The sequence below is a fragment of the Lewinella sp. JB7 genome, from assembly GCF_024297185.1.
In the GTDB taxonomy this organism is placed as follows: Bacteria; Bacteroidota; Bacteroidia; order Chitinophagales; family Saprospiraceae; genus Neolewinella.
Genome location: NZ_JANCTD010000003.1, coordinates 345,102 through 402,772 on the forward strand (window position 1 = coordinate 345,102; position 57,671 = coordinate 402,772).

The window sequence follows — 57,671 nt, forward strand, 5'->3', positions numbered from 1 at the left end:
TACCGTCCGCCACGAGGGCAAAGCGGTAGATGCCGGGTTCGTGGACCCCGGGATCGTCGTAAGTCCCCAGGAGAAAGGTCTCTTCGCTCGGTGAATTGGAGGGGGATTCCGATACGCCGCCGGGGCGGGAGCAGGCGCCTACGGCAGCCAGGGTCAGGAAAAGGATAAGGTAACGCATGGGGGAAAGGTACGCTACCCCACCGGTAACCGCTAGGGCGTTACGGACACTCCTACGAACCAGTTTCTACCGGGAGCCGGTTGGTAATAGCGCCCCCCGAACTGCGGATTCAGGTCATTGCCGAAGCTCATGCGCTCGTCGAGCAAGTTGCTACCCCCCAGGAAAAAATCCAACTCCGAACGGGCGATCGTCCCGCGCCACCCCGCCCGGGCGCGGAGCAGGTGGTAAGCTTCCCCGGATACCGTCCCCGCGTCGTTGAGGGGGATGGCGTCGGTGTAGTTTTCGGTGACGGTCAGGTAGAGACCGGCGGGAAGCCGAAACCGGGCCTCCAGATTAACGATGTGGGGAGCCGTGCCCGGCAACCGGTTGCCGGAATAATCCGTTCCGCCGCGGGCGTAGGTGCCGTAAGTGAAGCGGTGATAGGTGTAACTACCGTAGAGATCCAACCACGGACCGGCGGCATAATCCAGTTGGAATTCCAGCCCCCGCTGCTCCGTATTCCCGGCATTGCGGAAGAGCGTGGTGCCGCGGGCGTCGGAGTAGGTACTGATGGTTTCGGTCAGGCGTAGGTAGAACAGGGCAAGCTCGTAGGCGACCCGGCCCCGCCGGCCCTTGGCGCCGACCTCGTAATTCGTGCCCCGTTCCGGGCGTAGCGCCGTATTGATGGAGCCCTCGTTGGTGCGGAACTCATCCAGCGTCGGCGGACTGAAACCGCTGCTGATGCTTCCGTACAGACTCCACGACCCGAAATCACGGAGTGCCGCGAGGCGCGGACTCGCGACGCCGCGCAGGTTGCTCTCCGTGATGCCGACCGGGCCGTCGGCACTGAAGGTCCGGTCTACCCGATAGCCGAGGTCATTCAGGCTCAGGCCGGCGGAAAAGCGCCAGTCATCAATAGTATACTGGGCCTGGAAAAACAGGATCCGTTGCGTGCTGAGGATCTCGTCGCTGAAGTTCAGCTCCGTGGGCGTGCCGGATTCGTTGCCGAAATTATTGGCCATCCGGTACTGGAGCTGGCTTTCCGCCCCGAGGGATAGGTTCAGTACGGAGGTACGCAGCGGCAGGGCGTAATCGAAGGCCGTGCGGCCGCCGACGCCAAGGTTAGTTTCCCGTTTATAGTCGAAGTTGAAGGGGTGGTCGAAGTAAAACCCGGTGCCGTACAGGGTAGTCTGGTTGCTCCACCGGCCCCGCGCCCACTCCTGGGTAAGCCCCACCAACAGGTTGTCGTAGTTGATGCTGGCGTTCGTCTCGGCACTGCCGGGCCGTGCCTGCCGGGGGTCGGCGGCGTACTGCTCCGCATTTAAACCGCCGGGCAGGTCGTAGCCCAGCCGGGTGTACAGGGCGTGCAGGCTAAAATTCCGGTGGGGAGAAACCGACCAGCGCGCGGACGCCTGAGCGGTTTGTCGCCGGAGAGAGGAGTGGTCGCGGTAGCCCTCGGTTTGTTGGTGGGTCACCCGCAACTGGTAATGGTGCGGCCCTGCGTCGTCCGCTCTTCCCGAAGGCCATTGCACCCGCGCGCCCGCCCGGAAGAAACCAAACGAACCGCCGGAAACATCCAGCGTGGCCGGACGCGCCAGGGTATCCGTGGAAAGCAGAAGCGTGCCCGCCGTACCCGCTCCGAAGAGACTTCCGGCCGGACCGCGGATCAGTTCTACCCGGTCGATATTGTTGACGTCCAGAAAGTTGAGCGGCGTATCTCCGCCCGGTTCCGTCAGGGGGATGCCGTTCCAGTACACCTTGATGTTCCGGACGCCGAAGGGACTGCGCAGCGTACTGCCCCGCACGCTGATGCGGTAGCTGCCGGGTGCCCGCTCCTCGAAGCGCACGCCGGGTAAGCGGTTCATCGCGGGTAACAGATCGGCGGCGGGATACTGCCGTAACTCCCCGGTACGGAGGGTACTGATGCTGGCCGCGACCCGCCGGGCCGGCAGCTGGTCGCGAAATCCGACCACGGTAGCGTCGGGCAGGGTGTACAGGGTGTCGGACTGGGCCGCTAACTGCTGCGAAAGGAACAGCAGGAGAAAAAAGTATCGGTACATGGTCGTGATTTACCCGCGTTCCACCGGGCAGGTCATACAGTGGCTACCGCCCCGCCCCCGGCTGAGTTCCGCGCTGGGCAGCGTGATGATCGTCTTGTTCAGGGAGTTAACATCGACTTCGCCGGCTTTGATCTGCTTCAGCAGGTGTTTTGCCTTTACGATGGTATAACCGTTACGCGCGAGGGTTGCGGCGGTGACCGGGTTGCGGTCGTAGGTAAGGGCGATTCCCGGGGCCAGGGCGACCAGGTTACAGCCGTCGGTCCACTGCTCCCGCTCTTGAAAGGGGCTGCGTCCGTCGCCGGCGGAGATGAAGTTAGCAACGGGGTCGATTTCCTGGAGGATGCATTCCTTCAGGCTGGTATAGGTAGCCGTGCCGCCCGAACTGCGCCACACCTCCACGCCGGCCTGCCGCCCGCCTTCGGCGATGATGGGTTGGTAACTGACGTAGTCGTGGGTATCGATCTGGGTAAAGATGGTGTCCAGGTGCATAAAACTCCGCTCGGCGGGTACGCTGACCCGGACGACGTTGCGCACCACGCCCCGTTCGAACAGGTGATTGGCCAGTTTGCGAATGCTGTAGGTATTGGACCGCTCGCTGTCGCCGATGAGCAAATAGTCCCGGTTGAGTAACATGACGTCTCCACCCTCGAGAAATACTTTCTCCCCCAATTTACTGGGCGGGAAGGTGTCGACATCGTTAAGATTGATGACGCGATCGCTCTTCCACAGTTCGGCGAACATGGGGTGGGCGATGATGACCAGCCGCGTGAGGAAGTTCTCGCGGCTCCGGGCCTGTTTGGCGGCCTTGGTGACCAGGATATGGTCGTTGAGGGTGACGGCGATGTCGCGGGTGAAGATGAAATTGGGGATGGGATCGAAGAGGACCCGGTCGGACTTAGCGGCGTAGCCGGTGATGAGCACTTCGGCCAGTTCGGCGGGCGGCAGCTCGGCCAGCTTCGTCGCGTAGCCGGCGGGGAGCTCCTCGAAGTTGATGATGAGGTCGAGGGTTTCGGCCGTGGCCTCCGGGGAGGCGGCAATGGCTTCTTCTACGAGCTTGCCGATCTCGAGCACGCCGCCGTCGCCGAGAAAGGCGTGCAGCACGTCGGTGAAGACGTCATGCTCCTCCTGCAGGCGGGGCAGGTAAACGATGTCGTCGAAGAGCAGTTCCTCGGCCCGTCGCGGTGTTATGGTGGAGGTGCCGGCATCGGGGCGGTGGACGATGACCCGGCGCAGGGGCGAAATTTCGGAGTTTACTTGGATGGGCATGCGGGCGAAGGTAGGGCGGCGGGCGCGCGGGAGCCAGCCACGGGGTAAAATCTAAAAAAAAGCCAAAAATTGTAGCGTGATCGGACGAAGGTCCGGAAATTAGCCGTTAGAGCTAGACGTACGATTCGAGACTGCCATGAAACAACTACTGACCGGACTTTTCCTATTCCTTTCCCTCCTTGCCACCGCTAATTCCGCACCCTTTACCTGGACCGCCGAAGAAATCAGCGACCAGGAGGCCTACATCGATCGGTACAAGAAGATCGCCATGCAGGAAATGGAACGCTCCGGCGTCCCCGCCAGCATAAAACTGGCCCAGGGCATCCTGGAAAGTGATTCCGGTCGTAGTTACCTGGCCCGGACGGCTAAGAACCACTTCGGCATCAAGTGCGGCAGCAACTGGAACGGCGACAAAGTCTACCGCGAAGACGACGACTACGACGATCGTGGCCGCCTCACGAAGAGCTGCTTCCGGCAGTACCGCAACGCCGACGCCAGCTTCGTGGCGCACTCCGAGTTTCTCCGCGACCCGCGCAAGAGTTTTCGCTACGGCTTCCTCTTCCGGCTCGAGCCCATGGACTACAAGGCCTGGGCCCGGGGACTCCGCAAGTCGGGTTACGCGACCAACCCCCGCTACCCCGAACTGCTGATCACCCTGATCGAGCGGCACAAACTCGACCAGTACGACCGCCCCGGAGCCACCACCCCGATTAATATTGAAGTGCCGGTGGAGGAAGCCATCACGGGCATCCTCAATACCAACGACGTGAGCTATTTCGTCAGCGAGGCCCCGCTGAGCGTGCAGGAAGTCGCCCGCAAGGTAGACCTCAGCGTGCGGCGCCTACTGGACTACAACGAAGAGTTGGTCAGCGAAAACCAGCTGGTGGATTCCCGCGAGCGGATCTTCATCCAGAAGAAGCGGCGTTCCTACCGGGGCCCCGAACGCTACCACACGGTTGCCGCCGGGGAGGACCTGTACGATATCGCCCAGCAGTACGGACTCCGCATTAAGAACCTTGCCCGCCGCAACCGCGTAGGTGAACAGGCCGACCCCGCCGCCGGGGAGCAGATCAAACTCCGGGGAAGCAAGGTGCGCACCGCCCCGCGCCTGGAAAACCCGAATGTAAGTGCGCGTCCCGTACGTCCGGTCATCCCGCCGACCTCGGTCGTGGAACCCGACGAGGACGGCTTTCTGGACATGGGCCAACCGGATACGGACATCCCCCCCTACAACCCTACCGCTCCGACACCCCAACCCGACCCCCGTCCCGTGGTATCTCCCGACCAACCCGTCGTGACCCCGCCGGCCACCACGCCCGCCGGCAACCCCAATCGCCCCGCGGCCGGCTACCACGCCGTGCAGGCTGGCGATACGCTCTACGGCATCAGCCGGCGCTACGGCGTCAGCGTCGAAGAACTCAAACGGCTGAACGCCCTGACCGGCAATACCATTTCCGTCGGCCAACAATTGCGGATACGGTAACTTACCTCCATGTTCCGTCCCTTCCTGTTATTCGTCTGTCTGTTTCCCCTGTTCCTGAACGCCCAGATCGTCGATGAGGAGGGCATCTTCGGCGAAGACTGGGGCGGATACTTCTTCGGGGTGCGCGGAGGGCTGAGCCTGGGTAGCCAGGACTGGTCGAACATCGAAACCGAACTCAATCCGGGGTTCCACGCCGACGCCTTCCTGGAATCGATCCCCGCCGGACGCACCTTCAGTTTCTGGGGACAGCTCGGATATCACCAGCGGGGCAGCCGCATCAGCCGGCGCCGGGTGCTGACCTTCCAGGGTAACCAGATCCGTCTTCCCGCGAACAGCTTCGTCTTCAATAACCTGTCGCTCGGCATCGGGGGCAAGCAAGTGGTCAGCTATACCCGCCTGGCCGATCTGTACTACCTCCTCGGGGTGCGGGCGGAATACAATATTAGCACCAACCTGAGCGAGTACGATCAGCTGAGTAACAGTCAGGGGGTCGCTTTCGGACTTGACTTCCCCATCGACTCCTACGATTTTATCAACCGCTTCACCTACGGAGTGACGGTGGGCGGCGGCGCCAACTTCCCGCTCACCGAAGGTATGGGGGGGTTCATCGAGTTCAGTGCCCAACCGGACCTCAGTTTTCAGTACAAACAGGGCACCATCACCAACGTGATCAACCCCGGCGGTGGCGGCAATACCAGCATCGGCGAGCGGGCCATCCGCAACTTCAGTCTGGAACTGTCGGTGGGCGTGCGCTTTCTTCGCAAGTGGCGGTACATCGACTAATGGGGATCACGGACCTTCTGCGGGGTTTCGGTAGTCTGTTCTTTCCGAACGCGTGCCTGAATTGCCGGCGCCCGGTGGCTCGGCGGGAGGCGCTCCTGTGCCTGCCCTGCGAGGCGGACCTCCCCGTGATCGATCACTGGCGGCTTCCGGAGAATGAGATTCACGACCGGCTGGCCGGCCGGCTGCCCATCTGCCACGGTATTGCCGCCTATACTTTCCGGGAGGGAAACGTGTGCCAGCAGCTCATCCACGCCATGAAATATCACAATCGCCCGGATGTCGGTCGGTTATTGGGCGAAAGACTCGGTGAAATCCTCGCCCGGGTAGCGGGCCTAGATGACCTGACGGGAGTAGTACCGGTACCGATCCACGACCGCCGCCGTCAGGAACGTGGGTATAATCAGGCGGAGATGATCGCCGAAGGTGTAGCCCGGGTGCTGGACCGGCCAACCTACCCGGCAGCCCTGCGGCGCACCGACTTCCGGGGGTCACAGACCCGCAGGGGCAAACTCGAGCGACTGGAGAATGTCCGCGATTCCTTTACCACGGGGCGGGGCGATTTTACGGGGGCGCACTTACTTTTGGTGGACGACGTGATGACCACCGGCGCCACCCTGGATTTTTGTGGCAACGCTCTGCTGGATGCCCATACCGACCTACGATTGAGCGTAGCGACGCTTGCGCTGGTGGAGCGCTAGTTAGTCACCGGCGGAGGTCAGCGCCGCGCGGGCCCGTTCGCCGGGATCGTCTATTTCGGACAATTCGGCGAAGTCCCCACGTACGGCCTTCAGGGCGGTACGCTCCCAGTCAATTTCCTGGCGGGTCCGGTAACCCAGCTTCCGGAGTACGTAGAGGGGCGGGCACCAACCCTGGATGCCGTGTTGCAGCAAGAAAGCCGCGACGGTTCCAGAAAGCAGGTACCAGCGGCGGTCGACCAGGTGCCCCAGGGCCAGTCCCGTAAGAACGAGCGTAGAGGCGTTGGTTTCCAGCATTCGTTCGACGTCCCACTCGTCCTGCAGTTTGCCCAGCCGGCGGTCGATTCCGGCGGGGTTCCGGGCCAGTGCCTCGACGCGACGGACGATGTCCTGCCGGATCTCCCGGTTTGCGGCGGCGGAAGTGTGATCGCTTACACGGCCGGTGGGGGCGTGTTCCCGGACTTGATCCATGGTTTCCATACGCTTGAGTTTTCCCTACATGGAACCCAGAATCGCGAATCGATGTTCCGGTGTGTCCGGGGGTTGGCGGGGGCTTTTATGACCGTAAGCGGGCTGAATAGATCGCCGTGTCTCGCACGATTTACGGGGATTGGCCGTCGTTCCTAGGGTGAAAGCCGGGGCATTTTACATACCTTTGCGCATGGAAGACAACCAAAGCTACCCCGACCGCTTTTCCGTCCAGGGTTTGACCTTCGACGACGTACTGCTGCTGCCTGCCTATTCCGAAGTACTCCCCCGGGAGGTAGATCTATCCAGTCAGCTCACGCGCGGTCTTCGCCTCAACGCTCCCATCGTTTCCGCCGCCATGGATACCGTTACCGACGGTCGCCTGGCCATCGCTATTGCGCGACAGGGAGGGATCGGTATCGTCCATAAAAATATGACCATTGCCCAGCAGGCCGAACAGGTCCGGATGGTCAAGCGCTCGGAGTCCGGCATGATCGTCGACCCCGTCACGCTAAAACACGATGCTACCGTAGCCGATGCCAAGCACCTGATGGCCAAACACCACATCGGCGGAATCCCCATCGTCAATGACGGCTACGCTCTGGTAGGTATTCTTACCAACCGTGACCTCCGCTTCGAAACGGCCTCCCAGCGCCCCATCAGCGAGGTGATGACTACCGAAAGACTGGTGACGGCCCCCGTGGGGACGAATCTCGAACAAGCCAAGCAAATTTTGCAGGGTCACAAGATTGAGAAGCTTCCCGTGGTGGACGATCACGGCATCTTGGTCGGCCTCATCACCTACAAGGATATTCTGAAGGTACAGGACTACCCGAATGCCTGTAAGGACTCCTTCGGTCGTCTCGTGGTTGGCGGGGCCATCGGCGTGACCAGCGATATGCTCGACCGGGTACAGGCACTGGTCGACGTCAACGTAGACGTCATTACGATCGACACCGCCCACGGGCACAGTCGGGGGGTCCTCGAGGCGGTGCGCCGGACCAAGGATGCCTTTCCGGATCTCCAGATCATCGGGGGTAACGTAGCGACCGGGCCCGCCGCCCGGGCCCTGGCCGACGCGGGAGCCGACGGCGTGAAGGTGGGCGTGGGTCCCGGATCCATCTGCACTACCCGCATCGTTGCCGGCGTGGGGGTCCCTCAGTTGACCGCTATCGCGAACGCCGCGGCCGCGCTGCAGGGCACCGGAGTACCGGTGATCGGCGACGGAGGGATTCGTTACTCCGGAGATATCGTCAAGGCCCTGGCCGCCGGCGCGTCGACCATCATGGCCGGTAGCCTCTTCGCCGGCGTCGACGAAAGTCCCGGGGAAACCATTCTGTACGACGGTCGCAAATTCAAGGTATACCGCGGCATGGGTTCGCTCGGCGCCATGAATAAGGGCAGTAAGGACCGGTACTTTCAGGACGTCGAAGACGACGTCAAAAAACTCGTCCCCGAAGGAATCGAAGGCCGTATCCCCTACAAGGGTAGTCTCGCCGAAGTCGTCAATCAGTACCTGGGCGGTCTGCGGGCCGGCATGGGATACTGCGGAGCGGCCACGATCGACGATCTGCAGTCCGCCCAGTTCGTCCGCATCACGGGCGCGGGAATGACGGAGAGCCACCCCCACAACATCACGATCACCAAGGAGGCTCCGAATTACAGCCGTCGCTAACTCCCGGGCTCAGCGGCGGTATTAGGAAGGGCGCGGCGGGCGAGCACGGCTTGCGTCAGCGCGGCGGCATGCGCCTCCAGATCGATCTCCAGGACTTCCCGATTCACCCGCAGAACCATTTCGCGTTGGTCGACGGGCAGTCCCCGGAATCCGTGCAATGCTCCCAGGATAGCGCCGGTGACGGCCGCCACGGTGTCATTGTCCCGGCCGTAGTTCACGACGAACTCCATGGCCGGAGCGAAAGCATAGTCCGAAAACAACAGGGCCGTCAGGTTGATGAGGTTAATCTCTCCGGCGTGGAAAGGCACGTCCTGTCTGGATTGCGCTAGCAGTTCGTAGGCTTTCTGTGTCTGCGCGTACGTAAGGCTGTCGTAGGGATAGCTCTCCGGGATCCGCAATTTCATCTCCCGCACGTCTTCCCGGTTCAGCCGGCGCGCAATCCGGACAATTCCCCGCGCCTGACGAAACTGCTGGTAAGCTACCCGGCCCAGCAGACGCGAGCGGAAGAACCCCTCCGGATCCACTTCGCGCATTACCTGCACGAAAGTTTCCGGTGAAGCTCCGGGCGTAAAGGCGGCGGCCGTGAGGGCGGCAGTCAGGCCGGTGATATCGCGGGCGTACCCCAGATCGAAAAGTCCGAGTTCGTAGGCTCCCCGGTAGGCGGCCAGGGGCCTACCCGGGTAGGCGGCGCCGATCACGGGAGCGTACAGCATCCCGGCACACGACATTTCGCCGCCGTAGAAGCGGGCCAGGGCGTTGCGGTACCCATCGAGGTCCCCCGCGGCGTACGCCCGAGTCACCCGCGCCCATTCCTGTAACCAGGTGAGGCGGCGCATGGCATCTTCCAGCGGTTCCGGAGCCAGGCCCGTGGTGGCCTTCAGCTCGTCGATGCTGACGGCGTAGCGCTCGTTGATGAATTCACTGAACCGGGCGGCACTAAAAACCAGCGGCCCGTTGGCACTTCGGAAGTCGTGCTCGCGGAGCGTATAGTCCGTCATCAGAGCTTTCCAGCGGGTGTCGTCGGTGCCGGCTCCGGGGGGTAGATTGTAGTTCCAGGGACCTTCGGGACTGGGCTCCCGGAGTACCAGGTCCAGGCTATCTACGTGGCCGTACTCGTCGCTGATGTCCGGTTGGTTCCACATTTCCGTCGGTGCCCCCATGGCGTCCCCGATCGCGGATCCTACGAGGCTACCGAGAATCTTGTCGTAAAGGAGGCTGTCGCTGAGCGTGTGGTCCTGGTAATCCTCCTCGTCGTATGCTGTCACGGGGTCGGGTATATGGGGTGGTTGTGGGGGGAGCGGATTTTCCGTTCCGCATCCGAACGAAAACCACCCGGTTGCCATCAGGACCAGCGGGAAAAACCGCACGGGGGTAGTGAGTGCCATTACAGGCCAAAGATAGTCGGATATACCGCACGAATACTGCACGCGGAACGAGTCGGGAGTGTGGACGGCAAAAAAAAGGCCCGCCGGAAAACCGACGGACCGCTTACATACACTCACCTTATCTTATACGCTTAATTCGTTTATTGGAATAACCGTAGGAAATATAAATGTGTTCAAGATTACGAACAATTATTTGTTGTGAGAAATATTTTCACAAAATTATTTCCATTCTTATGGGGACTTAACCCGGCTAGGTCGTGAGATGTGCGCTGAGTGGCCAGACATTTTAGCTATTTTTGCTCCCCCAAATGAAAACATATGAACTCTAACCGCCTCGTCCTACTGCTTATCCTGCCGGTTCTGCTGGCATTCTCCTGCAACAAGGAAGACGATTGTCTGGCCAGTGACCGCTCAATTCAGACGTATCTCGATGAAGAGAACATCGCGGCTACGGAAGGAGAGGCCGGGTTATACTACCTCATCGAAACCGAGGGCAGCGAAGAAAAGCCGGACGCGAACAGTAACGTCACCGTGAATTACTCGGGCATGACGACCAACGGCGACACCTTCGACCAGACGACGGGTACCCCACGCACCTTCTTACTCTCCGGTCTGATTCAGGGCTGGCAGCAAGGAATTCCGAAGATCGGGCGGGGCGGCAAGATTCGCCTGTTCATCCCCTCCGCCCTGGCCTACGGAGCCAACCAGGCCGGCGATATCTGCCCGAGCAGCGACCTGATCTTCGACATCGAGCTTGTCGACTTCGACTAACTATTCACGCATCAGACAGCTTCGTCACCACGAGATCAAAAATGAGGAACGGCGCCACGGCATTACCCTGCTGTGTGCCGACTGGGACGACCCACGCAACGTCGGTTCGGCATTCCGAATAGCCGACGCAGCGGGCATTCGACAACTGATACTAGGGGGAACCACGCCTACCCCACCCCACGCGTCCATTGCCAAGACCGCGCGCTCCACGATAAGACGGGTGGCGTACCGCAGCGTGCCCAACTCCGTCGCCTTTCTTCGGGAAGCTCGCGCGAACGGCGCCCTGGTCCTGGCGCTCGAGATCACGGATACGAGTATCTCCCTGTTCGACTATTCGGTGACTGACCCGGATCGCGAGTTGGTGCTGATCGCCGGAAACGAAGCGGGCGGCGTGGCGCGGGAGCTATTGGAACACTGTGATGCAGCCATCCACCTTCCGATGTACGGTCAGAACACCTCCATGAATGTCGCGGTGGCCCTGGGGGCGGCGGTCTACCTACTGCTTATGAAGTTGCAGTAGGGCCTGCACGTCCCGGTCCTGTTCCAGGTCCGGGTGCCAGTTGAAGAGCAGTTCGTAATCGTCGTAAAACTCCGCCAGGCCTTCGTTTAGCAGGGTCAGGGCCTGCTGCCGGCGATTGCAGATCATGAGGATCGCGACCGTACCGAAGAGCAGCGCGCTGTCGCGGTATTCGACCGCGACGGTCGCCAGCAACTGCAGGGCATCGGCTTCCCGGCCGTGTTCCACGAGATACAGCGCATAGGAGACGTAGGCATCGCTGAACTGATCGTCCATCTCAATAGCCTTCAGAAAGGCCTGTTCGGCTTCCAGGGGAGAATTGGTCGCCGAGCTGCAGAGAGCCAGCCCGAGCCAGCAGTCGGCGGTGTGGTTGGGTAGCTCGACCGCCCGTCCGTAGTTGTAGGCGGCTACGCCCCACTTCTCCTCCGCTACGCAGCACTCCGCGATGTACTGGTAAATGTCGTACATCTCCGGATCGATTTCCAGTGCCCGGAAGTATGCTTTCTTGGCGTTGGCAAAGTCGTCCAGCATCTGGTGGCTGCGTCCGATGCGCATACAGGTTTCGTAGCTTTCCTCGGCCTCGTCCGAATCGAAGTACGCACCGTATGCCTGGAGGGCGGGTTCGTACATTTCGAGGTCAAAGAGCTTATCGGCGTATTCCAGATCGTAGGTACCCCGCCCGTCGTTGAGCGAACGGGCATTGCCGAAGGCCTCCAGCGCCGCGAGATCGTCACCTCCATCATCGTGCCACAGTCCCAGATAGAACCAGGTGAGGTCGTTGAAGGGGTCGCGGTCGGCCTGCCGCTTCAGCAGCTTTCCGATGTTCTTGCGCATGGCGGCAAGCTCCGGCGCGTTGAGCAATTCATCGTAGGCCGGTTCCTGGTAGGGGTCCAGCCGGATCGCCTCGGCCAGTGCCTCGAAGCTCTCCCGGAAACGGTTCTCCTGCATACAGAGCAGCCCGTCGAAGAAAGCCAGCAGGCTGAGCTTTTCGTCCTGATCGACAATGTTGTACAGTTGATCGAGGGCGGCGCGGGCGGCGTCCTGGTGTTCAAAGTGAACGTAGATCTCCAGCCGGAGCATCATAACTTCCTCGTCGTTGGGAGCGTAGATGTTCAGCTGCTCGAGGGTAGCCATGGCTTCTTCCTCTTCCAGGTTGATCTTGTGGATCAGAGCCTTCCACTTGTAAAAGTCGGGGGTGTAATTGTACTGGCTGATGGCCAGATCGGCTACTTCAAGGGTTTGGTCGTAGTCGTGAGCTCCAAAATAATGGACTAGTAGCTCCTCGAATTCTTCTTCCGCGAGAAACAAGGTACCTCCTCCCTGAGCCGCCCGTTCGTATCTGGCCACGAGGGCCATCAGCGCCGTCTCGCGCTGGTCGTTGCTCTTTCTATTCATACCGTATTCTCGCCCCCGGCTTAGTCACCTGGGCCATTGGCTGGGGATCGTGCTAAAAATACGAATTCCAACCCAGAAAGTTGTGTTCGACTTGTCCGGCGCCAGCCTCCCGGGCAACTTATTTAGGCGCGACAAACCCGACGCAGGAGAAGTCGTTACCTTACCGGGCCATACCAAGCGGCCTCCCCGCTCGTTGGTATGCACTACTGATTCCTTTCTACCGAGCTACCGCTACCATGTTAAAATTCCTACCTACCCTTATCGTCCTCTTCCTGGTCCTGCCGCTCCGCGGTCAGGAAACCTTTAACGTGCGCGTCGGCACCTTTCAGGACGTGAAGGCCGATGACTTCGTCGATCTACGGGAAATGGGCTTCGTGTACGGTCAGGCGCGCGACGGCCAGCTCACCGACGTCTACATCGGCAATTATAGCACCCGCGACCGCGCGGAGGCGGTTACCGATCAACTGAAATCCCGCGGATTCCGCAACGCCACGCCCTTCGCGCTGCCCAGCAGCACGGCGCAAGCGGCCACCTACGTCCAGATCGCCCTGCGGGGGAAGGGACGGTCGCTGGACTGGCGCTCCCTGGAGCGCGCCGGCAGTCTGTACGTGGACGCGGTGGACGGGGTAACGAAGGTGCTCGCGGGACCCTTCCCCGATGGAGATGCCGCAAATGAGGCCCTGGGCAATATCCGGAATTTAGGCTATACCGACGCATTTATCCGCACCGCCGAACCCGCCCGCTTGATCCCGATCGGCGTTTTCGAAACGGGGATCAAAAAACCGCTCATCCCCATTGAATTGCGCCAGGTAACCGAACCGGACTCCCCCGCCGTCGTTGCTCCCGCGCCCCCGCCCGCCACCCAAACACCCCCGACACCCGCCGAGCCCGAACTGCTGGGAGAAGAAGCCGTCGCCTCGGCCACGCCGGCAACGGCCGCACCCCCCCGGACCGTCGTCCCCACTCCCCCGACGCGACTGACGGCCGAAGTGGCCGGCTTACCCGCGATCGACGTGAAGACCAAGCGGCATTCCGCCGCCGAACTCCAGCGCGTACTGAAGGAGAAGGGCTACTACGAAGGTAGCATCGACGGATACTACGGCGAAGGTACCCGCAGTGCCTACCGGAAAGCCTGGGAAGACCTGACGGAATTGCGGAAGTACCGACTACTGGCCGCGGCCGAAACCGCCCCCGCCTCCACCGAAGATACTCCGCTGTCCTGGCCGGAAATTTCCGTGGTCCGGACCGTCGCCGACGAGCTGGCCGCCGGCATGGCCAACGACGAGCGCCGGCAGGAGTTGGTGAGCGAACGGAGTCGCCTCCTCAACGCTACGAAAGCCCTGAGCACCGCCGAGGCGACGAGCGCCCGGAACTGGGAAAGTTCGGTTTGGAATAATCTGGACGAATGGGCGACCCAGGATCCGCTGCACGCCCGAATCCTTACGGCACTGCGGGTGACGTACTACCAGTCACAGGCCCGGCTCGAAGCCATGTACCTCCAACGCGGCTTGTCGGCCGTAGCGGCGCGCGACCTGGCGACGGCGAGCCTGCAGAATCTCCTGAGTGCCGATCTGGATCGCTTTCTCTAGCGCGCTACACGCCCGGGCTATTCTTCCTCCATGGCGTACTGCACGCCATCGTAGTCCTGGCGGCGCTCGATGATGAGTCCGTACAGCAGGTCCTTGAGCGCGGTAATGCCCTCTCCGGTGACGGCACTGACGTAGAGACTCGGCAAATCGTCGGGCACCTCACCCTTCCGCAACCGCTTGAGCTCTTCGTCGACCATATCGGCACGGGTGAGGGCCAGAACGCGGGGCTTATCCAGCAGTTCCGGGTTATAGCTCCGCAGCTCGTTAAGCAGGATGCGGTACTGCCCGCGGATGTCGTCCGCGTCGGCGGGAATGCAGAACAGCAACGTGGCGTTTCGCTCGATGTGGCGAAGGAACCGGTGCCCGAGTCCGCGACCGAGGTGGGCATCCTCGATGATGCCGGGAATGTCGGCCATGGCGAAGGACTTGCCGTCGCGGTACTGCACCATGCCGATATTCGGCACGATGGTCGTGAATTCATAGTTGGCGATCTCCGGCTTTGCCGCGGTGACCACCGACAGCAGGGTGGATTTGCCGACGTTCGGCAGTCCGACCAGCCCGACGTCGGCGAGCACCTTCAGCTCCAGGATGTACCAACCTTCCCCACCCTCTTCCCCGGGCTGGGCGTAGTCCGGGCTCTGGTTCGTTGACGATTTGAAGTGGCTGTTCCCCAGGCCGCCGCGGCCGCCCTCCATAATGACACGTTCCTCGTCGTGCCGGGTGATCTCGAAGAGTTGCTCGCCCGTTTCCGCATCGCGGGCGATCGTACCGAGGGGAACGTCGAGAACGACGTCGTCACCGGTAGCTCCCGTGCGGTTATTTTCACTTCCCCGCTCGCCGTGGCCGGCCCGAATGTGCTTCTTGTACTTGAACTGCAGCAGCGTCCACAGGTTCCGGTTGCCGCGCAGGATGATGTGTCCGCCCCGACCGCCGTCGCCGCCGTCGGGCCCTCCTTTGGGAATCCCCTTGGCCCGGTAGAAGTGCTTGGAGCCGGCACCACCGTTGCCGGACTGAAGGTTGATCTTTACGTAGTCAACGAAGTTTGCTCTTGCCATACAATGAAGCCAACGGATTTTGCCGGTGGGTGTGCGCTAATTTTCCACGGCGGGCCCCACGATGGCGTCGATGTCTTCGGCCACTTCGGCGATGGAACGCCGGCCGTCTACGCGGTGAGCCACGCCGAGTTCGTGGTAGAAGTCAAAAACCGGGGTTGTATAGTTCACGAAATTGTCGAAGCGGGTACGGATAATATCCTCCTTGAGGTCGTCGGCCCGGCCGCTGGTTGCCGCCCGCCCGATGATGCGCTGGACGATGGTGTCGGCGTCGACGTCGAGCAGGATCAGGGCGTTAATGCGAGCGCCCTTTTCGCGCATCAGATCGTTAAGGTCGGCGGCCTGGGGGTCAGTGCGCGGAAAGCCGTCGAAGATGATGCCGGTGACGTCGGGGTGCTGTTCCACGCGCTTGCGGAGCATAGCGATGGTCACTTCATCGGGCACGAGATGTCCCTTGTCCATGTAGGATCTCGCTTCCTGCCCGAGGGGGGTGTTGCGGCTTAGTTCCTCGCGGAACATGTCGCCGGTGCTGATGTGTAAAAAATTGTGCTTTTTCACCAACAAGCTGGCCTGCGTACCCTTACCGGAGCCGGGGGGGCCAAATAGGATCAAGTTGAACATAGAGACGTCATGAGTGGGCGGCAAATATAGACAAATTGCCGGCGCCCGGTCAGTCCGTCCCGATTTGTCGCAGTAGGTCCCGTAAGTTCTCATAGATCGGGTCGTGGCTGCCGAGGACCTCCGCCACCGTGCGCCACTCGGCCCTCAGAATGTCCTCACCGGTCTCCGGTACGAGCTCCTCCTGCCCGGTAGTCATGGCGAACCAGTACGTCGGTTTCAGGATGCGGCGTTTACTCCCCCGGTAGGTATGGTAGGTAGTGGGCAGCGCGCGCCCCAGTTCGACTTCCCGCAAGCCCGTCTCCTCACACACTTCGCGCAGGGCGGCCGCCGGTCGGTCCTCCCCGTCGTCGATCTTACCCTTGGGCAGGTCCCAGAAACCGCGGCGGTAGATGAACAACTGACGGCCATTGTTGCGATGGGTGACTACGCCGCCGGCGGCCTCCACCCACTTGTAGTGCGAGCGGAAGTCTGCCCAGAGCGCATCCAGGTCCGGGGCGGTCAGTTCGATGGAGGTGACCTTCGGGCTTCCCTTTTCCAGCGTGTCGGCGTAGTTGAGAAGCGACTTGCGTTTGCCGGAATAACGGGCCGTAAGGTGGGTTTCGGGGGCTTGGTCGGGATATTGACCCGCTTCACCTTCCGCGCGCAGGGTCAGCGGTCGGTCGTTAATATAGATTACGTACATTGGCGCGAAATTTACAACCCATGGATACATCCCGGCAAATTGCCCGTCGCCTTCTGGAGGTTGGTGCCGTAAAACTACAGCCCCAGGACCCGTTTACCTGGGCCAGCGGCCTGCGCTCGCCGATCTACTGCGACAACCGGGTGTTACTTTCCTACCCCGCCATCCGCAGTGAGGTGGTGTCCGCGCTTGCGGGGGCCGCGGGAGCCATACACGGCATCGAGGGTATCGCCGGAGTGGCCACGGCCGGCATCCCCCACGGGGCACTGGTTGCCGACCGTCTGGGCTTACCCTTCATCTACGTGCGCAGCTCGGCTAAGGAACACGGTCGCCGCAACCAAATCGAGGGTCGGCTGGAAACCGGGCGCCGTTACCTGATCGTGGAAGACCTCATCTCCACCGGCGGCAGCAGCCTGAAGGCCGCCGAAGTCGTGCGGGCCGGCGGCGGCGGCGTAGCGGGGGCCCAGGCCATTTTCACCTACCAATTCCCCTCCGCCGACCGGGCCTTCCAGCACGCGGAGGTCCCCCTGACTACCGTGACCAACTACGGCACCCTGGTGGAAGAAGCCGCAAGCATGGGCACGATAACCGACGATGAGGCCGCGACGCTGGCCGACTGGCGGCAGGACCCCCGCGCCTGGAGCGATGCATTTTCCGACTGACGCCCCCGTCAAGCGAATTCTTTCCTTCCTTTACCCCCTTACTACGTGCCCGGGCCGATATTCGCCCGCACGGACAAACACTACATGCGTATGCCAATCCTGAACGAGGACGCCGAAAAATTCCTTCACCGCTACCTGAATAACGCTTCCCCAACCGGCTTCGAAAGTTCGGGGCAGCAGCTCTGGCTGGAGTACATCCGACCCTACGTGGACGAGGTGGGTCTGGACACCTACGGAACGGCTTACGGCGTCATCAATCCCGGCCGCGATTACCGGGTGGTCATCGAGGGTCACGCCGACGAGATCAGCTGGTTCGTACACTACATCTCGGAGGCGGGGTACCTCTACGTGGTCCGCAACGGCGGCAGCGATCACACCATCGCGCCCTCCAAGCGGGTCAATATCCACGGAGACAAGGGAATCGTGCGCGGGGTGTTCGGCTGGCCGGCCATCCATACCCGGCGTGGAGACGACGCCAAGTTGCAGCCGAAGCTGGAAAACATATTTATCGACGTCGGCGCCAAGGACAAGGAGGAAGTTCTCGAGATGGGCGTACACGTCGGCAGTGTAATCACCTACCCCGACGAGCTGGAAGTGATGAACGACCGCTACTACTGCGGACGAGCCCTCGACAATCGCATGGGCGGGTACTGCATCGCCCAGGTGGCTCGTCTTCTCCGCGAACGCCAGGTGGACCTCCCCTACTCCCTCTACATCGTCAATTCCGTACAGGAAGAGGTCGGGCTGCGCGGTGCCCAGATGATCGCCGAACGCATCAAGCCCCAGGTGGCCATCGTTACCGACGTGACCCACGACACCCATACGCCGATGCTCGATAAGAAGAAGGTGGGCGACGTGAAGGCCGGTAAGGGTCCCAGTATTACCTACGCCCCGGCCGTACACAACAAGTTGCTGCAACTCATCGTGGAAGCCGCCGCGGAGGGGGAAATTGACATTCAACGCGAGGCCAGTAGCCGCGTGACGGGTACTGACACCGACGCATTCGCATACTCCAACGGCGGCGTACCCTCGGCCCTCATCAGTCTGCCCCTCAAGTATATGCACACTACGGTAGAGATGGCGGCGAAGGATGACGTGGAGGGCGTGATCGAGCTGATCCTGCGCACCCTGACCAAGATCGAAGACGGTATGAGCTTCCACTACTTCGAGGTGTAACCGCCCCGCATGCGTAATCCACTGCTCAACTGGCTCTTCTACGGGCACTTCTGGATTGCGCTGGCAGCCACGGCCCTCAGTTGGCAGTCGACTTACCTGAATACCGGACAGACCGGCCTCCAACGCCGGCACCTGTTCGTGTTTTTCGCTACGCTGGGCGTCTACACGCTGCACCGCTTGCTGAGCTACCGCCGGGCCGGAAGTCATCCCACCGGGCGCCGCTACCGGTTGGTGGCCCGGGAACCCGTGGCCTCCCTGGCGGTCGGCGTGGGCGGCATCATGACGGCGCTCGTACTGGCTACCGCCCTGCCCCTGCGCACCTTTCTGCCGGTGCTGGCGGCCCTCCCGTTCACCGCCTTCTACCTGATTCCTCTTTATCCCGGCGGGCCGCGACTTCGCGACCTGGCATACCTCAAGGTGGTGTGGGTAGCCCTGGCCTGGACCCTGGTAACGGATATTTTCCCGCTCGGCTTCGGTCACCACGATTTCACCGAAACCGGCATCCGCTTCGCGCTTACCCTGGCTACGGCCCTGTTCTTCGACACCCGCGACGTGGCCCTGGACCGGCGGCAGGGCGTGCGGACCCTGGCGGGAAGTCGGCCCGGTCTGAACCGGTGGACGGGACTTACCCTGCTCACCGGCTGCGCCCTGGCCTCTTTTCTCCACTATCCAACCGTCCAGGGAAGCGCCCTGGCCCTCGGCTACCTTAGCGGCGTCGCGATTGGTTGGCGCACCCATGCCGGTCGGGGGGAAGATTACTACGCTACCTGGGTAAACGGCGTATTGCTACTCCCACCACTCGCTCTCTACTTGTTTGCTTAGCGCCCGCCGCACCATAAGCGCGGCCCCGTACGCACTCGCCTGGGGGGTACCGGCAACCTCCACGCGGCGTCCCGACCGTTCAGCGAGGAGCTTCACCCAGGCGTCGGCACGGGTGAAGCCGCCGCTGGCGTAAATGACCTCCGCGGGACAGCTTGCTTCCTCCACCTGACGGAGGATCTCGACGATGTTGTCCGTCACGCCCAGCAGCACGGCCCGGGCGATGTCGGTTGCCGTGTGGTGACCACGCAGTCCCCGCAGCGACGCCGTAGCCAGGGCATCCCAGATCGGGGCCCGCTCACCGAAGAGGAAGGGCTCAAAACTCAGGTCGCAGTCCTCCGCCTTCGCCGCGGCTTCCACCATTTCCCCGATGTCGGCGAAGTGCCCCCGCAGCAGCTCGTAAGTCCACTCGAGCACCTTTCCCCCGTTGTTGGAGGCCCCGCCGAGTACCCTCAGGTCATCGTAGAGCAGGTAGTTGAACAGCTGGTGGTCCGTAGCGGCCGGCCGTCCGCGGTGGGTCACGCGCACCGCTCCGCTAGTTCCAATAGTTAGTGATACCCGCCCCGGCTCCGTGATGCCGCTGCCCAGATTGGCCAAGCAACCGTCGGAGCCGCCGATGATCAGGGGGATGTCCGTCACCCCGAGGCGCTTACCTACGTCGGGGCGCCACTGGAGTCGGGTATCCCCGGGTACAACGCGGGGGAGTTTAAGCTCGAGGGGCTCGTCTCCGCCCGCCAGGCGCAGGGCTTCCTCATCCCAGGTCCGGGTGTCCAGATCGAGCATTCCGGTGGCACTGGCGAGTTGTTCGTCGAGCACCGGGCCGTTCGTCGTCCACTGATCGACGAGGAACGATTTGAGGTCGGCCAGGTACACCCCGCCCTTCAGAAGCTCCGGCTGGTGGAGGGTCATCCACCGCAGTTTAACCAGCGGCGACATCGGATGCACCGGCGTGCCCGTTCTTTTGAGGAGGCGGGAACGCAGGAGCGGAGAAAAATCACCCATTACCTGCTGGGGCCGGACATCCGCCCAGGTAACGATGGGCCCGGTCGGTTCCCCCCGTGCATCGAGCAGCAGTACGCCGTGCATGGGGCAACTGATGCCCAGCCCGGCCACCGGCCGGGTGAGGGAAGCCACCAGATCGGTGAGCAGGGATTCGGCTACGTCCAGGATCGTCCGGGCGTCCTGGACGGCCGCGCCCGGCGAGGGGTGGCGGAGGGGGTAGTCGCCACTGCGTTCGTCGATCAGGGTTCCTTCCTTGGTGAAGGCGCAAATTTTAGCGGAGGTCGTGCCGAGATCGAGACCGAGGTAGAGTGCGTCAGGGGGCATGCGCGTAAAGATAGTTCGGTGGGTCAGACTCCCATTCGGCTCGCGTATATTTACGGCTTACCCTAAACCGCCCCCCGTGAGATACCTGGCTACTCTAGCTCTTCTGCTCCTTTATTGCACCTGCGTCCCCGCCCAAAAAGCCATCGAAGTGGCCGATATGCAGGCCTGGAAACAGATCCGGGGAGAACGCATCAGCGCCGACGGCAGCCACGTCCTCTATACCCTGACCCCCGACGTGGGCGACGCCGAAGCGATCGTATACCGGACGACCGACCAGCGCGAATGGCGCTTCCCCCGGCTGGAAGACGCGACCTTTTCCTACGATGGGAAGTACCTGATCGGCCTGGTCAAACCCACCCGCGATACCGTCCTGGAATACAAGCGCCGGGAAAAGACCAAGGAGTTAAAGCAGCTCGACACCCTCCTGGTCTGGGATCTGCAGTCCGACACGCCCCGCCGCTTCCCCAACGTCTACGACTTTAAGATCAGCGAGCGCTCGGCCGACGTGTACGCCTACACCACTAAATCGCTGCTCGCCGACAGCCTGCGCAAGGACCTCGACAAGGATGCCAGTCGCCTGCTGGTGCGCAAGTTCAGCAACCAGGACAGCTTTTACCTGGAGGGTGTGATGGAGTACCGGGTGGCGCGGGATCAGCCCATCGTCGTGGCCCGTCGGACGGCCAAGGACAGCACCTGGACCGACGGCGTGCTGCGCATCGACCCCAGCGAAGTGGAGTGGCAGACGCTCAGCAGCGGGCCGGCTAAGTTCAGCGGGCTGAACATCAGTTATGACGGTAAGCAGGTCGCCTTCCTCAGTTCCGAGAAGGATGCCGAAGGCAAGCAGCCGCCCTTCCACCTGCATTACTGGTCGAGCGGAAGTGACTCGGCCTACATGGTGACGGGTCGTGACATGAGCTGGCTGCCCAAGGGTTACCGCATCAGCGACGACCGGCGGCCGGAATTCAGCGAGGACGGCAAGTACCTTTTCTTCGGTACCACCCCCCGCCGCCCGGAACTCGACAGCAGCGCCATTGCCAGCGAAATGGCGGACGTAGAGGTATGGACCACCGAAGATCCGCTGCTCTACACCCAGCAGAACAACAATCTGGAACAGGACCGGAAATTCACTTACCTGGCCATGTACCGCACCGGAGCGGACGAGTTTTTGCAGCTCGCCACGCCGGAATTTCCGGAAAGCAGTCAGCCCCGGGATAACCGCGGCCGCTACGTGATGCTCTACAACGACAGCCCCTACACCAAGCAGACTATGTGGGAAGGCGGACCGGCGGCCCGGGACATCGTCGTCGTCGACCTGACCAACGGAAAGCGCACGTCGGCGGTGTCGGGGGAATCGGGTTACTTCAGCTGGTCGCCCACCGGGAAATACATCAGTTGGTACAATCCCGTGGACTCGGTCTACCGCACCTTCGACGTGGAAGACAACGAACTGAACACCATTACCTCGCGCGAACTGGGCATCTTCTACGACGAGCGCAACGATCAGCCTAATGATCCCTCCCCCTACGGCGTGGCCGGCTGGTTGGAAGACGATAAAGGCATCATCATTTACGACCGTTACGATTTGTGGCGCATTCACCCCGACCGGGAGGGCGACGCCGAGCGCCTCACCCGCGGGCGCGAAGCCGGCATCGAGTACCGCTACTACGATCTGGACAAGGAACGGGATGCCGTAGACGAAACCATGGTGCTGGTGACCCAACGCGACGCGGACTACCACGGAGGATTCGCCCTGCTGAAACCCGACGGCCAGATCAGTCAACTGGCGACCGGCCCGTACGTCTACGACAATTTCAGCAAGGCCCGACTGGCGGAACGCTACCTGTATACCCGGGAGAGCTACACGGATTTTCCCGACTTGCGCCTGACCGACGCCCTGACGAAAACGGGCACGGTAATCTCCGCGGCGAACCCACAGCAGTCGGACTACAACTGGGGTACGGCGGAAGAATACCGCTGGATCGACCACGAGGGGCGGGAGCTCCGGGGTCTACTGATCAAACCCGCCGGCTTCGACTCCACCAAGCAGTACCCCCTGTTGGTCAATTTCTACGAACGCAGCAGCGAGGGTCTTTACCGCCACCGGACGCCCGTACCCGGCCGATCCTCCATCAACTACCCGCACTACTCGAGCCGCGGCTACGTAATCTTTAATCCGGACGTCATCTACCGGGAGGGTTACCCCGGCGAAAGCGCCTACAACTGCGTGATGAGCGGCGTAAGTAGCCTGCTGATGGAAGGGTACATCGACAAGCAACGCATCGGCCTGCAGGGGCACAGTTGGGGGGGCTACCAAGCGGCCTATCTGGCCACTAAAACGGACCTCTTCGCCGCCATCGAGTCGGGCGCGCCCGTTGTGAACATGTTTTCGGCCTACGGGGGCATCCGTTGGGGCAGCGGCCTGAGCCGGCAATTCCAGTATGAGCGTACCCAGAGCCGGATCGGAGGAAGCCCGTGGCAGTATCCGCTGCGCTACCTGGAGAACTCCCCCATCTTCACGACCGATAAGGTCAATACGCCGGTCCTGATCCTGCACAACGACGAGGACGGCGCCGTGCCCTGGTACCAGGGGATCGAGTGGTTCACGGCCCTTCGCCGACTGGGGAAGCCCGCCTGGTTCCTCAATTACCGGGGCGAGCCCCACTGGCCCGTCAAGGCACCGAACCGGGCCGACTTCCAGACCCGTATGAGTCAATTCTTCGACTACTACCTACTGGGTGCGCCCCTGCCGGCATGGATGGAAAAAGGCGTAAGTCCGCTGGAGCGGGGAATCGATCAGAACCTGGAACTCACGGGGGAGAAATAAGCATGCGCAGGGCCCGCAGATCGAATGCTCGTGACAAGCCGTCGGCCAGCGTCAGCTCCAGCCTACCCTCCCGCGATACCCCGGTAATGTAGCCCGCGAAATCCTCCTCCGTGTCGGTATTCCGGAACCGGGACCACTGCCCCAGGCGGTACAGTCCCCGCAGGTAGGTAGCCGACAGCAACGCCTGCCGCCCCGGAAGCGTGAGTGAATATCCCTCCCGCAGCAGCGAGAAAAGAGTGTCCCGCACCCGCTCCAGGTCCAGCACTCCCCCGGTGAGTTGCCGCAGGGAGGTGGCCGTCGTGTTCAGTACCGGCGGAAAGGCCATCTCGTTGACGTTCAGGCCGATGCCGGCCACGGACCACTGCACCGTGCTACCGCGCAGGCCGTTCTGGATGAGGATGCCGGCGATCTTCCGGTCACCCACGTAGATGTCGTTGGGCCATTTGGTGCGAACAGTGGTGCCTAAATCGGCGGGAAGGAACCGGCGCACGGTATCGGCAACCGCGATGGAGATGAATTCGGTAAGCACGAAGAGCCGGTCGACTGACAGATGGTCAGGCCGCAGCAGGACGCTGAGGGTCAGATTGTCGCCCGGCGTCGCGTGCCAGAAATTACTTCCCTGGCCCCGGCCCGCGAATTGCTCGTCGGTGGTGAAGACCGCGCCGTCGGCCAGCCCTTCTCCCGCCGCCAGGGCCTGTAGCATGGCCGAATTGGTGGAGGCAACCCGCGCAAAGTGGCGGGCAACTTTAGGAATAAGCAAATTGTTTGTTTTACACTATTCTTCCCGGAATGGTATTTGCTACCTTCATAATCCTAAAATGTCGATTTGAATACATCCACCAAAGCCGCGCGTACGGCCGTCAGTCCGAAGATGGAACAGCGGCTCGACGTCATCCTGGACAGCATCCGGGACATCAAAGGTAAGAACATCGTCCGCCTCGATCTGCGGAAGCTGGACGATCGCCCAGCGGAGTTCTTCTTCATCTGCGAGGGGGAATCCACCACTCAGGTTCGGGCCATCGCGGAAAACGTGCAGAAGCGCATGAAGCAGGAACTGGGTGAGTACACCAAGAATACGACCGGTTCCCGACCGGCCAATTGGGTCTGCCTGGATTTCTTCGATACGGTCGTCCACGTATTTTACCCCGAGACCCGGGCCTTTTACCAGATCGAGGATCTGTGGAGCGACGGAGTCGCGACAGAATTCGAGAGCCTGTAGAGGCCTTCCGCCAAAATATGTGTAGTCAGCCAACGAAAAGCCGGTCCGCACGTTAGCCTAAAGATATGAGCACAAACAATCAGAATTCCAACCCCGAGGGTTCCGGTGGTCCTAAGTTCCAGAGCTACTGGATTTATGCGATCATGTCCGTAGTCCTCCTGGCCCTCGTGCTGACCAACTGGGGTACCGGTGCTTCCAGCGAGATCGATCTTAATCGCCTCAATTCCATGATCAAGGACGAGGCCATCGAGAGCATCAAGCTGGTCAACAACGACCGGGCCGAGATCTTCATCAAGGAAGAGAAAAAATCCGAGACCCAGTACAAGGACGCCGCTCCCGAAGGAATGGGCGGTGCTCGCTACGACTACTACCTGGAGGTCACGGACCCCACTTCGTTCAATAACTTCGTCAACGCCGCCTACGAAGAACTCGACGTGCCCTTCGCCGACCGCGTCCGCGTCGACGCGGAAAAACGGACGGATTACCTGGGCAATGCCCTGCAGTGGCTCCTTCCCCTGGCCGTGATCGCCTTCATCTGGATCATTCTCATGCGCCGACTCGGCAGCGGCGGCGGCGGTCCCGGTGGCCAGATCTTCAACATCGGCAAGTCAAAGGCCACGCTGTTCGATCAGAACAGTAAGGTAAACATCACTTTCGCCGACGTTGCCGGCCTCGACGAGGCCAAGGAAGAGGTCATGGAAGTGGTTGACTTTCTGAAGAATCCCAAAAAATACACCGCACTGGGCGGAAAGATCCCCAAGGGTGTACTCCTCGTAGGCCCTCCCGGCACCGGCAAAACGCTGCTGGCCAAGGCGGTCGCCGGTGAAGCCGGCGTGCCTTTCTTCACCATGTCAGGCTCCGACTTTGTCGAGATGTTCGTCGGGGTAGGCGCCTCCCGGGTACGGGACCTCTTCAAGCAGGCCCGGGAAAAAGCCCCCTGTATCATCTTCATCGACGAGATCGATGCCATCGGTCGGGCCCGTGGCCGCGCCAATATGCAGGGCGGCAACGATGAGCGTGAGAATACTCTCAACCAGCTGCTGGTCGAAATGGACGGCTTCAGCACCGATAAGGGCGTCATTCTCATGGCCGCCACCAACCGCCCCGACGTACTCGATTCAGCGCTGCTACGTCCCGGTCGCTTCGACCGGCAGATCGGCATCGACCGCCCGGATCTCAAGGGCCGCGAAGCCATCTTCAAGGTTCACCTCAAGACGATCAAAACCAACGAAACGGTTACGGCCGATGTACTGGCCGAAATGACGCCGGGCTTTGCCGGTGCGGAGATCGCCAACATCTGTAACGAAGCCGCCCTCATCGCCGCGCGGCGCAACCAGGACAGCATCGGACTGGACGATTTCAACTATGCTCTCGACAAAGTGATCGGTGGCCTGGAGAAGAAGAACAAGCTCATCTCGCCCGACGAGAAGAAGATCATCGCTTACCACGAAGCCGGTCACGCGATCTGTGGTTGGTACCTGGAACACGCCATGCCCCTGGTGAAAGTGACCATCGTACCCCGCGGGGTCGCCGCCCTCGGGTACGCCCAGTACCTCCCGAAGGAACAGTACATCACCCGCACGGAACAGATGCTCGATATGATGTGCATGACCTTCGGAGGCCGCGCCGCCGAAGAGGTGGTCTTCAACCAGATCAGTACCGGAGCGCAGAATGACCTTGACAAGGTTACTAAGATGGGCTACGACATGATCACCGTCTACGGAATGAACCCCGAGGTAGGTCAGGTCAGCTTTTACGGAATGAGCCGCGATGTCTATCAGCGTCCCTACTCCGACGACACGGCTACCCTGATCGACGATCAGGTGAGGGCCTTGCTCCAGGGCCAGTACGAGCGCGCCAAGAAACTTTTGCAGGCCAAGCGTTCCGAGGTGAACAAGCTGGCGGAAGCACTTCTCGAAAAGGAAGTACTGAGCCGCAAGGACCTGGAAGAGCTTATCGGTCCCCGTCCAGCCGACGCGGAAGAGGGCTACCAGGAATGGGCCGGCGTGGTGGACAATTCCCACGACATGGACAATAACGGCGTAATTACACCTTAGTACTTTACCGCCCCCCCGAACACGAAGGCCCCGTAATACGTTTACGGGGCCTTTTTCCTTAGTTAGAGAATTGTGTGGGTTTCTGAGTATCTTCACGGAGCTCACATCTCAAGTACTGCTGATCATTGATGACCTTGGCTGATAACGCTCCACCCGTTGACGCACTACTGCAAATCCACCAGGATGCCTTCGATCTCGTAACCGAGGGCGTCTTGTGGGTTGACGTAACGGGCCGGGTCCAGTACGGCAACGAGAGCGCGGCCAGCATTCTCGGGTACACCCGCAACGCGCTCCTGAAGGCCAGCTATTTTGAGATCAACCCCCACTTCAGCATGATGGGGTGGAAGAAGTTCTGGAACCGGTTGCAGGAGAACCAGAGCGAGCGACTCGATACGGAATTCGTCAACCGCGACGGCAAGCTGTTCAGCATCAAGGGGCGGGCCGGCTTCGATATCTACAGCGTCGACCCCGAACTGTGTATCGTCATCTTCCGGTCGACGGAAGGCGGCAAGCGGGACGCCGACCTGCTGGAGGCGGTGCAGACGGACGGCAAGATCGGAGCCTGGGAAGTCAATCTGGCGACCAATCAGGTGTTTCTGTCGCCGCTGATACGCGAGTGGTTGGCTCTCTCCGAGGATCGGGTCTTTTATGGCGCTTCCGAGTTCCTCTCTATAATTCAGTCCTACCTGGTAGAGGAGGCTTACGAAGGCATTCGCGCAACGTATAAGGACCTACGCCGTTCGGCCTGCAAGGTGGATTCCGTGCTCTCGCTCCGCACGCCCACCCTCGACCGGAAAACGGCCCCCACGAACTTCATCGTGCGGGCGCGCTCGGTAGAAAACGAGCTGGAAGTTTATAAGGTGTACGGCACCCTCTGTCTGGAGGATGCCGCCAAACAGGTGATCGAGGATCGCACCGTGCACGAGGAATTGCTTCAGTTGGCCGTCGACCGTCATCCGGACGCCGTGTACATCATTTCCTCCGAAGACCGGAGGGTAATTTATGCCAACGGAAGGGCGGTGGAGATGACCGGTTATTCCCGGGATCAACTTCACGGGCTGGCCGTCTCCCAGCTCTCCGGACTAGGCCACGAGGAAGCGTCGCACATCTACCGGCGGGTACGCGAGGAGCGGTACGTAGAAACACAAACCAACACTTTTCGTAAAGACGGCAGTCCCGTTCCCTCCCACTCCCGGCTGTACCACTACCAACGGGAAACGAAGGAATACGTACTCGTGGTTACGCGTGATCTGAGCCAACAATCCGAGGACACCGAAAACGTTCAGCTTTATTCCACTACGCTCGACGTACTGCAGGAATGGGTGGTCTGGCTCAACAGCGCCGGAGAGATCGTGCTGCTCAACGAGGCTGCGCGCAAAAAGCTCCGCCGTAAAACTAGTCGTACCATTGAGGGCCTACACATCTCGGAAGTGATGCCCGACCTGTCCATTCCGAACCTCGCGGACGTCCGTCAGGAACGCATCGACAACCGCAATCGCCCGGCTACCGAATACCTGTTCTCCACGACCAGCGGTGACGACCGAACGCTGAATATCCGTTTCGCCCAGGTGGAAGCCGGGGCCCAGAGCTTTCTTTGTCTTATTTGCCGGGATGTCACCACCCAGCAACTTAACCGGCGGAAACTGGAAAAGACCAAGCGCCGGGTGGACGAACTGACGAAGCAGCTCCAGAGCGAAAACGAGACCCTGCGGGAACAGATCGAGCAGGTCAATACCAGTGGGCCCATCATTACGGTATCCCGTAAATACCAGGAAACCCTGGCCCAGATCGCCCAGGTCTCGGATACCGACGCGACCGTACTGGTCACCGGCGAGACCGGAACCGGTAAGGAACTTCTCGCGCAGTCCATTCACAAATTCAGCGGTCGTAGCCGCAAGCCCCTGATCAGTGTAAACTGCGCCGCCCTGCCGGAAAACCTGATCGAGAGTGAGCTCTTCGGCCACGAAAGGGGGGCCTTCACGGGGGCACACATGCAGAAGAAAGGGAAGTTCGAACTGGCGGATGCGGGTACCATCTTCCTCGACGAGATCGGCGAATTACCCCTGGATATGCAGGCTAAGCTATTGCGGGTGCTGCAGGAGGGGGAAATCCAACGCATCGGATCTACCGAATCCATCAACGTTGACGTTCGCGTCGTCGCGGCTACCAACCGGGATCTGGAGCAGATGATCAGTGAGGGCAAATTTCGCGAGGACCTGTTTTACCGCCTCAACGTGTTCCCGATCCATAACCTCCCCCTGCGCGAGCGTCGGGAAGACATTCCGGTACTCATCAAGCACTTCACCAAAGTGTACTCCGACCGGATGGGGCGCAACATCACCCACATCAATCCCCGGGATATGGAACAGCTGATGGCCTACGACTTTCCGGGCAACGTCCGCGAGTTGATCAACCTGGTCGAACGGGCCGTGATTACTTCCCAGTCTTCCACCCTCAACCTCAGCGCCAGCCTGCGTGCCCTGCGCCGTCCGGATCGCAACGGCGAAAGCCAGGTCCTGTCCGGCGATAAGATCATTCCTTTCGAGGCGATGCAGAAGCAGTACATCATTGCCGCCCTCAAGCGGACCAATGGCAAGGTTACCGGTCCCGGAGGAGCCGCCGAACTGCTCGACCTCAACGGTCGGACCCTCATGTCGAAGATGAACAAACTGGGCATCAACCGGAACAAGTTCACGTCCTAGGTACGGTGGCCTATAACGTATGATTCGCAATTGGTAGGATTTGGGTTTATTCCCTCCCCCAGCCCCCCTGTCTTCCCACCGCCGTCAGAAATTGGGTATCATTACCAATTCCATTTCCGGCGGTCCGTACGGGGATTCAGCCCTTCCCCCCTTCGGCAGCACCGCCCCCTCAATCCACGATATGGCGACCGTAATCCGTTTCGGCATTCTAGTAATCTGGCTTACGTGCCGCCTGCACGCCCAGCAGGCACCGGGCTACTTCGATCACCTCACCAGCGAAAACGGACTAACGGAAAATCACGTTAACGCCATTCACCAGGATGAGCAGGGGTATCTATGGTTCGGCACCTTCGATGGGCTGAACCGCTACGACGGCTACGATGTCGTCAGCTATAAGCCCGACCCCAATCGATCGAGTACGCTCAGCGGTCTGCTGATCTTTGCCCTCACCAGCGACCAACAGGGCAGCATCTGGATCGGAACTACGGGTACGGGACTGAACCGCTTTGATCCCCGGTCGGCGACCTTCGAATACTACGGTCCGGAAGACGGCCGCCCGCATTCTTTGGTGAGCAATACGGTACAGTCACTACTTACCGACAGTCGCAACCGCCTGCTGGTGGGAACGGATAAGGGCGTAAGCATCCTTGATCTGAACGATACGATCGATGGCCCACCGGCGTTCACCAACTACCAAATCAACGGACTGGGATCGCGGATCGAAAAGATCTTCGAAGACCGCGACGGGGGCATCTGGCTCGGCACCGAGCATGGGCTCTACAAAATGGTCGAATCGCCAAACGGAGGGGTTCAGTTCGTTCGCTACAGTCTTCCCACTCAGGATGACCGACACCTGAGTATCAACGACATCGTTCAATCGAGGGACGGACAAATGATCGTCGGCGGCAACCTCGGCTTATTCTATCAGGTGCGGTCTCCGGGAAGCACGGATTTCGTGAAGGCGGAGGACTACAACGTAACCTCCATGATCCTGGATCCCGCGACCGATCACCTGTGGGTGGGCACCACCCAGGGTTTACGCGGCCTGGTAGTAGGTCGCTTCGGGGACGCCCCCCGCGCCGAGATGTCTTTCGTTCACGTTACCGCCGATCGCCGGAGCCTGAGCAACGACAATATCACCGCGGTTTATTTGGATCACTCCGGTATGCTCTGGATCGGCACCTTTGGTGGGGGGGTCAATAAATTCGATCCCCGGGGCAAACGGTTTTTCCAAATTCAGCGCATTGATGAAGACCACAGTTTATCCAATAACGGAGTGCGGGCGCTTTATCAGGACAAGAGTGGCGGGGTATGGGTAGGCACCGTCGGTGGAGGATTGAACTACAGTGAGCAACAACTCCAGGCCGGCGCCGAAGCCCGGTTCCGAACCATCAGTCCGCCGGGCCGGGTGTACAGTATTCTGGAAGTGGACAATAGGGCCGGTCATCGTATGTTGCTCGGCAGTGATTCCGGGCCGGGACTGTTCGAGATCGACCTGCGCACCACTCCCTACGTGGCCCGGCCCATCAGGAGTATGAACCGGGCCGTCTTTTCCCTCCTCGAGTCAAACGACGGCACCGTATGGTTAGGCACTTACGCCGGTGGTCTCCACCGGTGGGTTCCCCGCGACGACGGGACCTACGACAAGACCACTTTCCGTAGTGAACCGGGCACGGGGGGGCTGCCGAGCGACATCATCCGCAGTCTGCTGGAGGATCGGGCGGGTAACTTGTGGATCGGTACCGCGGACGGGCTCGCGCGCATCAGTGCCGACTCCCTCCATCTGGACGATCCATCCTTTCGGGTATACCGGAACGTGCCGGGCGATACCTTGACCCTGAGCCACAATTACGTTCTTCCCCTCTTCGAAGCCAGTAATGGCTCCATCTGGGTCGGAACCTTCGGGGGTGGCCTGAATCGATACGTGCCCGCCTCCGAGGGCAGGGCCGATCACTTCGAGCACGTCGATGAGCGGGATGGCCTCCGGAGCGGGGTGATCAAAGCCATCCTGGAGGACGGTGACGGTCAGTTGTGGTTTTCCTCCAACATGGGGATCACTCGGTATACGCCTCCCACGGGCGATCTCGTCCACTTCGATTACAGCGACGGACTGCAGAGTAACGAATTCCAGGAACTGGCGGCGGTACGCCAGCAAGACGGAACCCTCATATTCGGCGGAGTTAACGGACTGAACCTGTTCGATCCGGCCATCATCAAGGCAAACACCGTTCCGGCAAAGCCCATCATCACGGAGTTGAACATCGGTAACGAGACGGTAGGCATTATGGATACGGTGAACGGCCGGGTCGTACTCGAACAGAGTATATCCCACACGGATCGTCTGGACCTTACCTACCGCCAGAACAGCATTTCCTTCAAGTTCGCCGGCCTCCACTTCGCCTCTCCGGGCAAGAACAGCTTTGCCTACCGCTTACGGGGGTTCGACGACGACTGGATCCACACGAACGCGGATCAGCGGATGGCCACTTATACCAACCTGCCCTACGACGACTACGTATTCGAGGTGAAAGCCGCGAACAGCGACGGGGTTTGGAACGAGACACCGGCCGCAATCGCGGTATCGATCGCCCCCCCCTTTTACGCCACCTGGTATGCCTTCGTCCTTTACGGACTGGGCTTCCTGGCCATGATGTACGCCGTGCGCCGGTATTCCATCATTGACGCGGAGGAGAAGAACCGCCTGCTCATCAAACGAGTCAGCCAGGAGAAGACCGAGGAGCTTAATCAGTTGAAGCTCCAATTCTTTACCAACATCAGTCATGAATTCCGCACCCCCCTCACGCTCATCACCAGTCCCCTGGAATCGCTGATCCAAAACGGGGAAAATATACCCCCCCTGCGGCGCGATCAGTTCTACCATTTGATGTACAAAAATTCGAAGTACCTGCTGCGACTCGTGGATCAGCTACTCGATTTCCGCCGGCTCGACCAGGGTCAAATGCCCTTACAGGTCCGGAAATCGGATATTGTGAGCTTCGTCGACGAGGCTACCGCTCCCTTTGAATTTTTGGCAACCAAGAAGAACGTCACCTACTCCATTCGGGCGGAAGAGTCGCCGATTACCACCTGGTTCGATCCGGACGTACTGGAGAAAATCCTCTTCAATCTACTCTCCAATGCCTTCAAGTTCACCCCTTCCGGCGGTGAGGTTCGCCTGACAATTCGCAAATCGAACGCCAACGATCGCCACTTTAAAACCCACCTGGATACCTACGGCGCCGTCTGCATCAGCGTAATGAACACCGGCCCCGGCATTCCCCGCCGGCAACTGAGACGCATCTTCGATCGCTTCTATAAATCCACGACCGAAGGTTTGCAAAACCGGGAGGGTGCCGGCATCGGCCTGGCCTTCACTAAAACCCTGGTAGATCTTCACCACGGCTTGATAAACGCCGAGAGCGAAGTGGGTCAACAGACAACCTTCCACGTCCGCCTGGCGCTGGATAAGAACCACTACTCGAAGAGCCAGATCGCCCAATCCTCCGCCACCAGCTACGTACCCCAGTCCGATCCGGTAGACTATTTCATGCCCGACGAGAATCTGCCGGAGGAAGAACTTAACAGTCTGCAGTTGAACAAATTACCTGCCGCTCGCCGTGGTAACGATGCTGAAGAAGAAAGTCCTTTACTGCTTTACATCGACGACAACAGCGATCTGCGCAATTTCATCCGCCAGGGTTTCGCCAGCGATTTTCGGGTTATCGCGGCCGACGGTGGCGCGGCCGGCATCGAACTGGCCAAAACTTCACTGCCCGACATCGTGATCTCCGACATCATGATGCCGGAAGTCGACGGTATGCAGGTACTGGAAGCCCTGAAAAACGATCCCCGTACCAGTCATATTCCCGTGATCATGCTGACGGCCAAGGATACCGAAGAGAGCGTGGCCGAGGGCCTGGGGTATGGCGCGGACGGTTACGTGACCAAACCCTTCAACCTGGAACTGCTGCGGCAACAGATCATCAACATCGTCAATTTCCGGGAAGCCCTGCGCGCGCGCTTCCGCCAGGAGGTGATCACCTCGCCGAAGGAAGTGACCGTCACCAACGCCGACGAAGAGTTTTTGCAGCAAGCCATGGACATCGTGGAGGAAAACATGTCGAATACCGAGTTTTCGGTCGAGCAGCTCGTCCGCGAAATGAGCGTATCCCGCAGCAAACTTTACCTTAAACTCAAAGCACTGACCGGGCAGTCCAGTAGTGAATTCGTCCGCACCATTCGCCTGAAACGGGCCGTACAGTTGCTGGAAGACAGCAACTACTCGGTGAAGGAGGTGATGTTCATGACCGGATTCAATACGGCCTCCTACTTCTCCAAGTGCTTCAAGCAGCAGTTCGGCATCGTGCCGAGCGAGTATATGCGCAAGAAGCGCGAAGATGCCGAGGCCTGAGTAGCTCCGGACGCTACTCCCGTGGCCGGTAAGCCCTGATCCAGTCCACGAGCATCACGTTGTTCTTATCGTCCGCCAGTTCCGCGTCCGTGGCTACGATTCCCTTGTCCGAGCGCCAGGCGTGGTCTTCCGTATCGATGATGAGGTACATGGCCCGATCGAGCCCTACTCCTTCGGGATCATCCTGTGGTGTCAGCCTGAGCCGGCGCACGAGTTGGCCGTCGATGTAAAAGTCTACCTTCCAGGGGTCGATCCAGTAAGCTCCGAACCGGTGAAAATCCTTGCGGTAAGGTACCTTCCCGGCCAGCGCGTGGTGGGATTGATCGTTCCAATTTTCTAGGATGTGGTTGTCCGCGTCCCGTACGAAGATGTGGTGGTTGTTGGAGGCGTGGGTAGCGAAGTAGTGTTGATTGGGACGGTCACCGCCGTAAATTTCCAGAATGTCCAGTTCCCGCCGGTCATCCTCGCTCAGCAACCACAGGTTGGAAGAGAGCACCTGATTGCTGACCTTTATGCTCGCTTCGATGAAGATGGGATAGGAAACGGGGGCTCGGGAAGTAATCACGCCGCAGTACACCCTTTCGGTGCCCTCCTTACGGGAGGCCCTGATGATCAGATGGCCATCCGCCACGTCCGAGTGCCCCGCGTCCCATTCCGTGAGCCCCGGCCCGTTCCAGGAATTAAAGTAGGTATCCCGCCAACGTTTCGTGAACCGCCGTCCCTTGCCCCGGTAGTGGAAGCTATCGGAGAGCGTCTGGATAAGCGCCCATTCCTTGCCGGGTCCGGCGACGGCCGGTACCGGGATGCCTGACCAATCCTGGGCTCCGGCCGTGCCAACCGGGAAAAGTACCGCGATCAGTACGTAGTGCAGTATCCATCGCATGCGTTCTATCTTCTGGCTTCCCCCTTGGCTACGTGCTGTTCCTTCCGCCGACCCTCGAAGCGACGGATGTACTGGTAATCCCCGTTTGCGTACTGGTGAGTCAGGCCCCACTCCATGATCTTCAGGGGATCCTCCTCACTCTGGTTGGAGCGGACCAGTCCGATGGCGTGGGGAGCTCCGGGTATGGCGCTCATGATCTCGAAGTTGATCCCGTCGGGTGCCCACTGAATCGTATTCTTTTCGAAGCCGTCGGTGGTGATCAGGGAAGCGATTCCACCGTTGTAGTGCCAGACGCAAATTTCGTGGCCGCTGTTGCTGATGGGGTTGTAGGGCGACTTAACGTAGGGCCCCAGCGGATCGTCAGCGATGGCCACGCCGTGCCGAATTTGGCGACCGCCGAAGGTGATGGCCTCCCCCATCTGTTCACCCTTGTAGTAGAGGTAAAATTTGCCGTTGTACGCCATCAGGCACGGATCGTGCACCTTGTGGCTATCGAAGTCTCCCTTTTTTTCCACGGCAAAGCGATTCTGCTCCTCCCCCTTCCAGATGCCGTTGTCGGCCGGACTCAGGATCGGCTCCTCCAACTTGGTCCACGGTCCGTCGGGGCTATCCGACCAGGCCAGGCCGACCTGATTCTTTACGCGTACAGTGTAGGGCGACTTTACGGTTTGGTAGGTGAGGTAATATTTCCCGTCGTAGGGCAAGCATTCGACCGTGAACACGGAGCGATCATCGTAAGCTCCGGGCTCACCGCGACCGACGGCCATTCCCTGCTCCTCCCAGGTCCAGCCGTCCTTACTGGTGGCGTACCAGATGTCGCAGCGATCCCAGGGGAAGACCTTCTCCTTATCGATGTCTCCCCCGAATCCCTGCGTCGGTCCGGTACTGCGGGAGTACCACACGTAGTAAGTATCCCCGACCTTGATCACCGCGCTGGGGTCGCGGCGCACCACCCCCTCCTCGTAGGCGAGATCGCCCTTCAGGTCCATGGTTTTATACTCCAGGAACCATTCGTTGCTACGACCCTCCTTCGGCCACTGTAGGGCACGTTTACTGGCCGCGCTGAGGTGTTCCGGGTCGGTGATGCCGAGAAAATCAATGTCGTCCTGGCTAGGCTCGGGGGCGCTGGAAAGGTCGGTTTGTTGCATGTTCTGGCAGGAGGACAGCAGTAGTAAGAGGGAAAGGATGCGGTATAGCATGAGTAAGGTATGTTGACTGTTAGGGTTGTATCGGCGCTTCCGACGACAGGAATCGCTCACACTCGCTCGAGTTTTACGGGGGGCGTACGGTGGGCGTTCCACTGGCAGACGTAGACGTTCTCGTCCCCATCCACGCAGACGTCGTGGCCGTTATAGAAGGTCCGGGCGGCGTCCTGGGCCACGGGCTGTAGTTGATCGTTTTCGTACACGGGTCGTTCTCCTCCGGGGCAGGAAACAACGCGATCGTCGCGGTCCATTACCATCGTGAATCCGGTCTGCCGCAACCAGGGCTGCTCGCCTCCCTCGCTGAAGTCGTGGCTCCAGCACACCCCGGCGTAAACGTTCTCACCGTGGATGACGGGACGGCAAATTTGCAGATTGGCCAGGTCCACCGTTTTGATCCACTTCCCGTCAAGGGTGAAGTACTTGTATTCCTTCGTCGAGCGGCTGGTGACGAGCAGGCGGGGACCGGCCGGGTCGCGGGAGTCGACGGCTATACCGTGGGCATTGTGCAAATCATAGTTCTTGTCGGCATTATCGTGGCCGCCGAACTTGCGGATGAACCTTCCCCGCTGATCGTACTGCAGGATATAGTCGGAGCCGTAGCCGTCGGCGATGTAGATGTCTCCGTTGGGCGCCACGGCAGTTTCGGTGGGTTGAAAGGGCATTCCCGGTTCGTACTCTCCGATGCCCTGCGGGTGGCCGATGCTGAAAACGAGTTTACCATCCACCGTTAACTTAGCGACGTAGCCGTTCTGGCGGATCATGGTGCGACCGTCTTTCCGGCTGCGCATCCAACCGCTTTCGCTGACGTACAGCATATCCTCGCCCCCCTCGTCGACCAGCGTCAGACCGTGACCGCCGGGCCAGTACGTCCCCCAGGAGTCGACCACTTTGCCGGATTTGTCGAACACGATGATGTTATTGCGCGGGTCATCGCCGATCATGATCAGTCGTCCCTTGCTGTCCGTCACCATTTCGTGGCAGTTGTCGAGGAAGGTGGTGAAGGGATTGATCTGCGCCCAGTCGCGGTGTACGCGGTAGCGGTAATTTCCGTGTCCGATGAGTTCTTCCATACTGCTTGCTTGCTTGCGGTGCTTACTTCCGATGGCGAAGGCGGGAGCGGTGACCAGCGCGGTGGCCAGGGTCATGCCGGTCTGGACAAACGATCTTCGGGAAGCCATACATTAGGTAGGTGGGTAACTCCAGCAAGGTAGCCGTAAGGATGGCGCCGGCCCTATCACGGAGGTACAAAAGCGTGCCACGTATGATCGGAGGGTCGTTTTTTCGGCGGGGACGCGGGTGCAATGTCTTTTCTTGCAAGCCATGAAGTACATCGTTTGCCAGGAACCCGGCCGCTTTGAGCTGGGTGACCGTCCCGAACCCGCGGCAAAGAGCGGGGAGGCCCTGCTGAAGATTCACCGCGTAGGCATCTGCGGTACCGACCTGCACGCCTACTCCGGTAATCAGGCCTTCTTTACGTATCCGCGCATCCTGGGCCACGAGCTTTCGGCCGAGGTCGTCGAGATCGGCCAAAATTCGCAGGGACTTACGGCCGGCGACCGGGTCATCATCATGCCCTACCTGAGTTGCGGCAAGTGTGTCGCCTGTCGTATGGGTAAGACCAACTGCTGCCAGAACATCCGCGTGCTGGGCGTACACACCGACGGCGGTATGCAGGAATATATTACGGTTCCGACCAACGTGCTGATTCCCGCCGGTAACCTGAGTCACGACGAGATCGCCATTGTCGAACCGCTCGCGATCGGTGCCCACGCCCTGCGGCGGGCCGGTGTGGAGCAGGGAGAAACCATCGTCGTAGTCGGCTGCGGTCCGATCGGCATCGGCCTGATGGCCCTGGCGAAGTTGGTAGGCTGTACCGTCGTCGCCCTTGACACCAATCAGCAACGACTCGATTTCGTTCGTGATGAGATTGGCGTCGACCATGCCTTCAGTGTACTGGAAGACCCGGTCACCGCGGTAGCGGAAGTAACCGGCGGCGACCTGGCAACGGCGGTCTTCGACGCTACCGGCGCCCAACGCGCCCTGGAAAGCGGGATCGATTATATGAGTCACGGTGGCCGTTACGTACTGGTCGGCCTGAGTAAGGGAGAGCTGACCTTTAATCACCCCAAAATTCACGCCAAGGAAACCACCCTAATGTGCAGCCGTAATGCCACCTTCGACGATTTCCGCTGGGTCAAGGAAAGCCTGGAAAGCGGCAAATTTCCCACCGATAAGTTCATTACCCACTCCGTCTCCTTCACCGACATGATCGAGCGGTTCGACGGCTGGCTGAAGCCGGAAAGCGGGGTGATCAAAGCGGTAGTGACGTGGGAGTAGCGGCCACTTTAGCGGCCACTTTAGCGGCCACTGTAGCGGCCACTTTAGTGGCCAAGCTGCTAGAACTTACGGGCAGCGGGACGGCTGTAAGCCGTCGCTACACGGTGACTTGAGGGGCCAAGATGCCGGGTAGTGCAGGCAGCATGACGGCTGAAGCCGTCGCTACACGGTCGCTTGAGGAGCCAAGATACCGGGTAGTGCAGGCAGCAGGACGGCTGTAAGCCGTCGCTACACGGTCGACTTCGTGACCAGGCTGCCGGGTAGTGCAGGCAGCAGGACGGCTGTAAGCCGTCGCTACAGGGTGACCGACCGTGTAATGTGGGCTAGGTACGTCAGCGTGTAGCAAAAAACAGGAGTAAATTCATTTGAAGTAGTCTTATAAATACCCGTGGTAGGGCGGCCCTGCCGGACCCCGTAAATTAGGGGCATGATGAGATTGCTCTGCTTCGCTGCTCTTGCCCGGTTGCTCTGCTCCTGCGGACCCGCCCTCCCCGATGATGTGGAGATGGCCTACGCCGAACTGCCGGAAGTACTCGATTACAATTTGCACGTCAAGCCGGTGCTGTCCGACAAGTGCTTTGCCTGCCACGGCCCGGACAAGAATACCCGCTACGCCGACCTGCGCCTCGACGTCGCCGAAGCGGCCTACGCCCGGGCCATCAAACCGGGTAAGCCCGGGAGCTCGGAATTGGTGCACCGTATCCTCTCCGATGATCCGGCGCTCGTTATGCCGGAAGCAAAGGCCAATATTCCCCTCTCCGCCCGCGAGAAGGCCATCCTGGTGAAGTGGATCGAGCAGGGGGCCGAATACCGCGACCACTGGGCCTTCAGTGCGCCGGTCCGGCCCACTGCCCCGACTGCGGACGAAAGCGAATGGAATACCTCGCCGATCGACCAGTTCGTACGCCGTAAGCAACGGGAGCACGGCTTTGGGTTCGCGCCGGAGGCACCCCGCGATCTGCTCCTGCGGCGGCTTTCCTTCGACCTGACCGGCCTGCCCCCCACTCCGGAAGAAACGGCGGCCTTCGAAGCGGATTCCTCTCCGGATGCTTACGAAAAGCAGGTCGACCGCTTACTGGCTTCCCCCCACTACGGCGAGCGCATGGCCGTGCAGTGGCTCGACCTGGCCCGCTTTGCCGATACCCACGGGTATACCGTCGATCGCTTCCGCGACATGAGCCCCTACCGCGACTGGGTCATTCAGGCGCTGAACCAGAATATGCCCTACGATACCTTCGTCACCTGGCAGCTGGCGGGCGATCTGCTACCCAACGCTACCCGCCAGCAGCGACTGGCCACGGGTTTCAACCGCCTGCACCCCCAGAACCTGGAGGGGGGGATCATCGAGGAGGAATTCCGCAGCGCCTACGTCTCCGACCGGACCGACGTACTGGGTACCGGCCTACTGGGCCTTACCCTGGCTTGCGCGAAGTGCCACGACCACAAATTCGACCCCATCTCGCAGCGCAATTACTACGAGATGTATAGCTTCTTCAATAACGTCGACGAGGCGGGCCTGATCCCCTGGGACGGCGCCACGCCCTCACCCCGCCTGGAGTTGCCGACGGAGCGTCAGGATAGCATCATTACCTACCTGAAGCAGCTGGAGCGCGAACAAGAGGAACAAGTAGACCAGATCGCGCGCAACAATGCCGATCGTGTACGGGAGTGGATCGCCAGTCACGGCTACCAACGCCTGCGCCCCAGCCCGGGACTACAAGCCCACTACAAGCTGGAGGACGGTCGCCTCGCGAACGCCCTGAATCCCTCCCAGCGCGGAAAAATGGACCGTCAATTTTCCAACGACGAGGTTCCCGAACTGGTGGAGGGGAAGAGCGGCAGGGGGTTACGCCTGAACGGCGACGCCTGGCTGGACCTGCACCCGGTGGGTATTTTCTCGCGGGACGAACCGTTTACGATCGGCCTGTCCGTAAAGCTGCCCGAAAAGCTGAAGACCGGCTTCATCTTCCACAAGGGCCACGGCACCCGACTGCACGCCGAGCGGGGCTATCACCTCAACCTCGACTCCACGGGACTGCAATTGCTGATGGCCCACGTAAATCCCGGCAACTCGATCGTCGAATTCGCCAAGGTCGACCTGCCGCGGGAGGAATGGCTTCAACTCACCGTTACCTACGACGGCAGCAGCACCGCCGCCGGCTACCGGCTTTACCTGAACGGCGAGGAACTGGCCACGACCGTAAAAAACGACGACCTCACCAAGGACATCATTTTTCACAGCATGACGGACCCCATTTATTCCGCCCCGATCGAGCCGGGACTGCAGATCGGAGCCCGGTGGCGCGGCAAGGGCATTGGCGGGGCAACGGTGGACGATATTCTGGTCTACGACCGCGAACTGACGGCGCTCGAAGTCCTGCGAATCGCGGACGAGTCAGCAATCGAAGCTCTGCGGACAACCGCCCCGGCCCAACTCGACAAAGCTTCGCGGAAGGCGCTGATGCAGTACTATACCGCCCTGGAAATACCCACCTACCGTGAATCGCTCGCCGAGCTGCAGCAGACCCGCGGGGCGCTGGTCGACTCCATGGAACCGGTAAAGGAGGTCATGGTCATGGCCGAAATGGATACGCCCCGGCAGGCGTACATACTCCGTCAGGGATTGTACAATGCCCCCGCCGAACCGGTAAAGACGCGGACGCCCGACTGGCTGCTGCCGATGCCGGAGAACGCCCCGAAGAACCGGCTCGGACTCGCGCAGTGGATGTTTGCCCCCGGCCACCCCCTCACCGCCCGGGTGGCGGTCAACCGCTACTGGCAGCAGTTCTTCGGCCGGGGATTGGTCAGGACCGCGGAGGACTTCGGCAACCAGGGCGAACTGCCCACCCACCCCGAATTACTCGACTGGCTGGCCGTGGAATACCAAGAAAACGGCTGGGACACCAAGGCCCTGTTGAAGACCATCGTGATGTCGCGCACCTACCGGCAGTCGTCGGTGACGCCGGAGGAGCAGCGACTAGCCGACGTGAATAACGTGTGGCTGGCCCGCGGACCGGCCCTGCGGCTGACCGCCGAGATGATTCGCGACAATGCGCTCTTCGCCAGCGGTCTGCTGAACACCCGGATCGGCGGACCTAGCGTCAAGCCCTACCAACCGGAAGGCCTCTGGAAGATGAACAACGCGGAGTACGTGCAGGACATGAACGACGACCTCTACCGACGGAGCCTCTACGTATTTTGGAAACGGACCGTGCCCCACCCCACCCTGGCCACCTTCGACGTGCCGAACCGCGACGAGTGCACCGTGCGGCGGCAAAAGACCAACACCCCTCTACAGGCCCTGGTCCTGCTCAACGACCCGGCCTTCGTGGAGGCCGCCCGTGCCCTCGGCGAACAGATTACCGGGGCGAACGAACCCGAGCAGGCGATCAGAACGGTATTTACCCGATTAAGCGGCCGCCAGCCGGTGGAGGAAGAACTCCACGTACTCCAGCAAGTACGCGAAAACGAGCACCAGAAATTCCTTGATTTCCCCGCTAAAGCTACCGGCTGGCTCACCGCGGGAGACAGCGAACCGGACGGAACTCTCGACCGGTTGCAACTGGCCGCCGACGCGGTGCTCGCGAGCGTCATCATCAACTCCGACGCCGCCATCACAAAACGATAATCCCATGGCCCTGCAAGACCTCTTCGGCGTAAAGCAAAAATTCGACCGCCGCGAATTTCTCACCCGCTCCTCCCTCGGTATTGGTGCCATGGCGCTCGGTAGCCTGATGAAGGCCGAGGCACCCTTCCAGGTCGACAATCCGCTTGGGGGGCTACCCGGGCTTCCGCACTTCGCGCCCCGGGCCAAGCGCATCGTGTTTCTCTTTCAGAGCGGTGGCCCGTCGCAGTTCGAAACCTTCGACTACAAGCCGAAGCTGGAAGAAATGCGCGGCCAGGACCTCCCGGATTCCATCCGCAAGGGACAACGCCTTACCGGAATGAGTGCCGACCAGTCGAGCCTGCCGATTGCCCCCTCCCTGTATAAGTTTCAGCAGTACGGGGAGAGCCGCGCCTGGGTAAGCGAACTGCTGCCGCATACGGCCGAAGTGGTCGACGAGCTGTGCTTCGTGAAGAGTCTGTACACCGAGCAGATCAATCACGATCCCGCCATCACCTTCTTCCATACCGGCAACCAGCTTCCGGGCCGGCCGAGTATGGGGTCGTGGATGAGCTACGGCCTGGGGTCCCTCAATGACAACCTACCCACCTTCGTGGTCCTGCAGTCTAAAAATTCCGGAGGACAGCCCCTGTACGCCCGTCTCTGGGGCAACGGCTTTCTCCCCACCCAACACCAAGGGGTACAGTTCACCTCCGGCAAGGACCCGGTCCTGTACCTCAACGACCCCGAGGGTTACGACGGTGCCGACCGCCACCGCATGCTGGGCTACCTGAACGAGCTGAACGACGTGCAGAAAAGCACCTACGGCGACCCCGAGATCGACGCCCGCCTGAGCCAGTACGAAATGGCCTACCGCATGCAGAGCTCGGTGCCCGAGATCGCGGACATGAGCGACGAGCCGGACCATATCTTCGACCTGTACGGTCCCGATAGCCGCAACCCCGGCACCTTCGCCGCCAACTGCCTGCTCGCCCGGAAGTTGCTGGAAAAAGACGTGCGCTACGTACAGCTTTATCACCGCGGCTGGGATCAGCATACCCACCTGCCCGGCGGCATCAAGAACCAGTGCAAGGCCACCGACCAGGGTTCGGCCGCGCTGATCAAGGACCTGAAGCAGCGCGGCCTGCTGGAAGACACCCTGGTGATCTGGGGGGGTGAGTTCGGGCGTACCGTATACAGCCAGGGAAAGCTGACCGCGACGAATTACGGGCGGGATCATCATCCCCGCTGCTTTACCATGTGGATGGCCGGCGGCGGCGTGAAACCCGGCTTCACCTACGGCGAAACGGATGACCTGAGCTACAACATCGTGCGCGATCCGGTCCACGTACACGACTTCCACGCCACCATTCTCCACCTGTTCGGGGTAGACCACGAGCGACTGACCTTCAAACACCAGGGGCGGCGGTACCGGCTCACGGACGTACACGGGCACGTCGTGAAGGATCTGATCGCCTAAATCGGGGATTTACCGGCTCTTTTCGGGGGATAGAAGGCAATTAAACCATTCGTGCTAGTCTAAAACCGATGCGTTGGGCATGCGCCTGCGCATCGCCGATACCTTGGTGACGATTCTTTACTCTCCTAGAAGTTGATCGTATGAAACAGTATTCCTTAGCGGGGTTATTCGTAATCCTATTCACCCTCCTCGGCGGAGCGGGGCTAAAGGCCCAGTCGCTCACTGTCACGGGCACCGTCGAAGATGCCGACGGTCCGCTTATCGGGGTCAGCATCATGAAGAAAGGTACGTCGAGCGGCACCGTCACCGACCTCGACGGCGGCTTCACCATTCAGGCCGAGCCGGAAGACATCCTGGTTTTCAGCTACATCGGCTACGGCACCCTGGAGGTGCCCGTCGGTGACCAGCGACAACTGCAGATCACCATGGACACCGACGCCAATCAGCTCGACGAGATCGTGGTGGTTGGCTACGGCTCCCAAAAAAAGAGCGACCTGACGGGCGCGGTCAGTCAGGTATCCGGCACCGAGTTGGGGAAATTTCCCGTTGCCAACGCCACGGAATCCCTGCAGGGCCGCCTGGCCGGTGTTCGGATCGAATCGGCCGGCGGCGCGCCGGGAGCGGGCGCTTTCGTAACCATCCGCGGCTCCGGGACCCTGTCGAACGCCCAGCCCCTGTACGTCATCGACGGCATTCTGACCGGTAGTATGGACAACCTGAACCCCGCCGACATCGAATCGGTATCCGTACTGAAGGACGCCTCCGCCAGTGCGATCTACGGTTCACGCGCCGCGAACGGCGTGGTCATCGTCACCACCAAGAAGGGAAGCCCCAACGGCGGCCTCACCATCGAAGCCGACCTGAGTGCCGGCGTGCAGTCGGCCATTAACCGCATCGACTGGGCCAACGCCGGCGAGTACGCCCTCATCCGCAACCGCGCCAACGATAACGACGGTACCAACCGCTCGCCGGCCAACGACGTCGATTTCGACCCCACCGTCGACACCGACATTCAGGACCTCAGCCTGCGCACCGGGGCCATCTACAATACCGGGCTACGCCTTTCCGGCGGATCCGAACTGTTCACCTTCAGCGTTTCCGGCAACTACCTGGACGAAACCGGCGTCGTGCGGGAATCGAGCTACAATAAGGCCAACGTGCGCGTGAACTCCACGTTCACCAAGGGGCGTTTCCGCCTGGAGGAATCCATCGGCCTGACCCGGACCGAGAACAACCCCAACTACTACTTTAACAGCGAGCGGGACATCCTGCCCACGGCCGCCTTCCGCAATCCGGACTTCGAGGGTGGCTACGCCGCTACCTCCGACCCGTCCGGCTCCACGGCCATCCACGGGGTGGGCAACATGCGGAACTCCCTGGCCCAGGCCATTCTGGAGGACCGGACCATCACCAGCAACGGCCTCCTCGGCAACGTCGCCGCTTCCTTCGAAATCATCGACGGACTGACGTACAAACTGAGTGCCAGCTTGGACCAGGGAAACACCAATAACTACCGCTTTACGCCAACCTATTTCTTCAACGCTACGGCCGTGGGGCGGCAGAACTTCGCCGAGCTCAACGAAACCAACAGCGAGTTTACCAGCACCATCATCGAAAACACCCTGAACTACGAGCGCGAGCTGGCCGGGCGTCACCGTATCAACCTGCTGGCCGGTTACACCCGACAGGTATCCACCGGACGTACGCTGGGGATCGTGGCCCGCGATTTCCCTTCCAACAGCATCCGGGTCGCCTCTACCGCCCAGAATCTGGCTTCCGCCCCGTCGTTTGAATTTAAGTCGGCGCTCTTGTCCAGTTTCGGTCGCGTCAACTATGCCTACGACGACCGCTACCTCCTGACGGCTACCCTGCGCCGCGATGCATCTTCCCTCTTCCGGGAAGATCTGCGGGCGGGGGTCTTTCCTTCGGTAGCCATCGGCTGGAACGTCGGCAAGGAATCCTTTTTCAACGCGGACGGGTTCATCAACGATCTCAAACTGCGGCTCAGCTACGGCGAGATCGGCTCCAACAACACCCAGGCCTACGAGATCGACCCGGTCCTGAATCTGTTCGGAGAATACCCCCTCGGCACGAACCAGACCCGGCGTACGGGATACTCCGTCACCAAGGGCGTAAACGACGCCATCAAGTGGGAAACCACCACGACCACGGATATCGGGATGGAGGCCTCCTTCCTCGATAGTCGGCTATCGGTCACGATGGACTACTTCATTAAGAACACCAACGACATCCTCGTCCGGCTCAGCATTCCCCGCTTTACCGGCTTCGATAACGACCCGACCTTCAATGCCGCCAGCATCCGGAACAAGGGCTTCGAATTCGGCGCCAACTACGGCAAATTCACCGGAGACTTCAACTGGAGCCTCGGCGCCAACCTCACCCTTCTGGACAACGAAGTGACCGACCTGCCCTCCGACCCCATCGTCGGCGGACAGTTCACCTCCAACGGCCTGCGGAGCACCCGCACGGAAGTCGGCCAGCCCATCGGCTCCTTTTACGGATACGAAGTGGCGGGCATCTACCGGTCCGATGCGGAAGCCGCCGAAGACGGGCGGACGGACGCCCGGGCCGGGGACTTCAAGTTCCGGGACATCAACGGCGACGGCATGCTGACCGACGCCGACCAGACCTACCTCGGCAGTCCCATACCCACCTTCGAGTACGGGCTGAACGCCAACTTCTTCTGGCGCTCCTTCGATGCTACGCTGCTGTTCAACGGCGTAGCCGGAAACAAGATCCTGAATGCCAACATCTACCGGGGATACTTCGATACGGAAGGAAACTACCTGGCCGATGCCGTAAACGCCTGGACCCCCGAAAATTCCGGCTCCCGCGTACCCCGCAACACCCTGGTCGACCAGGCCTTCAACCGTCGGATGTCGGACTTCTATCTGGAAAGTGGCGCCTACTTCCGCCTGCGTAACCTGCAGATCGGCTACTCCCTGCCCGCCGGCCTGCTGGAGGGGACCAACGCCATCTCCAAAATCCGGGCTTACGTAAACGTACAGAACCTGTTTACCATCACGGACTACACCGGCTACTACCCCGAACCCGGGCGCAACAGCCGGGGCGGCACCAATATTTTCAACGCCGGCGTAGACGAATCCGCCTATCCCATGCCCCGCACCTTCATGTTCGGTCTTCAACTGGGCTTCTAAATCGATACCATCATGCATAGCACCATAAAGCAACTCTCCCGGCTCTGTATTGCCGCCACGGCCACCCTCGGGCTCGTCCTGCTACCCTCCTGCGACGAAGACATACTCAATCAGACCAACCCCAGCGCGATCACGCCCAACTCCTTCTACCAGACCGCGGACGACGCCGTCAAGGCCATCATCGGAGCCTACAGCCCGTTCACCGACATCTGGTACTACACCCGCATGAACATCTTCGCGACGGACTACCGCGATGACCTGGTGAACGGCTTCGGAACTTCCGAGCGCACCGATCCGGGACGCTTCGCCGCCGAATCCAATAAGAACATGGTCGCCTGGACCTGGGCCCCGGCCTGGAAAATCATCTCCCGCGCCAACGCCATCCTGGCCTACGTGCCGAACATCGAGATGGATGCGGAAGAAAAGGCCGCCATCCTGGCGGAAGCCCGTTTTCTCAGGGCCTATAACTATTTCTTGCTCGTACAGACCTACCGCAACCTGCCGCTGGTCACCGAACCCATCGATTTGGAGGAGGCCCGCACCGTGTCCCAGGTAGACCCCCAGCAGATCTACGACCTCATCATCGCGGACCTTAAGGCCGCTCAGACGGCCCTGCCCGCCCAGTGGCCCGCCGACCAAACCGGCCGCGCGACCTCCGGGGCCGCCACCGGTTACCTGGCCCGGGTATACATGTCGCAGCTCGACTACGTAAACGCCAGACCGGAACTGCTCAGGGCGATGAACTCCGGCCAGTACGAGCTGATGGCGGATTATGCCGACAACTTCGAAGAAGCGTCGGAGAACAATAAGGAGTCCCTGTTCGAGATTCAGCTCGTTTCCGACGGGAACTCCGGCTGGGGTGGTGACGCCCCGGGCGCGGGCAAGGGCGCCGGATACATGCAGGACATCGCGCCCCCACCGGCCTTCACCGGACAGGACGGTATGCGCATCAATCAGTGGGCCCTCGATCTGTTCCTGGACGAACGGACCGTGGATGGGCACGTCGATCCCCGGGCCTTCACCACGCTATTCTTCGACTCGGACGAAACCACGCCCTACCAGGGTCGGGAACTGGGTCCCACCATCTACGGCGGGCAAACTTATGACGAGGTGTTCCCGGGCTCCGACTTCGTTTTCAACAAGAAGTACCTCGACCTGGAAGCCGGATACACCACCGCTTCCCAGGGATGGCACTTCTCGGGCAATAACTTCCGTGTGCTGCGGTACGCGGACATCCTGCTCCTCTTTGCCGAAGCGGAGTTTCAGCTGAACGGCTCCACGCCGGAAGCCCTCGCCGCCATCAACCAGGTACGGGCCCGGGCCAATATGCCCGCCTTCACTATCATCACCATGCAGGACATTATGGACGAGCGCGTCAAGGAACTCAGCATGGAGCGGACCCGCTACCAGGACCTGCTGCGGTGGGGGCTGGTCGAGGAGCTTATCGTCAACCGCCCCGGCGTCAAGTCGGAAAGCGGGGGCACGGGAGCCTACCGCCCCGGCCGTGAGTACTTCGACATTCCCGACAGCGAACTGAATAACAATCCGAACTTCAAGCACAACCCCGGATACGAATAACTTAGGCATGGCCTACCGTATACTCCCATTAATATTGTGTCTTAGCGTGGTGGGCTGCCGGAACGACCGTTCCGCGCAGCCCGCGCGCGTTGAGGGCTTCACGCTACTCTCCGCCGGCGAGAGTGGCATTGACTTTGCCAACAATATCCGGGAGAGCGATTCCCTCAACTATTTCACCTACCCTTACCTCTTCCTCGGCAACGGGGTGGCCGCGGCCGACTTCGACCGCGACGGGCGCACCGACCTGTTCTTCACGGCGGCACAGGGGGAAAATCGCCTGTACCGCAACCTGGGCAATTTTACCTTCGAAAATATTACTGCGGCGGCCGGACTGGCGGAGGCAGATCTGTGGGCGACCGGAGTCACGACCCTCGACATCAACGCCGACGGGTGGATGGATCTGTACGTTTGCGTCGCCGGACCGGGCGCCGACCGCCGCAATCGCCTGTACGTAAATCGCACCGACGGCACCTTCCGCGAGGCCGCCGCCGAGTACGGCCTGGACGACAACGCTCACTCCATACAAGCTACCGCCCTGGACTACGACGGCGACGGCCTGGTAGACCTGCTGGTCGCCAACTACGCCAACGTGCCGGTTAGCCAGGGCAATGAATTCTACGGCGACCGCATGCGAATTAACGCCCCGGTAGAGTCCATCCATCTGTACCGCAACACCGGGCGCGACACCTTCATCGACGTTACGCAATCCGCCGGCCTGCAGCGCTTCAGTCTGGCGCTGGGCGTGGTGGCTCAGGACTTCAACGGAGACGGCCTGCCGGACCTATACATCTCCAACGACTTCAACGTACCCGACTACTTTTTCGTCAACCGGGGCGACGGCACTTTCCGGGAGGAGCTGGCCGCAAGCTTCCCCCACACCTCCATGTTCGGCATGGGCATTGACGCGGGCGACCTGAACCACGACGGGCGGCCCGATCTCGTGCAGCTTGACATGACGGCCGCCGACTACCGGCGCGCCAAAACGAATATGGCCAGCATGCGGCCGGAAGCCTTCTACCGGGCGGTAGAGCTGGGTTTTCACTACCAGTACATGCAAAACACCCTCCAACTTAACCGGGGCAACGATCCGCAGGGGCGACCCCACTTCTCTGACCTAGCCCAACTTAGTGGGGTAGCTACCACCGACTGGAGCTGGGGCAGCCTGCTGGCCGATCTCGACAACGACGGACACCGCGACCTGTTCATCACGAATGGTATCAAGCGCGACGTCAATAATAATGACGTGAACGCCGGTTTTCGCTCCGGCAGTTTCTTCGGGGGCTCCGCGGCCCGCGACTACCGCCTCCTCCCCAGCCGACCCATCGCCAACTTCTGTTTCCGGCATCCGGGTACCGTTCCCGCTCCCTTCGAGCAGGTGCAATCCGCATGGGGACTCGACCAGCCGGGCTTTTCCCAGGGCTTCGTCGCGGCGGACCTCGATAACGACGGCGATCTCGACCTCGTGCTCAACAACATGGACGCTCCGGCGGGCGTGTACCGCAACGAGGCGGCGGGCAATTATATGAAAGTTTCCCTTACCGGAACACCCTCCGACCCGCTGGCACTCAACGCCAGGGTACAAGTGTTTACAGGCGATACCGTGCAAATTGCCGAGCTCACCCTGACCCGCGGTTACCTCTCCGCCCAACCGCGCGAACTGCACTTCGGCCTGGGCGATCGAGCGGTGGTGGATAGTATCGTCGTGCGGTGGCGGGACGGAAGCAGCAGCACCATCGCCTCGCCGTCCGCCAACCAACTGGTCACGGTAACCTACGGGGGCGACCGGATCGAAAGGGTGCCGGACGTATCGGCCCCACCTCCCTTCGCCGACATCACCGCCCTTACCGGACTTGACTTCAGCCACCAGGAGGACGACTTCGACGACTTTTTGTACCAGCCCCTCCTCCCCCACCGCTACTCCCGGCTCGGACCGGGCATGGCCGTAGGAGATGTAAACGGCGACGGCCTGGACGACCTCTTCTGCGGGGGAGCGCGGCAACAAAACTCCCAACTCTACCTTCAGACGATCGACGGAACGTTTGCACCGGCGGGACCCGGATACCAGTTCGCCGATACCGAACGGGAAGTCACCGGCGCCCTGTTCTTCGACGCGGACGGCGACGGTGACGACGACCTCTACGTCGTGAACGGAGGAAATGACCGACTGCAGTCGGCCGCTACCCTGCAGGACCGGCTCTACGTAAACACCCCCGCGGGACTGGTCGGGGCACCCGATGCCCTTCCCGGTCTGGCCGGGAGCGGGCAGGCCGTCGCGGCATCCGATTTCGATGGCGACGGGGATATCGATCTGTTCGTGGGCGGGCGACTCGTTCCCGGCCGTTACCCCCACTCCCCAACCAGCCACCTGCTGCTCAATGAGGGAGGAACGGTGGACGCACCCCGGTTTCGTGATGTCACTACCGAACGGTGCCCGGCACTATCGGGCGCCGGATTGATCACCTCCGCAACCTGGGCCGACGTAGACGCGGACGGTCGCCCGGACCTCATCACCGCCGGCGAGTGGACACCGGTCACCGTGTACCACCAGCGGGCGGACGGTAGCTTCGAGCCGCGCCCGCCCGCCCCCGACCGAACGGGTTGGTATTACGCTCTGGCGGCGGCCGATGTCGACCAGGACGGTGATATCGATCTCCTAGCCGGCAATCTTGGACGAAACTACAAGTACCGCGCCGACGATACCCACTCCTTCGAAGTGTACGCGAACGACTTCGACGCAAACGGCCGGGAGGATATCGTGCTGAGCAAATCCGACGGATCAACCCAGCTTCCCCTACGGGGGAGGGAATGTTCGGCCCAGCAAATTCCCGCCATAACCAAGCGATTCACCACCTACTCCGCCTTCGCCGACGCGGACCTACAGGATATCTACGGCGAAGGGCTGGAAAGCGCGCTTCACTACGTCGCCAGGGATTTCGGTCACCAGTGGTTCGAAAACGACGGCTCGGGCCGCTTCCGGGTCCACCATCTGCCGGCGAGTACCCAGCTCAGTAGCATCAACTCGATTACCCCCCTCGATTACAACGGTGACGCCTACCCGGACTTTCTCCTGGCCGGCAACCTCCTGCATGCGGAGGTCGAAACCACGCGCAACGACGCCGGCTACGGCGACATATTGCTCGGCGGCCCCGACGGCCCACGAGCAACCGTGGCACCCCACGACAGCGGTTTGTGGCTGTACGGGGAAGTGAGGAGCGTGCCGGCCCTGAACATCCGTGACCGTCCGGCACTACTCATCGCGCGCAACGGCCTGCCCCCGGTCGTGTACGCGCGGCAACCCCTGAATTGAGGGCTGCAGGCTGGTAAAGACCTCTCCGTCCCCCTTACCTTGGGGCACTACCTTTCCTCCTATGTGCGCTCGTTTTTGCTTCCTTCTCTATCTTATTTCCCTGTGCGCTTGCCGGAGCGAGTCAGGTGACGGTCAACCGCTGAACCACCTGGCCAACGAGCGGAGTCCGTACCTGCTCCAGCACGCCGGCAACCCCGTCGACTGGTACCCGTGGGGCAATGAGGCGCTCGATAAGGCGGTCTCGGACGACAAACTACTGGTCGTAAGTATCGGTTACGCCGCCTGTCACTGGTGCCACGTGATGGAGGAGGAAAGCTTTCAGGACACGACGGTAGCCCGGGTGATGAACGACCATTACGTGAGCATCAAGGTCGACCGGGAAGAGCGCCCCGACATCGACGACGTGTACATGACCGCCTGCCAACTATCGAGCCAGGGCGGTTGCGGCTGGCCCCTCAACGTGATCGCCCTGCCCGACGGTAAGCCGATCTGGGCGGGCACCTACTTTCCGCGCGACCAGTGGCTCAAGGTCCTCGATCACTTCACCCAGCTCAAACAAAGCGATCCGGATCAACTCGCTACCTACGCCCGCGAACTTACGGGGGAACTGACGCGCATCAGCGCTTTTGACCCGGCGCCGCCGACGGATGAAGACCTCTCCACCGACCTGCTGGATTCGCTCACGGTGAAACTCACTGGTCAGATCGACCCCCGGTGGGGCGGACTGCGGGGAGCACCCAAGTTTCCGATGCCCATCGTGCACGAATACCTGCTTACCCAGTTTTACCACAGTCAGGATTCCACCGTTCTGGAAGCCGTTACCTCCACCCTCGACGCGATGGCCGCCGGGGGCATATATGATCAGTTGGCAGGAGGGTTTTCCCGCTACGCTACCGACGCGGAGTGGCGGGTCCCCCACTTCGAAAAGATGCTGTACGACAACGCCCAGTTGCTGTCACTCTACGCCCATGCCTATCAGCTTACCGGTCGGCCACGGTACGCGGAGGTCGTGCGCGAAACCGCCGAATTTCTGAACACCTCCCTTTCCGATCCCACCGGCGGTTTCTACTCCTCCCTCAATGCGGACACCGACGGGGAGGAGGGCAAAACCTACGTCTGGACTCGCCGGCAGATCGATTCCGTTCTTCAGGATGCAAACGTGGCCGAAGCCTTTTCCCGCCACTACTCCGTGACCGAAGCCGGCAACTGGGAGGGGACCAACATTCTGTACGCCCGGGGGGGCGGGGACGCAGGAGCGGTGAGTTTACGGGAAGCCAAGCAACAGCTCCTCCGGGCCCGCAACGCCCGTACCCAACCCGACGTAGACGATAAAATACTCACCGCCTGGAACGCGCTGGCCATATCCGGCCTCTGCGCGGCATACGCTGCCCTCGAAGAACCGGCCTACCGCGACCGGGCCTTGCGTACCGCCGTCTTCCTGACCGAAACGGCCCTGCAGGATGTTAACCGGCTCTACCGCAACTACAAAGACGGCAGGAGCGGCATCAACGGCTTTCTGGACGATTACGCCCTGCTCGCCGCGGCCTTCATCGACTTGTACCAGGTCACCTTCGATGAACGGTGGCTGGAGCGCGCCACCGGCCTGGTGGACTACGCCGATGCTCATTTTTTTGATCCGGAACGCGGATTCTACCGCTACACCTCCTCCCTGGATGCCGCGCTGGTGAGTGATAATATACCCATCTATGACCGGGTAATCCCCGCCGGCAACTCCGTGATGGCTCGCGTGCTCTTTCAACTCGGGACCATCACCGGGAATATCGCGATGGCCGAGCGGGGCGGCAGGATGCTCCGGGGGGTGCTACCTGACCTGAGCGAGCGGGGGCTGGAGGGCTTTGCCAACTGGGGCAGACTGTACCACGACCTCACCTACCCCACCCTGGAAGTGGCCATCGTGGGTGAACGAGCTACGGCCATCCGGGAGGGGATTGCCCGACGGTATCTGCCGCACGTACTCTTTTTGGGAGGGGAGACGGAGGGTAGCCTGTCGCTGCTAAAGGATAAGCACGTTCCCGGCGATACCTACGTCTACGTATGCCTCAACCGCCTGTGCCTGCGTCCGGTGCAGAGCGTGGGGGCCGCGCTTTCCCTCATCGAGGAATACTGATCTACGGCTTACGACCGGAATTTAAAGTAGTGTTTTTTGGGGGGGGGTACCCTGCCCATCAGGCCAGCAATTACTGGCCATTCCGCAGATTACACATATGTGATAGCGATGGAATCATGCGTAGCGGTCCTCCGTCACGTGGGGTTGCACTTTTGTTGCCACCCGGTCCACTTACCCGGCTCACTACTGTATACGGCCATCGGCCGGGCATCGCTCTGAATAGCCCGCCTGCCCTAAAGCACTTGATCATGCATAGAAACTGTTTACCCTTATTATTGCTGCTGCTGGCCGTCGGGTTCAGCCTCCCGGCAACGGCACAAAATAGTCTTACCGTAAGCGGTACCGTTACGTCCGCCGAAGAGGGACCACTCATCGGCGTAACCGTACGGGTAGCCAATGACCTGAATACGGGAACGGTAACCGACCTGGATGGCCGGTACTCCATCACGGTCCCTGATGGCGGCAGTACCCTCATCTTCACGTATATGGGCTACGAAAGCCAGGAGGTAGCGCTCAATAACCGCACGGTGGTCGACGTAGAGCTTGCTACCGACGCCGAAACCCTCGAAGAAGTCGTGGTCGTCGGCTACGGCTACGTCAATAAGAACGATCTGACCGGCTCGGTCACCACGGTCAAGAACGAAGACCTGACCCGCGTGCAGTCCATCAACTTCGAAAAGGGACTCGCGGCCCAGGCGGCGGGCGTCCAGGTGGTCACCTCCCAGGGAGGACCGGGCGCCGCGGCGAAGATCCGCATCCGCGGTGGTACCTCCATCAATGCCACCAACGACCCGCTCTACGTAGTGGATGGATTCCCGCTGATCGGCGACGCCCAGGGTACCGGAGCCGGTCCCGGCGCCCAGTTGGAGAGTCCGCTGTCCTCCATCAACCCGGAAGACATCGAGTCCATCGAGATTCTTAAGGACGCCTCCTCTACGGCCATCTACGGCAGTCGCGGCGCGAACGGGGTGGTCCTCATCACGACCAAGAAGGGCAAGGAAGGGCGCGCTCAGCTGACCTACTCCGGCTCCTACGGCATCGGTAGCCTGGCGCGTAACATTGACCTGCTTACGCCTCAGGAATACGTCGACTTCTGGAATGAATATTTTCCCTACAATTACGGCAATACCTTCGAACAGCGCGACCTCGCCTACCGCGATGATTTCGGCAACGACCTCGACCTCGGCGACAGCGACCTGTTCGTGGTCGACTGGCAGGACCGGGTGATCCGCAAATCCTCCACCATGCGGCACAGCCTGAGCATCAACGGGGGCAGCGAACGCACCCGTTACAACGCCTCCTTCAGCTACGCCGACGACCAGGGCATTCTGGAAGGTTCTTACTTCAAGCGCTACACCGCCAACCTCAACGTCAGTCAGGAACTGGCTAACAACCTTTACGCGGGCATCAACCTTAACGCCGGCTTCATCGACCGGGGCGGCCCCATTACCGCCAGTGCGTCCGTAGGTAGCAGCGCGCGGGCCAGCGTACTGACCCAGGTCAACCTCTTTCCGCAGGTACAGGGCCGCATCCGTTACGCGGAAGCCGAGTACGACGAGGAAGGATTGCTCATCAGCATCCGCGACGGTGACGCCAGCAACCCCGAAACCCGGATCGAGAAGACCCACAACTTCTCTACGCAGATCAACGGCTTCGCCAACACCTACCTGGAGTACCACTTCAGCGATCACCTGAGCGTAAAGTCCACCTTCGGAGGGCGCTTCTACAACGTGAACAGCGAGGGTGTCTACCCCAGCGATTTCGGCTGGTCGCGCTCCCTCGGCGGCGTAGCCTTTACCAGCCTCAACCGCAGTGCCGGCTGGCTGAACGAGAACACGGTCTCCTACCGAAATAAATTCGGCATCCATGGCATCAACGCCGTGGCCGGATTCACCCAACAGGGCGGCGAAGGACGATCCCTGCGCACCCAATCCCAGGACTTCGCCCTCCCCGGCGTCGACATCGACAACCTGTCCTCGGCAGCCCTTACGCTGCCCACTCAGTCCGACCGCGGTGCCGACGGACTGCGCTCCTGGCTCGGACGGATCAACTACACCCTGGCCGACAAGTATCTCTTCACGGTCAGCGGCCGCGCCGACGGTTCGAGTAAGTTTGCCGAAGGGAAAAAATGGGGTTTCTTCCCCTCCGCCGCCGTGAGCTGGCGCGTAAGCCAGGAACCCTTCCTGGTCGACAACCCCGTCATCAGCAACCTGAAGCTCCGGGCTACCTACGGCGTTTCCGGCAACAACTCCATCGGTAACTACCAGTCGCTGGCCGCCTACGAAGCCACCCGCGTTATCCTGGACGGCAGCCTCGTTTCCGGCGCGCGGGTCAACCGCCTGGGCAACAGCGACCTCACCTGGGAAACCACCGCCCAGACCGACATCGGCTTCGAACTCGGCCTGTTCAATAACCGCGTCTCCTTCGACTTCGACTACTACGTCAAGACGACCAGCGACCTCCTGCTGGCCCGGCCGCTACCTCCCGAAACCGGCTTCACCTCCGCCCTGCAAAACTTCGGCGAGATCGAGAATAGGGGCATCGAATTATCCCTCAATACCACCCCCGTCGACCGCGGCGACTTCACCTGGAGCACCCGCTTCAACATCTCCCGCAACCGCAACGAAGTAAGGGACATCGGTGACGCGGCCTTCATCCTGGCCACCGGCCCCGGTTCCAACCAGAATGACTTCATCGTCCGGGTGGGTGACCCCATCGGCAGCTATTATGGCTTCGAGGTGGAGGGCGTGTACAACTACGCGGATTTTCCGATCTTCGACGGCCTCTCTCCCGCCGAGGCCGAAGCCCTGGTGCGCGGCGAAGGTGGTGACTACTGGGAAAACTTCTTCGAACTCCGCGAGGGCGTGCAGACCCGCGCCAGCGTGGGCCAGTATCGCCCCGGCATGATCAAGCTCCGGGACATCGCGGGCGTTGACGAAAACGGGAACCGGGTGCTCGTTCCCGACGGCGTGGTGGACGAAAACGACCGGACCATTCTCGGCACCTCCCAGCCCGACTGGTTCGGCGGACTGACCAATGATTTCCGCTACAAGAACTTCGACCTGAACTTCCTCTTCCAGTTTTCCGTCGGCAACGAGACCTACAACAACAACGTAGCGGCGGGCACAGCTACCGCCATCCCCACCCTGAACAAATTCGGCGTCGTGCGGGATCGCTGGCGTCCCGACGCGCCCGACACCGACTTCCCCGGCATTTGGGGCTTTGGTGACGGCGGGGTGAACCGCGAAAACCTGAGCATCTACATCGAGGACGGGTCCTTCATTCGCCTATCCAACGTGACTCTGGGGTATCGGCTCCCCCGCGGTTTCCTGACGAGCACCGCCGCTCGGGTGTATCTGGCGATCGACAATGCCTTCCTCATCAGCAACTACTCCGGCTATGACCCCGAGGTCAGTGTAGGCAATAACCAACTGACCCCCGGCGTGGACGCCGACAGCTACCCGCGCGAACGCACCTTCCGCGGTGGCGTATCGGTCACCTTTTAACCCACTTCGAACCACCGCTTCCCCCGCCCTACGGGGAAAGCTCCCAATAAAAATGATCATGCGAACCAGACGATTTTCGTGGATACTGTTGCTCCCCCTCCTGTTCACCCTGCCCGCGTGCAACGACGAACTGCTGACGGAGAAACCCAGCAATTTCCTGGCCCCGACCAATTTTTACCGCAATGCCAACGACGCCCAGATCGCCCTGGCGGGTCTCTACGCCGGACAAATGCGCCTCCAGGGTTACGTCGGAGGCGATGCGGGCGTAGCCCTGCTGTGGGGCATTCACGGGGCGGACGAAATTATCATCCCCCCGTGGGCCCCTGCCGGACGCTTATCCCTGTTCCTGTGGAACTTCAACCCCACCCTCGACGTGATCGAAACGGTGTACCAACGCCACTACGAAGAGATCAACCGCGTCAACACGGTACTTAACCGGGTCGGCATGATGGGCGAAGATCAGATCAGCGACGGGGTCAGGGATGACGTAATGGCGCAGGCAAAAGCCCTCCGGGCCAGTTTCTACTTTAACCTGGTCCGCATCTACAACCGGGTACCCCTGGTCCTCGAGGAGCGGGAAAACCTGGAGAACCTGGAATTCACCCAGGCGGAACCCGGGGAAATCTACGCTCAGATCATCCAGGATCTCACCGAGGCCATCGCCGTGCTGGA

38 protein-coding genes (2 of these 38 cut by a window edge) are annotated in these 57,671 nt (G+C 60.9%); 24 read left to right on the forward strand and 14 right to left on the reverse strand.

Annotation, left to right across the window (positions count from 1 at the left end):
- The 3 genes in view from NMA52_RS07595 to NMA52_RS07605 are tightly spaced (at most 32 nt apart) and all read right to left on the reverse strand, a layout consistent with a single transcriptional unit that may run on beyond the window.
- Nucleotides 1–178, reverse strand: partial view of a lactonase family protein gene (locus tag NMA52_RS07595; RefSeq protein ID WP_254827060.1) — the 5' end (the start) only. The gene continues 935 nt to the left of window position 1, outside the view; the window shows 178 of its 1,113 coding nt (coding positions 1–178); the start codon lies at nt 176–178; the stop codon falls past the left edge of the window.
- 32 nt (nt 179–210) lie between these two features.
- Nucleotides 211–2,217 carry a TonB-dependent receptor domain-containing protein gene (locus NMA52_RS07600; protein WP_254827061.1) on the reverse strand — a complete coding sequence of 669 codons (2,007 nt, stop codon included), beginning with the start codon at nt 2,215–2,217 and terminating at the stop codon, nt 211–213.
- Nucleotides 2,218–2,226: 9 nt separating this feature from the next.
- On the reverse strand, nt 2,227–3,483 hold the full coding sequence (locus tag NMA52_RS07605) for an arginine deiminase family protein (RefSeq protein WP_254827062.1): 1,257 nt from the start codon (nt 3,481–3,483) through the stop codon (nt 2,227–2,229).
- 136 nt (nt 3,484–3,619) lie between these two features.
- Between NMA52_RS07605 and NMA52_RS07610 the strand changes: the two genes are divergently transcribed.
- From NMA52_RS07610 to NMA52_RS07620, 3 genes are read left to right on the forward strand one after another with little or no spacing between them, the layout of a single operon-like run.
- Complete coding sequence (locus NMA52_RS07610) at nt 3,620–4,966, forward strand: glucosaminidase domain-containing protein (RefSeq protein ID WP_254827063.1); 1,347 nt, start codon at nt 3,620–3,622, stop codon at nt 4,964–4,966.
- 9 nt (nt 4,967–4,975) lie between these two features.
- Nucleotides 4,976–5,749, forward strand: coding sequence for a hypothetical protein (locus NMA52_RS07615; RefSeq protein WP_254827064.1), 774 nt, complete (start codon nt 4,976–4,978; stop codon nt 5,747–5,749).
- The gene (locus NMA52_RS07620; protein ID WP_254827065.1) at nt 5,749–6,447 is read left to right on the forward strand and encodes a ComF family protein; all 699 of its coding nucleotides are present in this window, start codon (nt 5,749–5,751) and stop codon (nt 6,445–6,447) included. Before NMA52_RS07615 ends, NMA52_RS07620 begins: the two co-directional genes overlap by 1 nt.
- Here NMA52_RS07620 and NMA52_RS07625 read toward each other — a convergent pair whose 3' ends face one another.
- The gene (locus NMA52_RS07625; RefSeq protein WP_254827066.1) at nt 6,448–6,924 is read right to left on the reverse strand and encodes a DUF2892 domain-containing protein; all 477 of its coding nucleotides are present in this window, start codon (nt 6,922–6,924) and stop codon (nt 6,448–6,450) included.
- A gap of 181 nt (nt 6,925–7,105) precedes the next feature.
- Between NMA52_RS07625 and guaB the strand changes: the two genes are divergently transcribed.
- Complete coding sequence (gene guaB, locus NMA52_RS07630; RefSeq protein WP_254827067.1) at nt 7,106–8,587, forward strand: IMP dehydrogenase; 1,482 nt, start codon at nt 7,106–7,108, stop codon at nt 8,585–8,587.
- Here guaB and NMA52_RS07635 read toward each other — a convergent pair.
- Complete coding sequence (locus NMA52_RS07635) at nt 8,584–9,852, reverse strand: ADP-ribosylglycohydrolase family protein (RefSeq protein ID WP_254827068.1); 1,269 nt, start codon at nt 9,850–9,852, stop codon at nt 8,584–8,586. The two genes, guaB and NMA52_RS07635, sit on opposite strands and share 4 nt — an antisense overlap.
- Nucleotides 9,853–10,290: 438 nt before the next feature.
- Here NMA52_RS07635 and NMA52_RS07640 point away from each other — a divergent pair, with 438 nt between their 5' ends.
- Together NMA52_RS07640 and NMA52_RS07645 are read left to right on the forward strand one after the other, a co-directional pair.
- Nucleotides 10,291–10,743, forward strand: coding sequence for an FKBP-type peptidyl-prolyl cis-trans isomerase (locus NMA52_RS07640; RefSeq protein WP_254827069.1), 453 nt, complete (start codon nt 10,291–10,293; stop codon nt 10,741–10,743).
- Nucleotides 10,727–11,263, forward strand: a complete 537-nt coding sequence (locus NMA52_RS07645) for a TrmH family RNA methyltransferase (protein WP_254827070.1) — start codon at nt 10,727–10,729, stop codon at nt 11,261–11,263. Before NMA52_RS07640 ends, NMA52_RS07645 begins: the two co-directional genes overlap by 17 nt.
- Here NMA52_RS07645 and NMA52_RS07650 read toward each other — a convergent pair.
- On the reverse strand, nt 11,240–12,655 hold the full coding sequence (locus NMA52_RS07650) for a lipopolysaccharide assembly protein LapB (protein ID WP_254827071.1): 1,416 nt from the start codon (nt 12,653–12,655) through the stop codon (nt 11,240–11,242). The two genes, NMA52_RS07645 and NMA52_RS07650, sit on opposite strands and share 24 nt — an antisense overlap.
- Before the next feature lie 236 nt (nt 12,656–12,891).
- On the opposite strand from NMA52_RS07650, the gene NMA52_RS07655 reads away from it, so the two are divergent.
- Nucleotides 12,892–14,244 (forward strand): peptidoglycan-binding protein, encoded by a 1,353-nt coding sequence (locus NMA52_RS07655; protein WP_254827072.1) that lies wholly within the window; start codon nt 12,892–12,894, stop codon nt 14,242–14,244.
- Nucleotides 14,245–14,261: 17 nt separating this feature from the next.
- Here NMA52_RS07655 and obgE read toward each other — a convergent pair whose 3' ends face one another.
- Genes obgE through NMA52_RS07670 form a run of 3 tightly spaced genes read right to left on the reverse strand, consistent with a single transcriptional unit; the run spans nt 14,262 to nt 16,599 of the window.
- Nucleotides 14,262–15,299, reverse strand: a complete 1,038-nt coding sequence (obgE, locus tag NMA52_RS07660) for a GTPase ObgE (protein ID WP_254827073.1) — start codon at nt 15,297–15,299, stop codon at nt 14,262–14,264.
- A gap of 36 nt (nt 15,300–15,335) precedes the next feature.
- On the reverse strand, nt 15,336–15,917 hold the full coding sequence (locus NMA52_RS07665; RefSeq protein WP_254827074.1) for an adenylate kinase: 582 nt from the start codon (nt 15,915–15,917) through the stop codon (nt 15,336–15,338).
- Nucleotides 15,918–15,966: 49 nt separating this feature from the next.
- Nucleotides 15,967–16,599 (reverse strand): NUDIX hydrolase, encoded by a 633-nt coding sequence (locus NMA52_RS07670; RefSeq protein ID WP_254827075.1) that lies wholly within the window; start codon nt 16,597–16,599, stop codon nt 15,967–15,969.
- Between the two features lie 20 nt (nt 16,600–16,619).
- Here NMA52_RS07670 and pyrE point away from each other — a divergent pair, with 20 nt between their 5' ends.
- The 3 genes from pyrE (at nt 16,620) to NMA52_RS07685 (ending at nt 19,256) form a co-directional block, all read left to right on the forward strand.
- Nucleotides 16,620–17,258, forward strand: coding sequence for an orotate phosphoribosyltransferase (gene pyrE, locus NMA52_RS07675; protein WP_254827076.1), 639 nt, complete (start codon nt 16,620–16,622; stop codon nt 17,256–17,258).
- Between the two features lie 90 nt (nt 17,259–17,348).
- On the forward strand, nt 17,349–18,434 hold the full coding sequence (locus tag NMA52_RS07680; protein WP_254827077.1) for a M42 family metallopeptidase: 1,086 nt from the start codon (nt 17,349–17,351) through the stop codon (nt 18,432–18,434).
- Between the two features lie 9 nt (nt 18,435–18,443).
- Nucleotides 18,444–19,256: a hypothetical protein gene (locus tag NMA52_RS07685; RefSeq protein WP_254827078.1), complete on the forward strand. Its 813-nt coding sequence runs from the start codon at nt 18,444–18,446 to the stop codon at nt 19,254–19,256.
- Here NMA52_RS07685 and NMA52_RS07690 read toward each other — a convergent pair.
- Complete coding sequence (locus NMA52_RS07690; protein WP_254827079.1) at nt 19,221–20,579, reverse strand: gluconokinase; 1,359 nt, start codon at nt 20,577–20,579, stop codon at nt 19,221–19,223. The genes NMA52_RS07685 and NMA52_RS07690 overlap by 36 nt on opposite strands.
- A 76-nt stretch (nt 20,580–20,655) precedes the next feature.
- On the opposite strand from NMA52_RS07690, the gene NMA52_RS07695 reads away from it, so the two are divergent.
- Entirely contained in the window at nt 20,656–23,403 is a 2,748-nt protein-coding gene (locus NMA52_RS07695; RefSeq protein ID WP_254827080.1) for a prolyl oligopeptidase family serine peptidase, read from the forward strand.
- Here NMA52_RS07695 and NMA52_RS07700 read toward each other — a convergent pair.
- Nucleotides 23,387–24,163 carry a biotin--[acetyl-CoA-carboxylase] ligase gene (locus tag NMA52_RS07700; protein ID WP_254827081.1) on the reverse strand — a complete coding sequence of 259 codons (777 nt, stop codon included), beginning with the start codon at nt 24,161–24,163 and terminating at the stop codon, nt 23,387–23,389. The genes NMA52_RS07695 and NMA52_RS07700 overlap by 17 nt on opposite strands.
- Before the next feature lie 66 nt (nt 24,164–24,229).
- On the opposite strand from NMA52_RS07700, the gene rsfS reads away from it, so the two are divergent.
- The 4 genes from rsfS to NMA52_RS07720 all read left to right on the forward strand — a co-directional run bounded on the left by rsfS (nt 24,230) and on the right by NMA52_RS07720 (nt 33,792).
- Nucleotides 24,230–24,622, forward strand: coding sequence for a ribosome silencing factor (gene rsfS / locus NMA52_RS07705; protein ID WP_254827082.1), 393 nt, complete (start codon nt 24,230–24,232; stop codon nt 24,620–24,622).
- A gap of 65 nt (nt 24,623–24,687) precedes the next feature.
- Nucleotides 24,688–26,679 (forward strand): ATP-dependent zinc metalloprotease FtsH, encoded by a 1,992-nt coding sequence (gene ftsH, locus NMA52_RS07710; protein ID WP_254827083.1) that lies wholly within the window; start codon nt 24,688–24,690, stop codon nt 26,677–26,679.
- Between the two features lie 134 nt (nt 26,680–26,813).
- Entirely contained in the window at nt 26,814–29,381 is a 2,568-nt protein-coding gene (locus tag NMA52_RS07715) for a sigma 54-interacting transcriptional regulator (RefSeq protein ID WP_254827084.1), read from the forward strand.
- A 181-nt stretch (nt 29,382–29,562) separates the two neighbouring features.
- Complete coding sequence (locus NMA52_RS07720) at nt 29,563–33,792, forward strand: two-component regulator propeller domain-containing protein (RefSeq protein WP_254827085.1); 4,230 nt, start codon at nt 29,563–29,565, stop codon at nt 33,790–33,792.
- Nucleotides 33,793–33,805: 13 nt separating this feature from the next.
- Here NMA52_RS07720 and NMA52_RS07725 read toward each other — a convergent pair whose 3' ends face one another.
- The 3 genes from NMA52_RS07725 to NMA52_RS07735 all read right to left on the reverse strand — a co-directional run bounded on the left by NMA52_RS07725 (nt 33,806) and on the right by NMA52_RS07735 (nt 37,058).
- Nucleotides 33,806–34,675 carry a family 16 glycosylhydrolase gene (locus NMA52_RS07725; protein WP_254827086.1) on the reverse strand — a complete coding sequence of 290 codons (870 nt, stop codon included), beginning with the start codon at nt 34,673–34,675 and terminating at the stop codon, nt 33,806–33,808.
- 5 nt (nt 34,676–34,680) lie between these two features.
- Nucleotides 34,681–35,823 carry a glycoside hydrolase family 117 protein gene (locus NMA52_RS07730; protein WP_371930950.1) on the reverse strand — a complete coding sequence of 381 codons (1,143 nt, stop codon included), beginning with the start codon at nt 35,821–35,823 and terminating at the stop codon, nt 34,681–34,683.
- 107 nt (nt 35,824–35,930) lie between these two features.
- Nucleotides 35,931–37,058, reverse strand: coding sequence for a peptidylglycine monooxygenase (locus NMA52_RS07735; RefSeq protein WP_254827088.1), 1,128 nt, complete (start codon nt 37,056–37,058; stop codon nt 35,931–35,933).
- Between the two features lie 142 nt (nt 37,059–37,200).
- Here NMA52_RS07735 and NMA52_RS07740 point away from each other — a divergent pair, with 142 nt between their 5' ends.
- The 9 genes from NMA52_RS07740 to NMA52_RS07780 all read left to right on the forward strand — a co-directional run.
- Nucleotides 37,201–38,217, forward strand: coding sequence for a zinc-binding alcohol dehydrogenase family protein (locus tag NMA52_RS07740; RefSeq protein WP_254827089.1), 1,017 nt, complete (start codon nt 37,201–37,203; stop codon nt 38,215–38,217).
- A 430-nt stretch (nt 38,218–38,647) separates the two neighbouring features.
- Complete coding sequence (locus tag NMA52_RS07745; protein WP_371930951.1) at nt 38,648–41,845, forward strand: DUF1553 domain-containing protein; 3,198 nt, start codon at nt 38,648–38,650, stop codon at nt 41,843–41,845.
- A 4-nt stretch (nt 41,846–41,849) separates the two neighbouring features.
- Nucleotides 41,850–43,301: a DUF1501 domain-containing protein gene (locus tag NMA52_RS07750; RefSeq protein WP_254827091.1), complete on the forward strand. Its 1,452-nt coding sequence runs from the start codon at nt 41,850–41,852 to the stop codon at nt 43,299–43,301.
- Between the two features lie 140 nt (nt 43,302–43,441).
- Entirely contained in the window at nt 43,442–46,480 is a 3,039-nt protein-coding gene (locus tag NMA52_RS07755) for a TonB-dependent receptor (RefSeq protein ID WP_254827092.1), read from the forward strand.
- A 12-nt stretch (nt 46,481–46,492) separates the two neighbouring features.
- Complete coding sequence (locus NMA52_RS07760) at nt 46,493–48,058, forward strand: RagB/SusD family nutrient uptake outer membrane protein (protein ID WP_254827093.1); 1,566 nt, start codon at nt 46,493–46,495, stop codon at nt 48,056–48,058.
- A gap of 7 nt (nt 48,059–48,065) precedes the next feature.
- The gene (locus tag NMA52_RS07765) at nt 48,066–51,365 is read left to right on the forward strand and encodes a VCBS repeat-containing protein (RefSeq protein ID WP_254827094.1); all 3,300 of its coding nucleotides are present in this window, start codon (nt 48,066–48,068) and stop codon (nt 51,363–51,365) included.
- Nucleotides 51,366–51,426: 61 nt separating this feature from the next.
- Nucleotides 51,427–53,493: a thioredoxin domain-containing protein gene (locus NMA52_RS07770; RefSeq protein ID WP_254827095.1), complete on the forward strand. Its 2,067-nt coding sequence runs from the start codon at nt 51,427–51,429 to the stop codon at nt 53,491–53,493.
- A 248-nt stretch (nt 53,494–53,741) separates the two neighbouring features.
- Nucleotides 53,742–56,999 carry a TonB-dependent receptor gene (locus NMA52_RS07775; protein ID WP_254827096.1) on the forward strand — a complete coding sequence of 1,086 codons (3,258 nt, stop codon included), beginning with the start codon at nt 53,742–53,744 and terminating at the stop codon, nt 56,997–56,999.
- A gap of 58 nt (nt 57,000–57,057) precedes the next feature.
- Nucleotides 57,058–57,671, forward strand: partial view of a RagB/SusD family nutrient uptake outer membrane protein gene (locus tag NMA52_RS07780; protein WP_254827097.1) — the start only. 925 nt of this gene lie beyond the right edge of the window; the window shows 614 of its 1,539 coding nt (coding positions 1–614); it begins with the start codon at nt 57,058–57,060; its stop codon lies off the right edge, out of view.

What these genes read in the sequence shown, in the direction of transcription:
- NMA52_RS07600 (WP_254827061.1), bottom strand. Translation starts at nt 2,217, where the DNA reads ATGTACCGATACTTTTTTCTCCTGCTGTTCCTTTCGCAGCAGTTAGCG.
- NMA52_RS07605 (WP_254827062.1), bottom strand. Translation starts at nt 3,483, where the DNA reads ATGCCCATCCAAGTAAACTCCGAAATTTCGCCCCTGCGCCGGGTCATC.
- NMA52_RS07610 (WP_254827063.1), top strand. Translation starts at nt 3,620, where the DNA reads ATGAAACAACTACTGACCGGACTTTTCCTATTCCTTTCCCTCCTTGCC.
- NMA52_RS07615 (WP_254827064.1), top strand. Translation starts at nt 4,976, where the DNA reads ATGTTCCGTCCCTTCCTGTTATTCGTCTGTCTGTTTCCCCTGTTCCTG.
- NMA52_RS07620 (WP_254827065.1), top strand. Translation starts at nt 5,749, where the DNA reads ATGGGGATCACGGACCTTCTGCGGGGTTTCGGTAGTCTGTTCTTTCCG.
- NMA52_RS07625 (WP_254827066.1), bottom strand. Translation starts at nt 6,924, where the DNA reads ATGGAAACCATGGATCAAGTCCGGGAACACGCCCCCACCGGCCGTGTA.
- guaB (WP_254827067.1), top strand. Translation starts at nt 7,106, where the DNA reads ATGGAAGACAACCAAAGCTACCCCGACCGCTTTTCCGTCCAGGGTTTG.
- NMA52_RS07640 (WP_254827069.1), top strand. Translation starts at nt 10,291, where the DNA reads ATGAACTCTAACCGCCTCGTCCTACTGCTTATCCTGCCGGTTCTGCTG.
- NMA52_RS07650 (WP_254827071.1), bottom strand. Translation starts at nt 12,655, where the DNA reads ATGAATAGAAAGAGCAACGACCAGCGCGAGACGGCGCTGATGGCCCTC.
- NMA52_RS07655 (WP_254827072.1), top strand. Translation starts at nt 12,892, where the DNA reads ATGTTAAAATTCCTACCTACCCTTATCGTCCTCTTCCTGGTCCTGCCG.
- obgE (WP_254827073.1), bottom strand. Translation starts at nt 15,299, where the DNA reads ATGGCAAGAGCAAACTTCGTTGACTACGTAAAGATCAACCTTCAGTCC.
- NMA52_RS07665 (WP_254827074.1), bottom strand. Translation starts at nt 15,917, where the DNA reads ATGTTCAACTTGATCCTATTTGGCCCCCCCGGCTCCGGTAAGGGTACG.
- NMA52_RS07670 (WP_254827075.1), bottom strand. Translation starts at nt 16,599, where the DNA reads ATGTACGTAATCTATATTAACGACCGACCGCTGACCCTGCGCGCGGAA.
- pyrE (WP_254827076.1), top strand. Translation starts at nt 16,620, where the DNA reads ATGGATACATCCCGGCAAATTGCCCGTCGCCTTCTGGAGGTTGGTGCC.
- NMA52_RS07680 (WP_254827077.1), top strand. Translation starts at nt 17,349, where the DNA reads ATGCCAATCCTGAACGAGGACGCCGAAAAATTCCTTCACCGCTACCTG.
- NMA52_RS07685 (WP_254827078.1), top strand. Translation starts at nt 18,444, where the DNA reads ATGCGTAATCCACTGCTCAACTGGCTCTTCTACGGGCACTTCTGGATT.
- NMA52_RS07690 (WP_254827079.1), bottom strand. Translation starts at nt 20,579, where the DNA reads ATGCCCCCTGACGCACTCTACCTCGGTCTCGATCTCGGCACGACCTCC.
- ftsH (WP_254827083.1), top strand. Translation starts at nt 24,688, where the DNA reads ATGAGCACAAACAATCAGAATTCCAACCCCGAGGGTTCCGGTGGTCCT.
- NMA52_RS07720 (WP_254827085.1), top strand. Translation starts at nt 29,563, where the DNA reads ATGGCGACCGTAATCCGTTTCGGCATTCTAGTAATCTGGCTTACGTGC.
- NMA52_RS07725 (WP_254827086.1), bottom strand. Translation starts at nt 34,675, where the DNA reads ATGCGATGGATACTGCACTACGTACTGATCGCGGTACTTTTCCCGGTT.
- NMA52_RS07730 (WP_371930950.1), bottom strand. Translation starts at nt 35,823, where the DNA reads ATGCAACAAACCGACCTTTCCAGCGCCCCCGAGCCTAGCCAGGACGAC.
- NMA52_RS07735 (WP_254827088.1), bottom strand. Translation starts at nt 37,058, where the DNA reads ATGGCTTCCCGAAGATCGTTTGTCCAGACCGGCATGACCCTGGCCACC.
- NMA52_RS07740 (WP_254827089.1), top strand. Translation starts at nt 37,201, where the DNA reads ATGAAGTACATCGTTTGCCAGGAACCCGGCCGCTTTGAGCTGGGTGAC.
- NMA52_RS07745 (WP_371930951.1), top strand. Translation starts at nt 38,648, where the DNA reads ATGAGATTGCTCTGCTTCGCTGCTCTTGCCCGGTTGCTCTGCTCCTGC.
- NMA52_RS07750 (WP_254827091.1), top strand. Translation starts at nt 41,850, where the DNA reads ATGGCCCTGCAAGACCTCTTCGGCGTAAAGCAAAAATTCGACCGCCGC.
- NMA52_RS07755 (WP_254827092.1), top strand. Translation starts at nt 43,442, where the DNA reads ATGAAACAGTATTCCTTAGCGGGGTTATTCGTAATCCTATTCACCCTC.
- NMA52_RS07760 (WP_254827093.1), top strand. Translation starts at nt 46,493, where the DNA reads ATGCATAGCACCATAAAGCAACTCTCCCGGCTCTGTATTGCCGCCACG.
- NMA52_RS07765 (WP_254827094.1), top strand. Translation starts at nt 48,066, where the DNA reads ATGGCCTACCGTATACTCCCATTAATATTGTGTCTTAGCGTGGTGGGC.
- NMA52_RS07770 (WP_254827095.1), top strand. Translation starts at nt 51,427, where the DNA reads ATGTGCGCTCGTTTTTGCTTCCTTCTCTATCTTATTTCCCTGTGCGCT.
- NMA52_RS07775 (WP_254827096.1), top strand. Translation starts at nt 53,742, where the DNA reads ATGCATAGAAACTGTTTACCCTTATTATTGCTGCTGCTGGCCGTCGGG.